Here is a 54,668-nt window from a genome sequence, read left to right as displayed (position 1 = left end):
TTCAAATATTTTTACCGCCGGTTTGTCGAGCCGACTTTTATAATATTAACACTTTTTTTATGTCTTGTCAATACTTTTTTTAAATTATTTTTCACTTCGTTTTACTCTGTCGTTTAGTGACGACTTATTCAATATATCAAATTTAAAAACAAATGTCAATAGTTTTTTTTTATTTTTTGTTGACTTTAAGTAAATATGATTTTGCATTAAATTAGCAACTTGATTAATATAACATACTATAGCAACCTTAGTCAATGGTATTTCATTCCACTATCTCTTCATGTTAAATGCATGCATTATAGGCTATATCAACATTGAGTGTGCTTTTTTAATATATATTTATTATTCCACAAAAAGATATGAATATGCAATAATGCCAATATAATAAGAGCTAAGGTCCGCCCCTAGCTCCAGTTATTTATCTACTTTACTAAATCTTTACCTATATTAAATGCTTTCAAATTAATATCTACAAACTTTTCCTTTACCTCTTCTTTAATAACACTTTCCCAGTCTACTTCGTCGATTCCCATTGCTTTGATTAGTGCTCCTAGCATAATTATATTTTGTGTTTTGATATTACCTAGTTGTCTTGCTTCTTCTGCTGCGTCTATAGTTATAGTATTAACTTTATCTTTTAGCTCATCAACTATTCCTTTTGGATATTTAACTTTTCCAGATAAAACTGGTGCTGGTGGTATTGCATAGTCATTCACTACCATCTTCCCCTGTGGCTTTAAGTGTTCAATCCATCTCATAGCTTCCATTTTTTCAAAGGACACTATTATATCAGCCTGCCCAATACCTATTATTGGTGAATAAACTTTTTTGCCATATCTTATTTGTGTGGTTACGCTACCACCACGTTGAGCCATTCCATGAACTTCAGACATCTTCACATCATATCCAGCATCAATAAGACCTTTAGATAAGATTTTACTAGCAAGTATTATTCCTTGTCCGCCAACCCCTACAAACAAAATATTTTTCACATCAGACATTTTATTCACCCGCCTTTACTATAGCATTAAATGGACATATTTGTAAACATACGTCACAGCCTACACACATAGATTCATCAATTATGGAGCCTAAGTTAACATCAAATGATATTGCTGGGCATCCGCATCTTAGACACATCTTACATTTCCTACATTTTTCTCTATCTACTACACATTTAACTCTTTCATCTAGTTTATATTCTTTTACTTCCTCTGTTGGTGATTTCTTTAATACACAAGGCATCTTTGTGATTATAACCATAGGCTCTTTAGTGTTAAGAGCTTTATTTATTGCCTCTTCAGTTTCTTTTAAATCTAGTGGATTTACTACTGCTATATTTTTTACACCAATAGCCTCACATATTTTTTCAATATCTATAAACTGAGTAGCTTCTCCTGCTAAAGTGTAACCTGTTCCTGGGTTGTCTTGGTGTCCTGTCATCCCAGTTATTCTATTATCAAGTATAATAGTAGCTAAATTCCCACTATTGTATATTACATTTATCAAGCCTGTAATACCAGAATGGAAAAATGTAGAATCACCTATAACTCCAAAAACTTTAGTGTCCCTTCCACCCTTTTCAAAAGCTTTAGTAAATCCGTGACCAGCACTTATACTAGCCCCCATACATATAGTTGTATCCATGCTTTCTAGTGGTGGCGCCGACCCTAATGTATAGCATCCTATGTCTCCTGTAATAGCTACATTTTTCTTTTTGCTAAGTACATAGAATAAACCTCTATGAGGACAACCTGCACACATAGTCGGTGGTCTTCCAACAACCTTATCAGCATTAGCTTCTACCTTTTCAGGTTTTATTCCTAATAATACTTCTGCTAATATATCTGGATTAAGCTCTCCTATAGCTGGAATAACGTCTTTACCAACTACATTTATGCCCATACTCCTGATTTCATCTTCTAGGTATGGCTCTAGTTCCTCTATTACATATAGTTTTTCTATTTGCTCAGCAAATTCTTTTATTTTTGCCTTTGGTATTGGAAATGTAAATCCTAGCTTTAAATATGAAGCTCTATCTCCAAAGACTTCTTTTGCATACTGATATGCTACACCTGAAGTAATAACTCCTATCTTTTTATCATTCCATTCTATTTTGTTTAACTCAGAATTATTGCTCAATTCTTCTAGTTTTGCTAATCTATCTTCTAATATAACTCTACGTTTTCTTGCATTTGCAGGTGTTGCAACATATTTAGCTATATCTTTTTTATAGTCTTTAATTTCAACTTCTTTTCTCTCTCCAATTTCTACTAATCCTTTTCCATGGCACACTCTTGTTGTAAGCCTTAGTAAAACTGGAGCATCATACTCTTCACTTATTTCAAATGCAATCTTAACAAAATCCTTTGCTTCTTGACTATCGCTTGGCTCTAACATAGGAATCTTTGCAAATTTTGCATAATATCTATTGTCCTGCTCATTTTGTGAACTATGCATACCTGGATCATCTGCAGATACAAGTATACAGCCACCATTTACTCCCGTATAAGCAAAAGTGAATAATGGATCTGCTGCCACGTTAACTCCTACGTGCTTCATTGCAGCTAAGGATCTTGCCCCAGCTATAGATGCTCCTATAGCTACCTCTAAAGCAACCTTTTCATTTGGTGCCCATTCAGAATATATCTCTTTATACATCGATATATTTTCCAATATCTCAGTACTTGGAGTTCCTGGGTACGCAGAAGCTACAGCTACCCCAGCTTCATAAGCTCCTTGAGCTACTGCTTCATTTCCAGTCATTAGTCTTTTCATACTTTTTTACCCCCTTTAATATAACTTTGATAAAACTCAATACTGCTTATGCCACTAATCTTAATGAACATTAGCTTCAGAGACAAGTTTAATTTAGCTCAGAAATCATACTGCCAAGGGCAATCGAATAAAGCTTAGCTTCATGTGAATCAGCTCTTGATACTAATACTATTGGAACCTTTGCCCCCATTATGATACCTGCTGATTGACTATTTGCAAAATAAGTTAAGCTCTTTCCGATTCCATTTCCTGTTTCGATATTAGGCACTAAAAGAATATCTGCATCTCCTGCTACTTCGCTATTATACCCCTTAATTTTAGCTGCTTCTTTTGATACTGCTAAGTCAAGAGCTAAGGGTCCATCAATGATAACTCCGTTTTCAAATAATCCGTCGTTGCACATTTTCTTAAGTTCGTCAGCATGGACAGTAGCAATCATCTTAGGATTTACTTTTTCCTTTGCAGCAATAGCAGCTACCTTTATCCTGTCATATCCAAGAGCCTTACAAACCTTTGTAGCATTCTTTACTATTTTAACCTTGTCATCTAGGTTCGGCTCTAGGTTCATTCCCCCATCTGTTAAAAATACAAATTTGTGATATGAAGGTACCTCGTATATCATTACATGACTAAGTAAGCTATCTGTCCTTAATCCATATTCCTTATTTAAGACTTCTTTTAATAATATGGAGGTATCTATTAATCCCTTCATTATAAAATCTGCCTTATCACTGCTTACATGTCTCACTGCTATTTCAGCGGCTTTATCTAGCTCTTTTACATCAATTTTCTCATATGCTTCTATAGATATTCCTAGTTCCCTTGCAATCATCTGGGTTTTATCCATATCTCCAATTAATATTGGTTCCACAATTCCACTTATAGCAGCTTCGTGAACAGCTCTTAATACTTCTTCATCTTGACAAGCAGCTACTGCTAGTCTCTTCTTTGTTTGCTCTTTTGCTATTTCGATCAAATCTGTTAAGTATTTAAGCACATTATCCCCCCCTTTAGAATATGTAGTTTTAAAAAGGAAATCGTTTCTCTAAACTATTCTATCATAATTTTATCTTTTAGTTCAATGTGTTTACAAAACCTTAATTTTGTTGAAAAGAAAAAAGTATGACCTAAGCCATACTCTTTATTTTTTCAAGCTCTTGTTTACATGCAATAGTTATTTCGTCTGTATCGCACTGTTCATAAGCTTCATTGATATCCTTTTCTGCATTTTCAATATCATTGATTTGTAAATAAGTCATACCTCTATTACATCTTATTTCATAATCCTTTGGCTTAAGCTCAATAGCCTTTGTGAAATTAGAAATTGCATCACTATAATTTCCTATGAATGCCTGACAAAGCCCAAGCTCATTTAATGCTTCTACCTGGTCTGGCACAAAGTCAAGCACTGTTTCGAACTCATCAATGGCTTCTTGATACATGCCTAACTGCCTATATCCTAAACCTATCATGAAAAACAAGTTCCACCAGTCAACATATTTATCCTTAAGTGGTAAGAGTTTTTTGAGACCTTCATTAGGATTACCTGATAATATTAGGTTGTATCCTTCCTCATATGTTATATCATCCTGCATTGACTCTAAGTTATCTCTTACCTCATCTAAAAGCTCGGTGTCTTTTCCTAGTTGTATATATTTTTTCCACATTAAACTGCTTTTTACGTACTGCTGACTATTTTTATAATGATAGCCAAGCTTATAATAAGCTAAATCAAAGTTCGGGTTTTCATTAATAACCTCTTCAAAAACATTAGTTGATCTATTTAGAAAAAGGTTGCCCATTTTATTATTGCTTATTGCAAATAACCTTCTAGCTTTTTCTTCTAGGGCTAGAGCATAATTATATTTTCCCATTAAATTTTTATCATTAATATAATATAATGCTCTTAGCCAAACAATTCCCTCTTCAAAAGCATTTTCGTTAATCTTCTTTAGCCCAATATACAATATATACTCTTCTATTTTTTCATCATAATGATAAAGGATATCTTTATACTGTTCACAATGTTTAAAATCTGGGTCTGCACCAATGGTATATATCATTCCATTAATAATAGCAGAAACCTTTACTTCATCCTTAGCAGTTCCTTCCTTTATCTCATTAATTAATTCGTCTATAATTAAAGGCAATGGTATATCAGATTCAATTTTATAGTCTTTAATAAATACCATTGAGTTTGGTTTTAACTCAATAAAAGAAATATTTTCTGTCTTATCAAGAAAGTATTCACGTAGCCCCTTCATAATCCTCACCTGTCTTTCTAACAAAACTTAATATATTACTTGTATAAATGCTGCATATATGCTCTCTTTCTTCGTGTGCTTGTACTTAAAGTATCAAACAAAATTCCTCTATATATCATGATAAATGTAAACAGAATTTGACCTATTATATAGAGTACTATCCCTCTTATTGATAAGCTAAAGAAGTAACCTGAGCTTATAGCTAGAACATCTCTTATAACATTGCCAGTAACTAAATAAAATATTCCAAGCATTATGATATTAGGTACAAACCATTCAATCCAATTTTCCTTTACAAAATTAAATGTATAGGTCACAGTCTCCCAAGCAGAATAATGCTTTTGATATATAGTCTCAGGTAAAGCATTCATCAGTATCAAAACTAAAAGACTTATAATGAAGCTTAAAGTTCCTGCTAATGAATAGTTGATAGAATAGATTACAGGCTCTATAATTCTACCATATAAAAAGCTTGCAGCCCAACCAATAAAAAGCACACCATACACTTTCCAGAGATAAACCGTAAACCCATCCTTAAAATCCTGAAAAGTAATTTTTCCATATCTCATAATTTGGTTAAGCAGATATAAGAAGTTTGATATCATTGCACTAGAAACTATAGCTGAGATTATCCCAGAAAAGAAACCCAAAATAGAATTACTAAAGAGTATACCAATTACAATGAACAAAGCAATATTCAATATTGTGTATGCAAATCCTGTAAAGACAATTGCCCAATTGCTAAGAAATAGTTTAGAAGTTTTTCTCAGAGTACTCCTATTAACTAATAATAAATCCTTTAAAATATCCAAAATCATCACTCCTCATGTAAAAATTCTTCGGTTATATTAAAATATTTACATCTTTCGAATACCTTTCTGTCATTATTATATACAAACAGAATATAGGTATCTAAAGTATTAACCATATCTAAATTATAACTTTTCTCTATAATTTCCAGTATATCATAATTAAACTTCTCAATATATACCTCATTGATTATTTTTTTTGTAGGTATATTTAAATATTCAGGTATATATTTTTCTAAGTTTGACTGTTTCTTAAAAAAATCATGCTTCTTAGCTTTTGATATATCCTCATTAGTGTTTTTCATAAAATGAGGAATAGTAGGTGATTTAGTATTATATACAAAGTCAAATCTAAGAATATCTCTAAATAATAGAATATGCTCACCAATATTTTTACTATAGAACTCTAGAAGTATCTTATATAAATCTGTTCTACTATGTGCCTTATTGCTAAGCTCGTTCTTATCCCAGTACTCAGCAAATGATTCGAAAAAGTCATAAGGCTTTTGATAGAAGTATCTAATAATATAATTGAGACTGTTTTCAAAATAGAGCTCATTAGCATACTTCTCAACTAGATCCTCTACTGCCTTTAGCTTAAGCATTTCTCTATAATTAATAAAATTACTCTCTAGTACCTCGTATGGTGGTTTGGCTATAAATTTGTAACCATATTTGTCCTTTTTGTTTCTAAGTTCAGAACCTTTTAAAAGTTTTAAAAATCCTAACTGCAGCTTTTCAGGTCTTAATGAATATATATCATTAAATGAATTCTTGAAGCTATTTAAATCTTCGTAGGGAAGTCCTGCTATTAAATCTAAATGCTGATGTATATTATTATAGCTCTTAATCCTTTTCACTACATCCATTAGCTTCTCTATATTAGTTACCCTATCTATAGCCTCTAGTGTTTGAGGATTAGTTGACTGTACTCCTATCTCGAACTGAAATAACCCTTCTGGTACATTCTTTAAGAAGCTTAAAACCTCATCATCTAGCAAATGAGCAGTCACCTCAAAGTGGAAGTTAATATTATTTGGGTTCTGTCCTATGATAAAATTCATTATTTCAAGGGCATACTCTTTTCTTGCATTAAATGTTCTATCTACAAACTTCACTTGTTTAACATTGGCATCTATCAGCTTTTTTAAATCCTTTTTTACTCTTTCAATAGAGAAAAATCTTACTCCCTTAATAGTTGAAGAAAGACAAAATCTACAGTTAAAAGGACAGCCCCTTGAGCTCTCAAAATAGACTATTTTATTTTTAAAATTCTTCAAATCATCATCAAAAGGTGAAGGAATTATATCTAGGTCTTGTATCAGAGGTCGAGGTTCATTTGTAAATACTTCCTCTCCCTTTCTAAAAATCAAACCTTTTACGTTTCTTAAATCATCTTTCTCATTTTTAAGTTCTAATAGAAGTTCCTTAAAAGTCTCTTCTCCTTCTCCATAAATTATATAATCAATGAATGTATTATTTTTAATCAAATCTTCTCCATCAAAGGATACCTCTGGCCCACCAAGTATAATTTTAAGATTAGGCCGTACTAGTTTTAACACCTCTGATATGTGAAGTATATGTTCAATATTCCATATATAACAAGAAAAGGCTACTACATCTATTTCCTTCTTATATATATCTCCTACTATATAATCTATACTTTGATTTATAGTATATTCTTCAAGCTCTATGTTTGGAAAATCATCCTTAGCAAAACTTTTCAAATATCTAATAGAAAGAGAAGTATGAATAAATTTCGAATTTAAAGTCGTAATTAATATTTTCATTTTAAAACCTACCTTCTAATTACTATGTAATAGTATCATTACTTATATTATCAAACAAAAGCTATATATTCCAATATTATTAACATATATTTTTTTATTAGTCTATTGGTGTTATGCAATTATAAAGCCATAGTTAAAATAGTATTGCATTATTCTACTATCCAAAAAATTCACAGAATTTTAGCGAAAAAATTTGTAAATTAGTGAAGGTATTTATCTTTTTTTATAGAATAGAATAGATTAGATTAATTAACAATTATATTAGTATGCACTAGAGGAGGGATTTAATAAAATGCAAGAATTCGAGAAAATATCAATTGCTGAAATCTCAAAAAAAGACATGTTGGTAATATTAGAAGCCCTTGAATATACAGGAAAGAACACTAACATTGATACTTTTCTTAAGCTAAAAGATAACATTATTAGAGAATTAAGCGAATTGGCAGATACAAGTGAGGATGAATTTATAAAATATTTAAATAAAGATTTATAGGAAAGAAAAGTGGTTATTATCCACTTTTCTTTCTTAATCCTAACCTTTATATCTCCTAAATCTATAAATACCTGTTTTTGTTCTTATGAAGCTTGTTATTCTTTTAGGCTCATTTATTATCTTAACAACCTGGCATTTCTTCAATAAAGTATGAAAAAACACATCTCCCTCCTTATATTGAAATACATCAGGTAACAAGTATTTATCTATTTTAAGACTTTCAACTGAAAACCTTCCCTTCCTTAACTTCACCAAAAAACCACACAAGCTTTTAATAAACTCTTCATCCTTTATAGGAGTATAGTTGCAAACTGACTTTAACCCTTTTAGACCTCCAAGAAAAAAAGTAGGTAGTCCACTTTCCCCTTGTTCTCTTAGTACATTTAAAGATTGCTTTAAAATACTATACTTCGAGCTTAAATTCACCCCATTTAATATATTAAGTATTTCGATACGCTTTCTTTCAAAATCAATAACAAAATTACCTTTGTATGTATCTAATGAGAATTTAAAGTCTTTAGAATGCATTCTAATAAAATCCTTTTGTGAAAAGCAAATCATTTCTTCTTTAATTTGATTAATTAGCTCATCATAATTAATACTTATATTATTAATAAGCAAAAAAAACAGCTTACTAAGAGCTAGTCCTTCAAAAATGGAGTATATATTTCCTGAAGAGTAAAGAATGTTCTTTAATACTTCCTTTTTAGCTACTATCCAATCTTCGTTTACGAAGACTATAGGAGTAATTCTTGAAAATATGCTATCATCTTCATAGTCCCAATAAGTTTTTTCATCATTATATAAACTTCCTAATAAGCTAATATTATCTCCATGTCTATAGTGATACCATAGTTTTAACTCTTCATTAAATCTTTTATAATCTATTACTGAACCATGGTGGACTTCATCAGGAATAAGAGACTTAATAGTAATAATCATAAGCTCCACTATATAGGTCCATTGATTTTTATCATGTTCTAGCTCATCGGGCTGATAAAAGCTTTCTTTATATCTACGAACTTCTTCACTGCAGGCACATATTATAAATTTTTCTATATTAGTTTCTAGCATAGTAACACCTCTCAGTTAAGCTATATATAGTATAGCAGAAACTATTAAAAAAATAAAAGAAAAAGCTAGGAATCCTAGCTTAATCATTAACATTATTCTTAGTTCTTTTTAGTAAAAAGAAACCTATAATTATCAGTACTACAGGAAATATTGACTCTCTTATAAGCCTTATAGTGACTTTAACAGACTCAGAGTAGATGTTCATCCTGTTAGCTATATAAACTAGTTGATCAAAAAGCTCATTTAGTAATACTAGTCCACCTAAAATTATAAATGCCATTCCTAGATGCTTTGCATTTAAGTTTTTAGTATCTATAGGAAAGATCAAATCTTCATCGACGTTTTCACCATGCTCAAGCCTCTTTCTCATATGAATGCAATCAAAAAAGCTATAGAACCACACAACTACAGCAAAGAATATTAGAAAGTCCGCTGAATAAATGAGACCAGATAAAGCAATAGTTCCAAAGAACAACAGCATAAATTGAAGTCCTCTTTTCATTAATCCTAAGTACATGTGTCCTCCACCTGGTAGAAAAGAAAAGATAATTGACCAAAAAGTACTATATTTTTTTGGAGCTCTTCCACCATAGTAGTTTACATTACTTGACTGATAATTAGTTCTATTATGATTGTCTGTATAATGATTATTTGAATTATAGCTGTTTGTATTATTTTCATAAGAAATATTCTTTATAATTGGCAACCCTTTTTTCTTTGCGCATTCTAAACATATTGTTTTTCCATTATCATCAACTGCACAATCTCTGCATATACTTACTCCACAATCCGCACAAATGTGGCTTGATTCTAGATTCTTATGGTATTCACATTTCATACGCCCTACCTCCTTTTATCTATTTCATATTATTGTTATTATAATTTGTTAGATGTTTTAAGCTTTCTGATAATTTAATAATAGGGTTAGTCACAACTTGATTTAATTCAAAAGCACTTCTATATAAACCTCTTGCTATAATTTTCAAATCATAATCTGAAAAGTTAAGTAATGAAAGCATTATTCCTGCTGCTACAAAGCTAGAGCCTAGATTCTTTAAAAGCTTTGCACTTTTCTTCTTAGAATTTTCAAAGCTACTTATTTTCATCATTATATCATCTACTAAATTATCTGGTGCATTAATAAAATGATTGTCTAGGATACTAAAAGTAAAACCTAAGTCTTCATATTCTTTTTTACACCTATTACATTTTTCTAGGTGTTTTTTTACATTATGCTTTTCAATGTCGCTAAGTCTATTTTCAAAGTATTTATCAACCAAAATTAAGACTTCTTTGCATTCCACTTGTATCCACCTCTCTCATTTAGCTTTGTCAACTCATCTTTTAATAGTCTTCTTGCTCTATAAAGTCTAGTTTCAACAGTCCTTTCAGGAATATTCAGTGCTATTGAAATGTCCTGATAAGACATATTGTTAAAATGATACATTATAATTACTGTCTTGTATTTGTCAGGAAGCCCATAAACTAGTTCATGTACTTCCCTTTGACTCTCAGACTGAATAAAGACCTCATCAGGCAAAGGTTTATCGTCCTTGATATCAAGCTCAACAGTTTCATCATCATCGTTAATTATACTTGTACTTAGTATTTTAATCTTACTGTTTTTTCTTTTCCAATCTAGACATGTGTTTATTGATATCCTATATATCCAAGTAGAAAGCTTACTTTCAAATCTAAAGCTACCTATTTCCTTATATATTTTAAGAAATATTTCCTGAGATAAGTCTTGAGCCTCTTCATAGCTATTTGTAAACTTATAGGCCATCCCAAATACCCTATTTTTAAATAAATCAACTATTTCTTTAAAAACAGTATAATTTCCCGCCTTTAGCTCACAAACTATACGTTCTTCATTCAATTGTTACCACCACCCCAATTCCTAAGAAGTTAGTTTGTGTTAAGGTTTATGTTTCCGTTTTTACTTCTTATATAGAATTTTATATTAGTATTATCTATGAAATCATTTATGTTCTGCTCTGTAATACCTTCAGTAACATTTAAGCCTAACGTATTTTCAATTTCTCCAAACTCTGCTACTACATTAAAGCTACCACTTTGCTTTGATGGAACTGTAATATCTATATTACCAAACTCATTTTCTATTTCTAGACCTTTTTCAACTAATTTCTCAGTCTTAAATGATATGTTTCCATTTTTAGAAATTACTTTTATGAATTTATTTGCATTATCTACATTTATATTTCCAAATCTACCATAAATATAGAGGTCTCCTTTGATGTCTTCTACATCAACATTTGCATGCTCATTTTCTAAATTTAAATTTCCTCCCACTTTTTCAACCTCTACATCTCCAAATTTACATTTAATTGTAATATCTTTCTCTACATTCTCAACATATATCTCATCATGCTGATTATCTATTTCTACATTACCTTTAATATTCGTAACATCAATACTTCCAAAGGAATTGTCTAATTTTACAAAGCCTAAAATATCTGATACTTCAATATTACCATGTCGACTATTAATTTCTACATCTTTTTCTAGGCCTTTTAAAATCGTATCTCCAAACTCGTTTTCTATATTTATTCTCATATGTGATGGTGTACGAATATAATAGCTGATGCTTATGTTTCCTGCTTTACTCTGATCATATTTAGTACCAGCGAAATCTGAGACTATACTTGTAAGACTTCCTTTATCATCAATCTTAACAATTTTTTTTGATAATTCATCTGCATAGGCTTTATCATTATAATTGATTTTAATCTCTGCTGATATTTCTATATTATCCACTGAGTCTCCAATTACCTCCACATCACCAAATCGATTAATAACTTCTAGCTCTTCCTTACCTATTGATTCAATTGTAAAGTCGTATTTATAAGTTGATACATCCTTATAATTTAACACACCATTAGAGAAATCTCCAAAATCAATAGATTTAACAATTGAGAAAAAACTAAAACCTCTGTCAAAACTAAAACTTGAATAGATTGATGTAATAACTATTATAATACTCAGTATGATTGCACTCAAGGGATCTATATACGTCTTTGTCTCTTCAGAGTTTCTTGATAGCACTAGCTTGGTGATAATAATTTCTATACCAAAAAGTATTATAATACTTGGCCAAGCAATGCCAATTGCTGTTTTTAAGTCAATTTCTATAAAATTTCTTATAAGTAACAAGATACCTAGAGAAATAAGCGTTATAGCAAATGTGAAAACCCCTATTTTCTTTTTTTGCATCAAATAATCCTCCTTCTAATTACTTATAACTATAGACGGACTATAAAAAATAATCCCTTCAAAAAAGAAATATCCATCCACAATTATTTCATGGAGAATATTTCTTTTATAGAATCTATCTATTTGTTAGCTACATTTTTTGTGGGGCATCTATTCCTAGTAAACCTAGACCTATCTTAATTACCGTAGCAACACTATAAACTATTAATAATCTTGCTTTTTGAAGTTCTTTATCATCTACGATAATTGGACATTCATGATAAAATTTATTAAATGCTTGTGCAATATCCATGACATGTCTAGCAATGAAAGATGGTTCGTTCTTTTCCATGGCTGAGATTACTATATCTTTGAAGGTATACAATAGTCTAACTACATTTACAGCTTCGTCATTTGTAATTAATGAATAATTCACATCTGATGTAATTTCATGACCTGCTTTGCTAAGGACACTATTAGCTCTAGCATGGGTATACTGAACGTATGGGCCAGTTTCTCCTTCAAAGCTAAGCATTCTATCCCAGTTAAATACAATATCTCTCATTTTTCCGTTACTTAAATCATTATAAATAACTGCACCTATACCTACCATCTTTGCTACTTCATCTTTGTTTTCTAAATTAGGATTTTTTTCTTCAATAATTACTTTTACTTTTTCTATAGCTTTGTTTAATAGATCATCAAGTAAAATTACATTTCCTTTTCTTGTTTGAAGTCTTCCTTCTTCTGTACTGACTCTTCCAAATGAAGCATGATAAAGATCTTTAGCCCACTCATATCCCATAAGCTCTATTACCTTCATCCATTGAGCAAAGTGAAGATTTTGGGAATAATCAGTTATATAGATAGATTTTGCAAAATTATAGGTCTCTTTTCTATAAATTGCAGCAGTAATATCTCTAGTCGCATAAATAGTAGTACCATCACTCTTAAGTATTATACAAGGCGGCATATTATACTTTTCTAAATCAACTACATATGCACCTTCACTTTCTACTAAAAGGTCCTTTTCCTTTAGCATATCTACAATTCTTGCCATTTTATCTTCATAGAAACTTTCACCTGTATAATAATCAAATTTTACTTTTAACAAGTCATAAATTCTATTGAATTCTTCTAAACTTAAATCAACAAATCTCTTCCAAATCTGTCTAGCTTCTTCATCACCATCTTCCAGCTTCTTAAACCATAACCTTCCTTCATCTTCAAGCTCAGGGCTTTTTTCCGCTTCTTCATGAAATTTTACATAAAGAGCTTGAAGGGTTTTTATAGGTTCTTTTTTTAGCGCCTCGTCATCGCCCCATCTTTTATACGCAGATATCATTTTTCCAAACTGGGTTCCCCAATCTCCTAAGTGATTGATTCCTATTGAATTATATCCTAGAAAGTTATAAATCTTATATAGTGAATTACCTATAACTGTTGAGCGAAGATGCCCTACATGGAAAGGCTTTGCTATATTTGGTGATGAAAAATCAAATGTAACATTTTGTCCTTTCCCGATATTAGTAGAACCAAACATCTCTTTCTTTTCAAAAACCTCTTTTAGCACTGTTTCACTAAGGACTTTTTTATTTATAAAAAAGTTGACATATGGTCCAGCATTCTCAATTTTCTCAAACAATTCGCTTCCCTTTATATTTTCTGCTATTTCCTGAGCAATAATATTTGGTGATTTTCTAAGCTCCTTTGCTAGTCTAAAACACGGCATTGCATAATCGCCTAGATCATAAGAAGGTGGCACTTCTAGTAATTCTAATATTGTTTCTTCATTTAAATTTTCAAAATTAGCACTTACAAGCTTTCCAATTTCTTTTCTAAAATCAATCATTTTTGCCTCCTTAATTTTATATCTAATATTTTTTATATATTATAATTTTGCTAATACTAGTCTTAATTAATACGAGTTCCTTCACTTCGTTCAGGATGATAGGTTGGGTTAGGTCATTTTCCGCAGTCTCGCAACACAAATTCATTTGCTCGCTGTCGCTCACATGAATTTGATGCTCATTGCGTTTGACCTACCAACGATTCTTTCGGAAAAGCGTCCGAAACAATCGGGTTAGGTCATAAAAAAATCCCGTCTCTAATGAAAGAGACGAGATATGATCCCGTGTTACCACTCTAATTGGTATAGATAAGTATACCCACTCAAGCCCTTTAACGCAGGGGAGCGGCATATCCTACTTAAGTTCAGATAGCTCCTCCGAGGCTCTCTTCAGATATACCTATGTGTCAGCTCCCACCAACCTGACTCGCTATAACAATCAGTATAACCTACTTTCCTCATCCTAGAATTTCATTTATTTATTAATAAATATTAGCATATGCTGCCACTAAAAACAAGGGGATTTTAGTAAATAATTTTTATTTCTCAGGTATAAACTCAGTACTAAAAATAAATTCCTTGTCTAAACTAACTCCATTAATTTCTTTAATAGTTTCCCCTTCTATCTTAAACACAACCTTTTCATTTTCTGGGAAAAAAGTTAGAGTATTAACTATTGCCTCTATAGCCATCCTTGTTAATGCTTTATCCTTGGGCATATTATTCACAAATTCCTTTGATAAGTCTAAATATACTATAGCATCCTTTTTTTCAATCCCCAATATCTTTGTGTTCTTAGGAACTGGAGATATAAAGCTTTCCAGATCATAATTAAATAGTTTATCTAGTGCTATTTCTTCAAGGGTCTTTTCCTTAAGTATTGGATCATCTGACTTTATTTCAAATCTTTCTCCAAATATATATGGTAAGTCCTTATGCTTCAAATATACTGCAAAATCTATATATTTTGCTTTTTCTATATCTGTGGTATTATCCTCTTGTTCTACAGGATCCTCTGTCTGGACATCATTGCCATCAGCTAAAGTAACATCATTATTATCTTTCCCCTTATTCTTTGAACATCCTATTAAACTAAATACTGAAATAATTAATACTAAGAAAAATATTAATCCTCTCTTCATCCTAACACCCCCATATTTTTTTAGAAATCAATATCATCTTCTTCGGTATATACTTTAATACCGTTTTTCTCAAGGAGGTCAGTCGTTATCCCATTTCCATCAACTAGTACATGTCTAAATTGTCCATCATATACTTTTCCTTTTCCACATGATGGGCTCTTTGCTTTGAGTATTGCTACTTTTGCTCCCATTAGTTTGGCGATTTTCAATGTCTCCTCTGCACCTTTAAAGAACTCTTTCGTTACATCTTGTCCTTCTATGTTTACTACCTTTTTGTTGCCATCTTCATCATATACAATTTCAGAAGGAAGTCTAGGAGTTGTCAGCCCGCCTAACTGCTCAGGACAGACTAATATTACCTTTTTCTCTTCTAAAAGTTTGACGATTTTAGGATTAAGATTGTTCCCTCCACTATATTTACAGTCAATACCTACTAAGCAAGCACTTATTAAATACATAACATCATCCCTCTTCATGTATAATAGTTGTTAAATTTACTTGATTTCCACAACTGTTACTCCTGTACCGCCCTCTCCATAGTTTCCTAATCTATGGTTTTTTACATGTTTATGTCCTTTTAACAGCTGAGTTATACCTTCTCTTAAAATACCTGTACCCTTTCCATGTATAATATAAACTGTCTTTAGGCCAGCTATATATACATCATCTAAATATTTATCTACATCTAGCATTGCTTCCTCTAAATTCTTGCCTCTTAAATCTAGCTCATTTTTTACAAAAGCTGACTTAGATTTAACTATTGATTTAACTGCAGTTTTATCCTTGGCTTTTCCATCTTTATCAGCTCTAGCTAGTGTAGAAATATGAACATTTATCTTCATAATGCCTACTTGTACCATAACATTACCTGATTCATCTGGCTCATTTAGCACCACGCCTTCTTGATTTAAACCTAATAATGTAACATTTTCACCTGGCTTCAAATTTCTTGGAGGCTTGCTTGTTTTTTTAACTATTATATTTTCGGTAATATCTCCTTCAACCTTTTGTAGTTCTCTTTTTATTTTATCTCTAGCTTCTTGTAGTTTTTTGTTATGTTCTTTTTCAATCTCTGTAGAAATCTCTCTTATCTCACTTATTAAACTCTCTGATTCTTCCTTTGCTTCTCTGATTATCCTTCTAGCTTCTTTTTTTGCTTCTCTTATTATTTCATCTCTCATACTATCTGCTTTTTCTTTTTTCTGAAGAAGCTCACTTTTTAACTTTTCTATTTCTTCCTTCAATCTTTTAGTTTCTTCTCTATTTTGTTCAGTTTCTTTTCTGTCTTTCTCTATACTAGCTAATACATCTTCAAATTCTATGTTCTCCTTTGATACCAAATTTCTTGCACTATCTATTATAAAATCATTTAGGCCAAGTCTCTTAGATATTTCAAATGCATTAGATTTCCCTGGCACCCCTATTAAAAGCTTATAAGTTGGACTTAGTGTTTCCACATCAAATTCCATAGAAGCATTTTTTACACCTGGAGTAGTTAGGGCATAAATCTTTAATTCGCTATAATGTGTAGTCGCTACAGTGATGACATTCTTACCATATAGATGGTCCAATATTGCCATGGCAAGTGCTGCTCCTTCAGTAGGGTCTGTACCTGCTCCTAGCTCATCAAAAAGCACTAGGCTATTATCTTCTACATGGTCTAGAATATCTACAATGTTAGTCATATGAGATGAGAATGTACTTAAGCTTTGCTCTATGCTTTGCTCATCTCCAATATCAGCAAATACATTCTTAAATACGGCCATCTTTGTACCATAATCTACAGGAATTTGTAAGCCAGACTGTGTCATTAAAGTAAAGAGTCCTAAGGTTTTTAATGTTACTGTCTTTCCACCTGTGTTAGGTCCTGTGATAACTAAGGAATTAAAGTCATCTCCTATATAAATATCTATAGGTACTACTTTGTCTACATCAAGAAGAGGATGACGACCATTTTTAATTTTAATGTATCCCTTGTCATTTAAATCTGGCTTCATTCCCCTCATAGATAAGGATAACTTTGCCTTTGCAAAAATAAAATCAATTCTTGCTAATATCTTTTGATTTGCTCTAATTCCTTCTGCTACAGAAGCAACGTGCTCTGTAAGCTCTGCTAGTATTCTTTCTATTTCGGCTTTTTCCTTAAGCTTCAACTCTTTTAGCTCATTATTCAGTTGAACTACTGCCATAGGCTCAATAAATAAAGTAGCACCGCTAGAAGACTGGTCGTGTATCAAGCCTTGAAAGCTAGATCTGTACTCTTGCTTTACAGGCACTACAAATCTACCTTCTCTTATAGTTATGATTCCATCCTGTAGCATCTTTTTATTAGCCTGTGAGCTAATTATGGAATTAAGCTTGGTCCTTATGGCATCATTCTTTGATGAAATTTGTTTTCTAATATTTCTTAAAAGAGGGCTTGCATTATCAGCAACCTCTTCTTCACTAATGATAGCATTAAATATAGCATCTTCTATATCCTTATATGTGTTTAAGTCATTAATTAGCTCTTGTAAAATAGGATAGTTTGAGTCTTTATCTCCCTTGTCTTGTCCCAAAAATCCTTTTATTCTCCTAGTAGCTCTTAATGTATCTGCAATCTTAAGCAGTCCTCCTGGAGAAAGGACTGAACCAATTTCAGCCCTCTTAACTTCAATCAAAATATCATGTATTCCTCCAAGTGGCGCGCTACCTCTTTTGATTAAAAGGCTTACTCCCTCATCTGTTTCATTTTGAGAATACTGTACTTCCTTTAAATCTGTACTTGGAACTAGCTTCTCTGCTATTTCTCTTCCTAAGCTAGACTCTGTTTTATCTATAAGCATTTGAATAATTTTTCCATATTCAAGTACTCTTAAAGTCTTTTCGTTCATAAAAACCTCCTTGTTAAGCATATAATGCTTTAATCACAAAACTCCCCTAAAAAAGTGTCCTGTTGTGTTACCAGTTTTACTTTTTAATTCATCAACAATCTGTTGCATCTCATAGTTATCAATTTTTTCATTTATATAATTATAATATAACTCTTGAATTAGTTTAACATTATCCTTTTCTATAGTAAAATCTAATCTCATCATATCCATGCCAGCCGAAAAAATTTTGTGAATGCTTTCTACAACAATTAAAGGCTGACTGTTATAAATAATAGTAGATTTTCCTTTTCTCTTCATTTCAAATGTCATGCCTTTTCTATCATATAAACCATAACCACTAGCAAGCTCACAGCTACTACAATCCTCATCATTCTTGCAGCCTTTCACAAGGGACATTGGGCAATGCTTTGTTATCATTAATGGCAAATATCCGTATCCTATAACCTCATACTCCATTACATTATTTTTGCATATCTCTGAGATTTGGGTTAATTTTAACTCTGGTGAAAGCGTCAGACTACTAACTCCGTACTCTGACAATATCTTAACTGTTGAGCTATTAAAAATATTGAGTCCTATATCACAATGAACATTTGTTTTATATCTATTCCTAATAAACTCTAATGTTCCTATGTTTGATGTACTTATTCCATCTATATCGTCAATTATTTTATTAAATGCCTTTTCCATCTTATCAAACTTTTCATTTGAGATAATCTTCTCTGTAGAGATATAGATTTCTTTATTATATTTTCTTACTTCTTTAATTTGATCTTCAATCTCTAGATTATAGTCTAAATAAATTCTATCTAGTTTATTTAGGTCAAGCTGCTTAAATTGTGAATTTGACTTAATCTTTACACTAGTTTTTCTTTGTCTGTTAGTTTCATTTTTAGAGTAGTTAAAGACTTGAGCTATACCCTCTCTAAGTTTTTCTGATATTACTTCTACTCTATTATTAAAATTACTTCTTTTTTTATTTAGCTCTTCTATACCTTTTCTCCTTAACCCATTGAGAGCACTAATAGGTAGCATTGCACCTTCTTCTAAATCAACATCTATGTTTTCTGCAACATATGGAGTATCTCCTAGCTTGTTCATCTGCTTAATTATCTTATCTCTGTCTAAAGAAATCTTAATACCTTTTTCTACTATTTCATCACTAAAAACATCAATATAGTTTTGTTCTTGCATAATTACTAGCCTTACTGGTTGACCTATTTTTACTTCTACTGCCATGTTTATAGGAATCTTTTTGAAGTTCTCCTTATTTGTATATGTTTCAGCAGCGGCGGTATTAAGTGACAAATCAAAGGTCTTATATACTTTAGCTCCTACTTCTACACCACTAATACGCTTTATTTTTATAACTTTTCCCTCGATGCCTTTTTGGACAGTGTCATTACCATCAATTATTTTATCTATTATCTGGCCATGACCTTCTCCACTTTTACCTATTATCTCTATTCCGTCTCCTTTGCTTAGGTCATCATCTAATCTTATATGGATAAAATTCTTGTCCACTTTAATAACTTCTCCGATTAATATTCCCCTATTATTTGGTTTATCAAAAGAAATAAAGTCTTTTCCATAGTCTCCTAATAGATATCCTTTTGTAAAGCCTCGATTGAACATTTGAGCCATATCCCTATAATCTTTTTCTGCAAGCTTTTGACTATGCTTTCCTAAAACTCTATCTAGTTCCTTTCTATATCTGTCTACTATTACTGCCACATATTCAGGCTTTTTCATTCTACCTTCTATCTTTAATGAAACTATTCCAGAATTTATTATTTCTTCTAAATGCTCTATTGTATTTAAATCCCTTGGACTTAGAATATATTTCTCCTCGAACTTTGGACTTATTATTTTATTTGTTTCAACATTTACTATAGAATATGCCATTCTACATGGTTGAGCACATCTACCTCTATTGCCACTCCTACCACCTATCATGCTGCTCATTAAACATTGTCCAGAATAACAGATACATAGTGCCCCATGTATAAATGCCTCTAATTCTGCACTAGTCTTTTCTCTTATATAACTTATCTCTTCAGTTGACAATTCACGAGCAAGAACTACTCTCTTGAAGCCTAGTCCCTCTAAAAACTGTACTCCTAGATAATTATTTATAGACATTTGTGTACTTGCATGTATCTCAAAATCAGGTAAAAGCTTTCTTACTATTCTAACCAAACCTAAATCCTGAACTATTAACGCATCAACATCAATGTTATATAAGAAAACTAAATAGTCAATTACTTCCTTTAATTCATTATCATCCAATAAAATGTTTAATGTAACATACACCTTAACATCTCTCAGGTGTGCATATTCTACTGCGCTCTTTAGTTCTTCATCACTAAAATTAGAGGCATACTGTCTTGCATTGAACATCCTACCTCCCAAATATACAGCATCTGCACCATTTTCCACTGCTGCATAAAGAGCATCCATACTCCCAACTGGTGCTAATATTTCTACTTTATCTATCATAAACTCATCTCCTAGTTAACAAACATAAGGCCTAAAGTGATTTAAAAATACCTGCTTCATCACATTCTTGTAAAAAATAAAGAGTAGTGTTCTACTCTCATAATTAAGCTAACTATATTATAATGTTATTAGTTTTTTTGTACAATAATATTTTATCTAATCAGATTACTATTATACATTAATCCATACCTAACATTTTTAATGCCTCTCTTAGCTCTTTTCTAAGCTGAACCATTTCAACTTGATCCTCAAAAAGTTTGTTTTGAAGATCGTCTACAGATTTATTTACTTTATTTATCTCGTCCTCTTTAGCTTTTAACTCCTGTTCATACTGTTTAATAGTTTTGTTAAGATTTTCTATTTCTCTTTTGGATTGTAATAATTCATCTTTATAGTTATTGCATTCGTCTCTAAGCCCCTGTAATTTGCTATTGCTATCATCTAAGTCTTTTTTCATCTTCTCAAATTCTTTTAAGGGCTCTACCACCTCTTGGTTTATCTTATTTAATTCATTAAATGTTTTGGTATATTTATCAGCCATATTAAATGCAGCTAATATAGCGGCCATAGTCTGACTTAGTTTTTTATTCTTTTTCATTATCTCTTTTATGTTATCATCTACAATCTTTGCAATACCCATTATATATTCTTCAGATTCACTACCTAATACAGAAAACTCTTGACCATTTATATTAACTATAACTCTTTCCTTATTTGCCATAGCAAACCTCTCCTTTTAAAGCATCTTACTATATTATTCTTTTTATTTATGTAAATTCCTTCTATTTAAATAAAAAGTAATTAAATTATTTAAAAATAGTTTAAATAGTATGATACATTAAAATACATATAACTCTGTAGTTGTTTTAGCCAATGATTTGTAAAATTTAAATGGGTTGCTGAAATATTTCAGCAACCCATAATTTTTAAAATTATATCTTTATATCATGAAATAGTGATTTTAAATAATATTTTTTATACTGGATTTTGAGTTCTATTTAAGTCTGATTTTTTTGATGTAAGTATCTTAATTACATAAAGTGTACCAAGCATCATTGCAATAGATATAGGAAGCACAATCCAAGCTGATTGTATTAGACCTGCTATGATATAGCCTACAAAGGACACTACTGCAACTGTTAATGCATAAGGAAGCTGAGTTGAGACGTGATTAATATGGTTGCACATAGCTCCAGTAGAAGACATAATAGTTGTATCTGAAATAGGTGAGCAATGGTCACCACAAACAGCACCAGCAAGACAAGCAGAGACTGATATTACCAAAAGCTCAGGCTCTAACCCTACTGCAACCACTATTGGTAGCAGGATACCAAAGGTTCCCCATGATGTTCCAGTTGAGAAGGACATTCCAATAGCTATAAGGAACACTATGGCTGGCAGGAATATCTTAAGCCCTGCTGCACTACCTGCAAAAATCCCACTAACATATTCTTTTGAACCAAGTAAACTGGTCATTCCACTCAATGTCCATGCAAAAGTAAGGATAAGGATAGCAGGAACCATAGCCTTAAATCCTGCTGGGAAGCATTCCATGCATTCACTGAAGCTAAGCACTTTACGAGCCATAAAATATATCATAATAAGAATAAGTGCAAAGGAAGAGCCTAGTGACAATCCTACAGAAGCATCAGAGTTAGCAAAAGCATCGACAATATTTGCACCTTCTAGAATGCCACCAGTATAGACCATGCCAAATATGCAGAAAAATATTAGTATAAGTACAGGAAGAACAAGATCTATAACCTTTCCTTTTCCAGCATGCATTTCTACATCTTGACCTTCAAATGGACGATCTGGTGTTGTATAGAGGTCACCTTTTAAAATAGCATTTTCTTCATGCTTTTTCATTGGACCATATTCAATTCCCAATAAAGTAATTATGATTATCATTGCTAGAGTCAAAAGTGAATAAAGATTATAAGGAATTGCACGAATAAAAAGTTCTAATCCATCATAACCTTCAACAATACCAGTAACTGCAGCAGCCCAAGAAGATATAGGAGCTATCATACATATAGGCGCAGCCGTAGAGTCTACAATATAGGCTAATTTTGCACGAGAAATTTTATGCTTATCTGTAATAGGCCTCATAATGTTTCCAACAGTCAGACAGTTAAAATAGTCATCCACAAATATGAGTATACCAAGTCCGAAAGTGGAAAGGATGGCTCCCTTTCTTGTGCGGATTTTTTGACTTGCCCATTTCCCATAGGCTGCAGATCCGCCTGCCTTATTAATAAGGCTTACTATAGCTCCCAAAGTAACTAAGAAAATCAATATACCAACATTCCAACCATCTGCTAGAGAAGGTATAAATCCTTCAGTAAACATTGCATCAAAGGCTTTAAGTGGATTGAAATTTGCATACAATAAAGCTCCACTGACTATACCTATGAAGAGTGAACTGTATACTTCCTTTGTAATAAGAGCTAGCACAATTGCTATAATTGGTGGAACCAGAGACCAGAACGTGGCATATAAGCTACTTTGGTAAACTTCCCCAGTGGCATCCTCTGCAAAAACAGGTAATACTAACACCATTGATAATACTACCAAAACTAACAATAGCTTAAACAGCTTTTTCCTATTCATAAAAGCCCCCCTTAAATATAATTTTTTATTCTTAAATATTAATTCTCTATAGATATCTTTTTTCCTCTATTTTTTTATTATTTTGAAAATTCAATTATTTGCATAGAGCAGTCTCACAACACAAATTTATTTACTTGGCTTCCCTCAATAGATTTGGTGCTCACTCTGATTGACCTACCATCGATTTCCCAAAAAAACATTCGGGAAATCGGGTTAGGTCATAAAAAGAGCAGTTGCCTGCTCTTTTTATTAGCTTCTTAATGTTGCATTTAAATTTTCTTGTAGTTTCTCTACTATTTTATCATGAACTTTAGCTACGTCTTCGTCTGTTAGTGTCTTTTCATGGGATCTATAGGTAATTGAATAAGCAACACTCTTCTTACCTTTTTCTATCTGTCCGCCTTTGTATACGTCAAATAGCTTAATAGCTTCTACTAGCTTTTTGCTGTTTTCCATTATTATTTTTTCTATTTCTTTTACCATAATCCCTTCATCAACTACTAATGCTATATCTCTAGTAACTGATGGATACTTTGGAAGTGGAATGTATTTCCTATCTAGATTAGAATGTAGTACTATTAGTTCAAAGTTAAGCTCTGCTACGTATACTCTTTCTTTCATTCCAAAGTTGTCTAATACATCAGGATGAACTTCACCTAATATTCCAAGTACATGGTTCCCTAATGTTATAGTAGCTGTTCTGCCTGGGTGGAATGACGGATCGTTTTTCTCCCTAATGTATTCATAGTCTTTAATTCCTAGCTTTTCAAATAAGATTTCTACTACTCCCTTTAGTGTATAGAAGTCGCTACTGCCATACATTCCAATAGAAAGGGTTCTGTTCTCATATGGTAGCTCCTTAACTGGAAGCTCCTTAGGTGTGAATGTACTTCCTATTTCATATGCCCATGCCTTGTCTACTCCATATTTATAGTTCCTTGTCATAACCTCTAGCATATTTCCAATAAGAGTAGTCCTCATTACGCTGAAATCTTCTCCTAATGGATTTCTTATTCCAACATATTTTCTTTTCATACTGTCTTCAGCTATGTTTAATTTGTCATATTGCTTAGGACTTATAAAAGAGTATGTGGTAATTTCATTTAGTCCAACACCTGTTAATATAGTTTTAGCTCTGTCTTCTATCTGTCTAAATAATGTTTTCTCAGCTTTAGTTAGAGTCCCTACTAAAGGCTGTGGTATAATCTTATCTATTCCATAGATTCTGCCTACTTCTTCTATTAAGTCTGCCTCTATAGTTAAGTCCCTTCTGAAAGATGGTACAGAAACTACTATTTTATCATTTTCAAGCTTGGAATTTAGTTCAAGGGAATTTAACATTTTTATCATTTCACTGGCTTCAATGTCTGTTCCCAGTAATCTATTTGCCTTTTCTGGCGAAAGTTCTAGAGTTCTCTCTTCAGCTTTTCCTTCATAGATATCAATATGTCCAGCTACTACAGTACCTGCACCTATTTCTTCTATAAGCTGACATACACGGTTACAAGCTATATCTGATAGATTAGGATCTAAGTCTTTCTCATATTTTGCAGATGCTTCTGTTCTCAAACTAACCTTACGTGAAGTAAGTCTTACACTTCTTCCATCGAAGTTTGCAGATTCTATAAGTATAGTCTTAGTGTCATCTGTAACCTCGCTATCTTCTCCTCCCATTACTCCAGCAATAGCCATAGGTCTACTATCATCTGCAATTACTAGCATTGAAGTATCTAGGCTTCTCTCTACTCCATCAAGAGTCTTAATCTTTTCTCCTTCTAATGCTCTTCTTACAATTATCTTTTTACCTGATAATTTATCTAGATCAAAAGCATGTAATGGCTGACCAATTTCTAGCATTACATAGTTTGTAATGTCTACTATGTTGTTTATAGGTCTTACCCCTGCTTCCATAAGCCTTCTTTGCATCCACATTGGTGACTGACCTATTTTTATGTCTTTAACTACCTTTGCATAGTATCTATTGCATAAGTCCTTAGCTTCCACTATTATTCCATTAAAATAGTCCTTAATATCGTCTACTTGATTATTGATTTTGATGTCTAAATGCTTCATTGGTTTTCCTAGTGTAGCAGCTGTTTCTCTAGCCATTCCTATAATACTCAAGCAGTCAGGACGATTTGGAGTTATTTCGAAGTCAATAACCTCTCCATAAAGTCCTAGGGTTTCCTTTATATCTTGGCCTAGAGTATATTCTTTATCTAATATAAAAATCCCGTCTTTATTTTCCTTTGGTACTACATTTTCACTTATGCCAAGCTCTTGAGCTGAACATAGCATTCCGTTTGACTCTACACCTCTAAGTTTCCCTTTCTTAATCTTTACTCCACCAGGTAGCTTTGCCCCTATTAGTGCTACTGGGATATAGTCACCTACTTTAATATTATTTGCTCCAGTCACTATTTGAATCACTTCAGTTCCTACATCTATTTGAGTAATTACTAGCTTATCTGCATCTGGATGCTGAGCTATTTCTAAAATCTTTCCTACTACTACATTTTCGATTCCTTTATCTACAGCCTCAATAGAATCAACATGAGACCCTGACATAGTCAGTTTGTCAGCTAATTCTTTTGAATCTACATCTATATCAACATATTCTTTAAGCCATTTAACAGGTACTAGCATATCTTAGTCCTCCTTCTCCTTAAAATTGATTTAAAAATCTCATATCATTCTCAAAAAGTAGTCTTATATTGTTTATTCCATACTTAACCATTGCAATTCTATCTACACCAAGTCCAAATGCAAAACCACTATATACCTCAGGGTCTATGCCACAATTTCTTAGAACATTTGGATGTACCATTCCACAGCCTAAAAGCTCCATACTCCAACCTGTTCCATTACATGAAGCACAGCCTTTACCCATACATTTTAAGCATGATACGTCAACTTCTGCACTTGGTTCTGTAAATGGGAAGTAATGTGGTCTAAATCTAGTTTTCATCTCACTTCCAAATAGTTCTTTTATGAACATGTCTATTGTATGCTTTAAATTTCCCATTGTAATATTTTTATCTACTACTAATCCCTCTAACTGATGGAACATAGGAGAATGTGTATCATCTACATCATCAAATCTAAATGTTCTACCAGCAGATACAATTCTTAGTGGTGGCTTAGTTTGTTTCATAGCTCTTATCTGCACTGGTGAAGTATGAGTCCTTAGCAATATATCATCGGTAATATAGAATGTATCTGATGGATCCCTTGAAGGATGGTTTTCAGGGGAATTTAATGCATCGAAATTATTGTATACTGTTTCCACCTCTGGACCTTGGACAATACTGAACCCCATGCTCATGAAGATATTTTCTAACTCTTCCATTACTCCTATTAGAGGATGTCTATGACCTTTTTCTATGCTCTTTCCTGGCATTGAAATATCAATTGTCTCAGTTTGAAGTCTTCTGTTTTTTTCTTCTGCTTTAAATTTTTCTCTAGCCCTTTCAATTTCTCCTTCAATTAGTCCCCTTACTTTATTTGCTAATTGACCTATGATAGGTCTCTCTTCTGATGATAGCCCACCCATTGCTCTAAGTACTCCAGTCAATTCTCCTTTTTTACCTAGATACTTGACTCTTATTTGCTCTAAATCATCTAATTTGCCAATTTTACTTAGTTCATTTAGTGCATTTTCTTTTATATTGCTTAGCATTTCCTTCATTTTCATCGCTCCTTCCAAACTATTTAAAGAAACTTAATATTAATATAATAATTATATAAACAAAGCTAATTACTAAAGAATTCTTAAGAATTCTATGAAATTCGCTGTTGTCTTTCTGAATTATGCTATTGCTTCTTGAATTACTAGAATTTCTAGTGCTTTTATTTCTAGTCTTCCCTTTTTGCTTGATGCTATCTGATTCTTTTATATTGAATTTCCCTTTTATAACACTAAATGTATAGGTTATACCAAAATAGATAATAAAAAAGGCAAAGAAACTAACTATATATTCCACTTAAACTCCCTCCTTCTAATGCAATCAAATCCTCACAAAATGCGAGATTCTTCGCTAACGCTCAGATGACAGAACACTCGGAAAATCGGGTTAGGTCATAAATCGGATTAGGTCATAAAAATAAAGCCTCCGTCACAAAGGGACGAAGGCTTTCCGTGGTACCACCCTAATAATTTGATTGTTCATCAAATCACTCATTATGTTAACGGTAAAAAAACCGGCATAAGTCTACTACTATTTCAACCTAGCAGTTCAAGAGTGAACTTCTGTATTTTCAAACATAGAAGTGCTTTCAGCCTACGACACTTCCTCTCTCAAAGTTTTTAAATACATACTTTCTCTATCATCACTTTTAGATATTAATTTATTAGTTCATCATAAGCGCTTTGTAAACTAGATAGGCGTTAATAGAACCAGTTAGCTCAAATAGTTTCCAGAAAAACTCTGCATTTAACATAGTATAAAACACCTCTCTAAGCTATTTACTAAGATTATAGCACGAGGTATAGCAAAAAACAAGGAATATGTAAACTAAATTTTTTGATTTTTTAAACTTTTAATCTCTGCTCTGTCTCTGTCTCAAAGCCTCGTACATTATTACGGAAGAGGCAATGGCAGCATTTAAAGATTCAGCATTGCCTGGCATAGGTATCTTAATTAGCAAATCTGAATCAGCTATAACTTCTTCTGATACCCCAGAGGCTTCATTTCCTATTATTAGCGCAAAATCCCTTATAAAGTCTACATCGAAGCAGAATTCTTTAGCATCAAGTGATGTAGTAACTACTCTTATACCCTTGTCCTTTAAGTCCCTTATAGCCTCATTAGAACTTTTATAATATAAAATAGGAATATGAAATATAGAGCCCATAGTAGAACGAATAGTCTTAGGATTAAATACATCAACACAGCCTTCAGTTACTATAACACCATTTGAACCAAAGGCATCAGCTGTTCTAATAATAGTGCCCATGTTTCCAGGGTCTTGTAATCTATCTAAAAGAATTATAAAGTTATCTTTTTCTTTTAGAATATTATCTATTGTCTTTAAATCATATTCTACTACAGCTAAAATACCCTGTGGTTTTTCTGTATCTGATATTTCTTTAAATAATTTATCTGATATATAGTTTAGCTTATAATTGCTACTTTGAATTTTTTTTAATAGCTCTTCTCCACCCTTTATGTGAAAAAGCATATCAGAATATACTATATAAGAAATTTTAGCATTTGATAAAATACTTTCCTCAACTGCTCTTATTCCTTCTATAAAAAAACTTTTTTTCGTCCATCTATCTTTTTTTCTATAAAGCGACTTTATTTCTTTTATCATGATATTTGATGAACTCGTTATCATTTCATTCATATTCATAACCTCAATCCACTTTTTTTTTCTAGATTTGCAAGGTTTGTGTTGCTACCTATTACTATTAGTACATCACCTGGCATAATAGCTTCGTCTGCATTAGGCGAAATATTTAATCCTACCTTTTTCTTTATTGCTATTACATTTATACCATACTTTGAAGGAAGCTTAAGCTCGTTAAGTGTTTTGTATTCCCATTCCTTTGTGGCAGTTATTTCAACTATACTATAATCCGGGTCAAATTCGATATAATCGATTACGCTAGAAGAAACAAGGTTATGAGCTAGTCTTACGCCCATATCCCTTTCTGGAAATACTACTTTATCTGCACCTATTTTATATAAAACCTTTGCATGAACATCATTCTGTGCCTTTGCCACTACAGTCTTTACACCCAATTCTTTGACTATAAGAGTTGCCATAATAGATGCTTGAATATCAGATCCTATGCTAACGACTGCTACATCAAAGTTTCTAATACCTAAGGCCTTTAATGCATATTCATCTTCTACGTCTGCTTGTGCAGCATATGTAACAGAATCAGAAATTTCCTGTACAATTTCTTCATCCTTATCAATAGCTAGTACATCATGACCTTGATTATATAAGGTTTTAGCTACACTAGTCCCAAATCTTCCGCAACCGATGACTACGAATTGCTTCATTTATCCACCATCCTATCCAATCATTATCTTTCCTTCTGGATATCTAAAATTAGCCTTAGTCTTACTTTGTCTTCTAGCTAATGCAAATCCTAATGTCAATGGTCCCACTCTTCCTGCAAACATTGTCAGTATAAAAACTATTTTCTCAAAAAAAGATAAACTAGGTATAGCCCCTCTATGTAGACCTACTGTAGCAAAAGTAGAAGTAGCTTTAAATAAAATGTCTAGAAAAGAGCTTTCTGCATCTGTTAAGGTTAGAATCATTGTGACTAATATCACAACAAAAAAAGCTAATCCAATCACTGCTAATGCTCTATATATAAGTTCATGTGGTATTCTTTTCTTGAATATCTCTACATCTGTTTTTCCTTTAAGCACAGATACTATTGTTATTATTAAAACTCCAAAGGTTGTAGTTTTAATACCACCTGCAGTTGAGCCAGGAGAACCTCCAATAAACATCATCATGATTATAAGAAAAGTAGTAGGTAAAGTAAGTCCACTAATATCTATACTATAAAATCCAGCACTCCTTGGACTTACTGCTTGAAAAATGGATGCAATTATCTTTTCAACAAGTGGTAGATTACCTAATGTCTTAGGATTATTGTATTCCATCACAAATATAAAAGCAAAACCAATAACAAATAAAATTGTGTTAAACAATAACACAAACCTTGTATGTAAACTGAATTTTTTAATATTTTTCTTATTGGTTATTAAATCTATATATACCGAATAGCCAAGTCCTCCAGCAATAATAAGAATAACTAATACTAAATTTATTATTACGTCATCAGCAAAAGGAACAATACTATTTCCTGTAATATCAATTCCAGCATTACAAAAAGCTGAAATAGAGTGAAATATTGAAAAACATATACCCTTTTTAATACCATATATAGGTATAAATCTTGTTGCTAATAAAACAGCTCCTATTGCTTCAATTGATAGTGTAGATATGATTATATATCTTGTAAGCTTTACTACTCCCTCTAAGGAAAATTGATTTAAACCTTCTTGTAATAGAATCCTTTCCTTTAAGGTAATTTTTTTTCCAAGAAGCAAAGCTATTAGCGTGGCCATTGTCATAATTCCTAAGCCGCCTATCTGCACCAAAATAATTATAACGATTTTTCCAAATAATGTCCAGTGCGTGGCTGTTTCAACTACTACAAATCCTGTAACACTGACAGCTGAAGCTGAAGTAAATAAAGCATCAATAAAACCTATGCTATTTCCATCTACAGAAGCTAGCGGCAAACTAAGAAGTCCTGCACCAACAATAATAAGTCCTGCAAATCCAAATGAAAGCACTTGGGCTGGGTTAAAATTTATATGTTTATTTCCTATCATAACCACTTACTCCTAACACTGGATTTTTGATTTTACTTATTATTATACCAATTAAATACTTCAATAAACTTATACTTGTTAACAAAACTAAAAAGAGAAAAATAAAAAGCTCCGTAATCGGAACTTTTATTTTCTAAGCATTTTTAGCAACTTCAACTAATTTTGCAAAACCTTGTGCATCGTGAATTGCCATTTCTGAAAGCATTTTTCTATTTATTTCAATGTTAGCTTTCTTTAATCCATTTATGAAAGTACTGTAAGACATACCATTCATTCTTGCTGCAGCATTTATTCTTGTTATCCAAAGCTTTCTAAAATCTCTCTTTCTTAATTTACGTCCTACATATGCATATTGAAGAGATTTCATTACAGCTTGATTAGCTGGTCTGTAAAGTTTGCTCTTTGCACCATAATAGCCTTTTGCAGACTTTAATATTTTTTTATGTTTTTTCTTTGCATTTACTGCTTTTTTTACTCTAGCCATCTATTCTCTCCTCCTCTTTCATCCAATTAGTATGGTAATAATGGTCTTATTCTTTTTTCGTCTCCTGAGCTAACTAATGTTGCTTTTCTTAAATTTCTAACCCTTTTTGGAGATTTCTTTCCTGTTAAGTGGCTTTTATATGCTTTATGTCTCTTTAGCTTTCCAGACCCTGTTTTCTTAAATCTTTTTGCTGCTCCTCTGTGTGTTTTCATTTTTGGCATAGTGTTTCCTCCTTCCAAGTAATCAGTTTTTTGGGTTCAAATACATTACCATGTTTCTACCTTCGAGTTTAGGTTGTTTATCTATGACTCCATACTCCGAAGTAATTTCAGCAAACTTTCTAAGTACCTCTTCTCCTTTTTCAGTATGGCCCATTTCCCTTCCTCTAAATCTTACTGTAACTTTAACTTTGTCATCATCCTTCAAGAAATCAATGGCTCTCTTAGCTTTGACATTCAAATCATTGGCTTCAATAGATGGTGTAAGTCTAATTTCTTTAACAGTAATAACCTTCTGATTCTTTCTTGCTTCCTTTTCTCTTTTGGCAAGTTCATACTTGTATTTACCATAATCCATTATCCTACACACCGGCGGTTTTGCATTTGGAGCAATCATAACCAAATCTAGCTTTTTTTCATCTGCCAGCTCTAAAGCTTTTTTTGATGACATAATGCCAAGCTGTTCTCCATCAACATCAATCAGCCTAACTTCTTTCTCTCTGATTTCCTCATTTACCTGAAGTTCTTTAATATTAAGACACCTCCTGAAATTTTTAAATAAAATTAATGCGGATAGTAGAAACTATCCGCATTAAAAACGACAAAAAAGTACAACAATACTTATAAATCGTCAATATTAACCTTATGAGCTCTATGCTATAAGGTGAGAAGCGGATACTTCTACTTTGTTTTATCCCTAATACAATTCTTAGTATATTATATGCAATCATTGAACAGTTGTCAAATCTTTTTTACTTATTAAAAAAATATTTTTCATTATTTTTCTTTTACATGAACCTTATTTATCTAATATTAACATAAACATTGGTTAAAATAATAGTACCAATTTAAAATTTAACAGCAAAGAGGGTGATTGATATCTTGAAAAAGAAATTGACATTTATAATTGTAATAATCTGCCTATCGATTTCTACTTTTCTAGTTTATGAAAAGTATTTTTCTAGTATAAATTTATCTAATATTACAAATGGTGATAGATTTTTTATTTGGATAGTCACTTTAATAGTATTAGTATATTATTTAAGACTTGATTCTAAACCATCCTTAGTCCCAGCTTCTTTCAGTAGTGAGAAAAAGAAAGGAGAGGATTCTACTAATGAAAACAATAAGCCTGAGATATCTTTTAAAGATGTTGCAGGATTAGATGAGATAAAAGAAGAACTTCAAGAAATTACTGATTTTATTAACAACTCTGAAAAATACACTAAAATGGGAGCTAAAATTCCTAGAGGTGTTTTATTTTATGGTCCTCCAGGCACTGGTAAAACCCTACTAGCAAAAGCTTTAGCAGGAGAGACAAAATCAACCTTTTTATATGCTAGTGGTTCTGAGTTCGTTGAAAAGTATGTAGGAGTAGGAGCTAAAAGAGTTCGCACTTTATTTGAAAAGGCTAAAAAAGAAGCTCCTAGTATAGTGTTCATAGACGAAATAGACGCCATAGGTTCAAGAAGAAATTCTGATAGTAATAATGAAAAAGATCAAACCTTAAATCAGCTTCTTGTTGAAATGGATGGTTTTTACAGATCACAAACTGTTATAGTCATAGGAGCCACAAATAGACTCGATCTGTTAGATGAGGCTCTTTTGAGGCCTGGAAGATTTGATAGACATATTTATGTAGGAAATCCTAATGTTAAAGCTAGAAAAGAAATATTTGGTGTTCACACTAAGGATAAACCTTTAGATGCAAGCATAAATATAGAGGACTTAGCTAAGAAAACCCATGGATTTTCTGGTGCTCAACTAGCTAATATTGCAAACGAGGCAGCTATAATTGCTGTTAGAAATAAAAAGAAAGTAATAGATATAAATGATTTTAATTCAGCTATCGAAAGAGTTGTAGCGGGATTAGAAGTAAAAAATCCAACTGTCCTAGATAAAGAAAAAAACATTGTATCCTATCATGAAGCAGGTCATGCTCTTGTTGGAAAGCTATTAAATGTGGATATGATACAAAAGATATCAATAGTTCCTAGAGGTCAAGCACTAGGTTATGTTTTGAGAATGCCAGATGAAGAAAGATACCTACTTACTGAAAAAGAACTTCTTGATAAAATTAAAGTACTTCTTGCAGGTAGGGCCGCTGAATTTGCTATTTTCGGAGAAATCACAACAGGAGCTAAGGATGATCTTATTAAAGCTACAGAAATTGCACAGGAAATGGTATGTAGCTATGGAATGAGCTCACTTGGAAATATAGCAATAAAAGAACAGTATATTAAATATTCATTTAATAAGGTGGATAGAGAGATAAAGAAGATTATAAATAGTTGCTATGAAGATGCACTACAACTAATCAATCTAAACAAAAATATACTTCGCATAATTTCAGAATATCTCCTAGAAAATGAGACTATGACTGGAGAAGAGCTTGACTATATATTCGACCAGTATAATAATTCACACGTAGTAGCTACTTAGCAAATCTAAAAACAAAATAACAAAATTCAGGAAGCAATATACTGTATGACCTGTAAAGTAGTTTTGCTTCCTGAATTTTTTGATCCTAAAAAGCCTTATACAAAGACTGCCAATATACCTTGAACTACACCTATAATAAATCCTAAAACTCCCCCTAGTATTTCAATATGTTTTAATTCTGTTTTAGCTATTGAAATAATTATTTCTTCAATTTTCTCAATTTCAAAGGCCTTAATTTTGTCTTCAATAATTTCTGATATACTTATATCTTTTGAAGCTTTATCTATACTCTTTCTTATTAAATCGTTAATAATAGCATCCCCATCTTTTTCAATAAAATCATCTATATATGAATAGATCATATTCTTTAAAAAGCTAGGTATAATTGACGGAAGCTTGTCTCTAATTACCTCATTAATTTTATTCTTAATAGTTGTTTTAATCTGTGATATATTTTTATCTTCCATCACTTTATCTACAAGTTCATCAAATGATAAAAGCTGCTGTTCAATAACATTGCCTATACTACTAGCTATTTCATCCCTACGTTTTGGTATTAAACCTTGGATACTGAAATTGAGTACAGGAACCCTTATTGGATAAAATGGTCTAAATAACAGCTTTATCGCTATAAGATTTGTAATCCATCCTATTAATGCTCCAATAAGTGCAAATACTAAAACTTTTACCACTAACATAATCTCACCTTCTATCAACATTATGCGACTTATTATACCATATTTAGTTTGAGCATTAAAGATAGTTATAATGTAATCTATACTTCGCAGTCCCGAAACGCAAATTTGCTTACTCCCTCCGGTCGTTCAAATTTGGTGTTTGGTGCATTTGACCTACCAGCGATTTCCCGAAAAATACATTCGGGAAATCGGGTTAGGTCATTTGCCGCAGTCTCGCATCACAAATTTATTTGCTCGCTATCGCTCACATAAATTTGGAGCTCGTTGCGTTTGACCTACCAGCGATTTCCCGAAAAATACATTCGGGAAATCGGGTTAGGTCATAAAAAAAGCCATCCTTTCAAAGTTAATATCCTTTGAAAGGATGAGATGAAACATCGCTACAACATAGATCACAGCCTTCACATATAGTTACTTTGCTTAAAAAAATATTTTTGATTATGTTTATTATGTCAAAATTATTTGTTCCACTATCTAAGTGAATAATAATTTTCCTAGGTGCTATAGTTATAAGGGAACTTATAAGTAAATCATCATAATTAATATCTATCTCTGATAGTTCTTCGCTTATTTCTTCTAAAAATTCATTGTTTATTGCTAACCTTTTTTCATCAATTAATTTATATTTGTTATTTGTAAAAATGATATTTACTACTTCCCTCTTAGGCTCTTGGACTTCTACAAAATATTGAAGTATTTTTATGAACTCTCTGTACTCTTTCTCAGCAAAATAGTCTTCAATATTTTTATCAATAGCATCTTCTATAGTATCCAAATAGTACTTTAATCTAAAGTTTATAAATCCCTCTATATTAATAGAATCATTATCTTCTAAAAAGTCTATTATAGATTTTAGTATTCTAGATTTCTTGCTAATTTTATATATTATCCCCTCTGTATTAATGTATTCATTTTTCTTTAGATAATCTAAAGTACTTGCTTTAATTTTTTCTTTTTCTTCCTTATCAAAATAACATAGATTATAATGTAATAATCTCTCAACTATATTTTCTTGGTAAATGTCTATAATTACATCAGCAATACCATTTGCCATATAATGTTTGAATACGTTCTTAATATTTTTATGTTTTTTGCTACTTTTATTACTTAAGTTATAGTCAATTAGAAAGAAGTCCCCACATTTTCCTACACTTCTTTCTATAATTAAATCTTCTTTTTTAAATATATCAATATAGTTTTCTAATATATTATCTGTTTCAACTTTAGATGCAATTGTAAGTAATTTCAATTGTCTCACTCCTTTCTGCTGTAATAGTAGTATATGTTTAATATAAAGCTATATTCTCATAACTGGAATGTAATAAATGTATTAAAAAGTAATTATTGAACCAATGTCAATTATTTTTTTATTACTTAAATAATGTATTTTTATTTTATGTTTTCTCAAAAATTCATTTATTCTGTTTAAGCTAGGATGCTCTATAAGTGTTCCAGATACGAGTAATTCTTTTTTTGATAATATACCCGTAGCTCCTCCAATAAAACCATAATTAAGTCCTGGTAATTCAATGAATCCTGCTTCTATCATAAGCACGTCCACACTATGCTTTATTAGCTCTTTATAAATTGAAGGATCAGAAGTAATACATGCTTTTTCACTTATTATTGCTAGTGAACATTTTGAGTATCCTTGTTTAACATGTATAAATTCCACACCTTCTTTTTCTAAATAGAATTTAAGCTTTTCATCAGTGAAATTAGTGTTATGTATTGCGTATCTTGAAATCCTTGCTACATTATATGCAATGTTATCTGGATAGTTTCTACCGAGTTTCTTTTCTCCTTTTATTACCTTTACCCCATAAAAAGGTAGAATCTCATTGTAATAATCATATACATTAGGAGCAACTATTACCTTATTATAATCAATAGGATGTATTACTATATCAGGATGGTAAGAAATTGACTCATATAATTCATCGCATTTACATGTATATATTGCATTCACTCCTAACAGTTTTAAACCCTTTTTAACTTTATGGCTAGCTCTACCATCAATAATTGCAATTCTTGCTCTTCCTTTAGGGATAAATGGGTTTGTGCACACGATTACCCGCTCCTCATTATAATTTGACTATAATAATATATATCATATCTAAAACAATAAATACAAAAAACAAAAAAGTCTTCTTTAAAAGAAGACTGTATGCTTTAGTATATGGAGGCGACACCCAGATTTGAACTGGGGAATAAAGGTTTTGCAGACCTCTGCCTTACCACTTGGCTATGTCGCCGATTAAGTTCAATCAGTTTCACAACACCAATTTATTTACCCATTACACTCGCATAAACTTGGTACTCATTGTGTGTGAATGACCTACCTATAACTTGCTATAGTTCGTTGGATAGACAACTTGAAATCCTTACAGGATAACTAACTGCTTCCAACAATAAAATTAATGGAGCGGAAGACGAGATTCGAACTCGCGACCCTCGCCTTGGCAAGGCGATGCTCTACCACTGAGCCACTTCCGCAAAATAAAACACATTCCTCTAAGCCAATTATGCATATAGATTACTTTGCACCAAGCTATTTATGAAGCTGGTGCCCAGAGGCGGAATCGAACCACCGACACGGGGATTTTCAGTCCCCTGCTCTACCTACTGAGCTATCTGGGCGTAATTCCTCCCTAGCGACAGATTTTAGTATATAATATTTTGACAGTATTGTCAATAGGTTTTCTTCAAAAAAAATATTCCAGCTTCTCTCTATTGTGCACGTGCTTCTTTTAACAAGCAATTTAACTCATCTTTATCAAAATGATATTTTTTATTACAAAAATGGCAAACTAACTCTGCCTCCCCATCCTCTTCAATTAGTTTCTCTAATTCATCTTTTCCTATAGCAATTAAAGCTTTTTGTATCCTTTCAGTGGAACAATCACAAGATAATTCGACTGGGGATTTATCCTTTATATCCATTTCAAAGCCACTACATACATGCAACAAAATTTCCTCAGGTGTAAGTCCCTTATCGATTAGGGATGATACTGGCTCAGCATTTGCTATATTGCTCTCAAGTTTATCTAGTGCTTCTTCAGTTGCATCTGGCAATACCTGAATTATATAACCGCCTGCTGCTTTAATTGATGTATCTCTGTTCACCAGTACACCTAAAGCCACTGCTGATGGCTGTTGTTCAGAGTAAGCAAAGTAGTTAACTAAGTCTTCGGCTATTTCACCTGACACTATATCAGACTGACCTATATAAGGTTCCTTCAATCCAAAGTCTCTAATTACAGTAATCTTTCCACTTTGTCCAACTGCACCACCTACGTCTAACTTTCCATTATCTTTTAATGGTAATTCAACAGTGGGATCTCCAACATAGCCCTTTACTTCTCCTTTACTATTAGCTACAGCTAATATTGTGCCTATTGGCCCTCCCCCTTTTAACTGAATAGATACTGTTTCTTTTTGGTTCTTTAACATAGTTCCTAGAATGGCTGCTGCTGTCAACGTACGACCTATAGCTGCTGAAGCAGTAGGGGTAGTATTATGTATGTTTCTAGCATCATTGACTAAGGTAGTCGTATTAGCAACAAAAACTCTTATATTGCCTTCTCTGTCCATAGCCCTTATAATATAATCCTGCATAAAAATCCTCCTGTAGTATATTAGAAGTTGTAGTATTATAACTTATGTGTTTTATCTACCTATATATTTTACCTAAAATATTAAAAATAATCAAAAAATATAAAAGCCCCGTAAAGGGGCTGTGCTACCGTCAAAAAACTATATATAAAAAGTTTAGAATAATAGTCGATTATAGTTTTGTAACATTTGTAGCTTGAGGTCCTTTTTCACCTTGAACTATTTCAAATTCAACGTTTTGTCCCTCATCTAGAGTCTTGAATCCATCTCCTGTTATAGCTGAGTAGTGAACGAATACATCTTCTCCAGCTTCAGTTGATATGAATCCATATCCTTTTGTTGCATTGAACCATTTTACTGTACCTTTAACCATTTAAAACATTCCTCCATATACTGAAAAATTTGCAGATGAACCTCTTTTATGTACATCCACTTACAATTGCTAGTTTATCATATGGTTAGCTCTTTGTCAATTAATATTCCCAGATAAATCCCTATTTATTCAACACTTAAGCATAAGAGGAACATACTATTTTATAGCAAAATAAGTTAATCTTTCAGTATCGTCCTTAACCAGTTCTCTAGAATATCCATTATATACATTTATAACACTAAAACCGGATTTTCTAAGAGCATTCTCAATGTCTGATGAAGCATATGCTTTTTCAACATGTACTTCATCAAACCTTTTATATAAACCCTGTTCTTTAACAAAAAAAGTTATATAAAACTCACAGATATCATGTACATCGTCATACTCATTTTCCCAAACATAAAACACATCCTCTTTGTCTTCAACAAATGTATTGTTTCCTATTACTTTTTTTAATTTATAATGTGAATTTACGTCAAAGATGAACACTCCACCTGCTCTTAAATGCAAATACACATTATCAAAGGTTTTCACAAGCTCTGAATAATTCGTTATGTAATTTATACTATCACAAACAGATATTACCATGTCAAATTCTTTGTTAATATTAAATCTTACCATGTCCTGCTTTATCAGTCGAATATTCCTGTATGTGTCTAGCTTATCATATGCATGGATAACATATCCTTCAGATAAATCAAATGCAGTTATATTGTAGTCCTCTTCACATAAAAGCCTAGTAAAGTTTCCTGTGCCGCATGCCATTTCTAATACATCTCGTGGTTTTTTATTATATTCGTCCAAAGTGTATTTTACAAACTTCATCCAGCTACAATAATCTATATCTTCCATCAATTCATCATAAATACGCGCAAACTCTATATATGCATTCATAATTTTGTCCCCTTTTATAATTCTAACATGTTATTTAATGTCTATTTAATTTTAGTATAATTTAATAAAGCATTCAACTGCTCAATTTTTATAATTATTTTTCTTTACCTTTAGCTTTATTTCTAGTTCTTACAGTCATGATACCCCCAATTCGCCCTGTTTCTTTTGCAGTAAGTCCTCCCCACCCCACTTCTTTAATCTTATCCATTAGCCCTAGTTCTTGTGCTATTTCATACTTCAATTTATCTTGTGGTGTTTCAATTTTTAACTTTTTATTTTTCATAACAACATTCCTCCTTTTAGCTATTATTTGAAAAAAAGAGAAATTTTATTCTTATCAATCTGTAATACAAATGTTACGCAATTTAAATAACTATTAAGTTTGCTTAAAAGTTAACATTTCCACTTGATTAATTTGATAGTTATATGTTAAACTATGGCTTGTGAAAGATACTACTTTCCCACTCCCCCTTTAATATATATTTTGTATATATTAATTTACATTAATAAGGACCTACTTTCCCCAGGTAGGTCCTTTAATCTTTCCCTATCTAATTTATATTTTAAAAAACATATATGTTCCATAAATAAACATTAATATTACAATAAATACTGGGGCATAAGATAGTATACCTTCTTTTGTACTAACTTCTAATTCTTCATGAATAACGGTTCCTGTATCTAATTGAGTAATAGGCTCTATATTCTCAGCAGTATTATTTTTGGTTTTTGGCAATAGCTTTAGTAGAAAGAGTACTATCACTCCGCAAATCGCTGCTATAATTCCTACACCAATAGCTCCCAGCAGCATAGCCGCTGTATCTGATATTACTCCAGAAGAAGCTATCTCTGAAGCTAACTCTGGATTTACTTCAATTTTAGATACCCACATTCCTAATATTAGAGCAAAAGCATTATTAGCTGCATGGGCAATCATAGAAGCAAAAATACTATCTGTTTTATACACAATATATCCAAATACTATGCCTAAATAAATCGGTCCTAATAAATTTTGAATATTAAAGTGAAATAATCCGAATAATATTGCTGAATATATTATACTTAATTTCATACCTAGCTTTTCATATGCTTTCATCATGAATCCTCTAAACATTATTTCCTCACATATTCCAGCAGATAAAGCTACTACTATAAGCCCTATTATCATTTCTTGACCATTTTCCGGTATTGGAACAGGATTTGGTCTTACCTTCCCAAAATAGTTTAGAACTATTAGCATTAAGTAGTTAAAAAACACTCCAATTGGATAAGAAAAAATGACTATCAGTGGAATCAGCAGCACTTGCTTAAGTGAAATCTTATTTAGTCTAAGTACATGTTTGAGACTAAATCCTCTCATTTTCATGTAGAATATAGTCGGTGCAAGTATAATTACATACTCAGTAATTACTAGACCAGAATATGTTCCTTTACTTTGTACATATGCACCAAGAGTTAATAGAATAATACCAATAAACAAATAAAAAGAATTAGCCTCAATTATTGAAGGCCTTGAATTATTTCTTACCATTAATTGACCCCCTGAATATGAATTTTGCTTACACTCTATTCTATCATTGAATATTGGATAAATTCAATTACTATTGTATATTCTGTACCCTTTTTAAATATAAGATAATATACTATATTTAAGAGGTAGAAAAATAAACTTCTTGTTAGTAATCTATAGTTATCATAGGAAAGGAGGAACCAGTAATTTTGTTTAAAGGTTCGGGAGTTGCAATCATTACACCTTTTAGAAATAATCAAGTGGATTTTGATAAACTAGGAGAGCTGCTAGAGTGGCATATTAAAGAGCATACTGATGCAATAATCATTTGTGGTACAACAGGTGAAGCTGCTACTATGACAGATAATGAAAAAATTGAAACTATCAGATATACGGTAAACATAGTAAATAAAAGAATTCCTGTTATTGCAGGAACTGGAAGCAACAATACTCAACATACAGTTGAAATGAGTAAAAAAGCAGAAAGTCTTGGAGTAGATGGATTACTCATAGTAAACCCATATTATAACAAATCTACTCAAAAGGGTCTTATAGTTCACTACAATGCTATTGCAGATAGTGTAAATATCCCTATAATAGTCTATAATGTTCCTGGAAGAACTGGCTTTAACATACTGCCAAGTACATTAGCTGAACTTTCCAAGCATCCTAACATAAGAGGAGTTAAAGAAGCTAGTGGCAATATAAGTCAGGTAGCTGAAATAGCTCGCTTGTGTCCAGAAGACTTTGCTATTTATTCTGGCAATGATGATATGGTAGTCCCTCTACTATCTTTAGGAGGAGTAGGTGTCATATCTGTAATAGCTAATATACTTCCAAAAGATACCCATGATATGGTAGCAAGCTATTTGAAAAAGGATATTGAAAGGGCAAAACATCTTCAGCTTAAAATGAAACCATTAATAGATGCTCTATTCATAGAGACAAATCCAATTCCAATAAAAAAAGCTATGAATCTACTAGGCATGAATGTAGGTGATTTGAGACTCCCATTAGTTGAGATGTCAGAAGAAGCAACTAAAGTTCTTATTAAAGAACTTAAAAATTATAATATGCTATAGGAGGTCCTCATGCTTAAGGTAATAATAAATGGATGTAATGGAAAGATGGGGCAAGTATTAGCCAATCAAATTGCTCAAGATAAAGAGCTTGAGATAGCAGCTGGAATAGATAGAAATCTGCAAGGAATTACGGCAAATTTCCCAATATTTAAGAATATTTTTGACTTTAAGGAAAAAGCAGATGTTATAATAGATTTTTCTAGACCTGAAGCCTTGGATAGTTTATTAGATTATGCTATTAAAACTAATACTCCATTAGTTATTGCGACAACAGGACTTTCCACCCAAGATATGAACAATATAAGAAATGCATCTATAAATGTTCCTATTTTTCAATCTGCCAATATGTCAATAGGAATAAATGTACTATCTAAACTGGTTCAAGAAGCAGCAAAGATAGTGGGCAATTCATATGATATTGAAATAGTAGAAAAGCATCATAATCTAAAAGTAGATGCTCCAAGTGGTACTGCTTTTTTAATTGCAGATAAAATAAATGATAGCTTAAAAACGCCTAAGAAGTATATTTTTGGAAGACATACTAAAACCGATAAAAGAAATGAAAATGAAATTGGGATCCACTCTATACGAGGCGGGACTATAGTTGGTGAACATACAGTAATATTTGCTGGTAATGACGAGGCAATTGAAATATCACATATTGCTTCATCTAAGAACATATTTGCCCTAGGAGCTATTAGAGCCGCTAAATTTATATCTAAAAAAGAACCTGGATATTATAACATGGACGATTTAATTAAGAATTAAGAAAACTTTTAAAGAGCTGATTTTGAAAATCAGCTCTTTAAAGATTAGTCTATAAATGAAAAAATATAAGGAACATTTCTATAATAATCTCCATAATTCAAACCATAGCCAACTATGAAATAGTCTGGAATTGTAAATCCTACATAGTCAGGTGTGATTTCAGTTCTTCTTCTTTCAGGCTTATCAAGCATAACACAAGATTTAATACTGCTTGGATTTTTCTTCTTCAAGTGCTCAATTATTTTTTCCATAGTTAAGCCAGAATCCATGATATCATCAACAACTAATACATCTCTACCCGCTATATCATCCTTAATATCATTAATTATATTAACTTGTCCAGATGATTCTTCACCATATCCATAGCTTGCAGTAGTCATAAACTCCATTTGTACAGGTACTTCTATCTCTCTCACTAAATCTGCTGCAAATATAAAGCTACCCCTTAAAAGAGATACTACTACTAATTTTTTTCCTTCGTAATCTTTGTTTATTTGTTGGCCTAGCTCCCTAACTCTTTCTTTAATTTCATCAGTAGAAAATAAAATTTTTCGTTGCTTATTAGTAATCATAAGATTTCAACCCCTTTAGGAATAAATTAAAAATATTATAAAGACAATCCACTCTATTTAAACCTCATTCTAAACCAAACACCTTGCTTTGTCAATAATTTGATTAAGAGTACATTAAAAAAAACAAAATCAATTTTAATTTTTTGAATATATATTAAATATAATATTGTAAGAAGGATTTTCAAAAAACATATAGAATATATATTGATATATATTAAGCGTAAATGTTTTTACTTTACTTTACTTCTATTTTTCTATATACATGATTTATACGAATTATTTTGAACACATTTTTAATATACTAAAATAAAAAATTAAGTCGAGGTTGACTAAAATGACAGATACTAAAAATACTAAAAATATTAAAGATATTGAAGGAAAATTATGTGAACTTTGTTCAACTTTTATAAATTTATTTGACAAACTCCAAGCAAAAGGCATCATTAGCCAAGAAGAGTACAACATTCATACTATGGTAAAAATAGACTTTCTAAATAAATTTTGTAAAAACTCTACTGACTAATCAACTTCTTTATTTATTGTTTCAATTTCTTTAAAATTTAATCCAAATATCTTATATATCATTTTATCTAAAAGATGATATAAACTCTCCCTTTCTTTTTCATGTCTAGATTGGGCTGTGCTATCTTTGGTATCACTATTATTTATTTTCTTATTTAGTATGATTATTTTATCTACTATGTTTCTTATTTTTTGCTGAGTGTTTTTATCAGGAATTACAATGGGACTATATTGAATATGAAATACTTTAAGCTGTGGAAACAACTTACCTTTTTCTCTAATTAAAGTACTATATAAAAAATTATAGAGCTTTGAATTTAAAAGCGCCAGCAAATATTTTATATCTAGGGTGTTTTTATAACTCTCTCTGATTACCAATGAATAAAGAGTATTTAGAATATAGTACTTCTCATTATCATATGAGCAAATAAACTTATCTGCTGTTTGCCTAATAATAAGCTTTTCTTTGTTAATCATATCTTCTCTCATGAATGTGGCATATTGCCCCTTGTTTCTATCAATAATAGATTTATCATTAATAAAGTATAGGCCTGCCCATTCATGATAGAATCTTTTAACATTCTTACCTTCTAATACCCGTTTTGTATTCTCCTTATTTCCGTCTTTTGTCAATAAATTCGCTCTAATGTTTCCAGTTGCAATTCCAGAAACTACTTCAGCTACATCATTGATTCTCAGATTACACCTCTGGTAGATTTTTTCCCTGAGTTCAAATGTTTCATATGAAGATTCTATATCAAAAACATTCAAAAGTGTATTTTCATAAAATCTCTGAGGAACTTCCTTATACTTATTTTTTTCAATATCTCTCTTTTTATCTTCACTATTAGAAATATTCTTACATTTAATTAAGTTATCGGATTTAATAATACTATTATATAGAGAGATGATAATCATATTCATTCCAACATCTTGAAAAATACCCTCACCTAAATTAGTTATACTTATAATTGATGAGTTATCTAATATAAATCTTCTTATGGGAGCAAAATTATTATTATATAGCAAATTTCCTGGCACAACAAAGTTAAGGCTTCCATCTTTATTAAGTAGTGATATTGACTTTTCAATAAATAGACTATAAATGTCAAACCTACCTATCGCTGTAGCAAAATTTCTTTTAAGAAACTCTTTGTCAAAGTACTTATTAAGTCCTCTGTTCTCTAAATATGGAGGGTTTCCTATTATTAAATCGTAGCCTTCACCATTGATTGAAGAACTTACTAAAAAATCATCATCAAATAAATTAAATTCCAATTTCATAGCTTTGCCTGTTTTTATAAGCACTTTTATTAGCAGTAAGTATTTGCATATTTCTATTGCATTGGGATCTATATCAACTCCATATAAGTTGTCTCGGATAATATTTTTGCATATATCTATACTGCAATATTTCGTCCTCTTTAAATATAGCTCATATAGTGCATCAAATAGATACAACAAAAATACACCACAACCACAAGCAGGCTCTAGTATCCTTATATCTTTAAGCCTATTTCGTTTTTTCAGCACTTCATTAACTGACTTATCTACCATATGTTTTACTATCCATTCTGGTGTATAGTAAATCCCATACTTTTCTCTTCTATCTATCTTTCTTGAAACTATGTATTCATAGACCTTAGCTAAAATCATATAATTCCGCCAAAACTGCTTTAAATCACTACATTCCAGCTGAGAATAAGCTCTATAGTTTTTCACCTTTAATAGCTTATCTAACCCTAACTCTGTAATCTGCTCTTCTTGAATACCATGATACTTTAGAATGAGGAAAGTAACAGAGTGTATTATTTCCTCATCTATTTCTCTATAACCTTCTGTAGAATATGATTCATATATATTTTCAATTTTAGCTATTAAAGGTTTCATATTTTCACCTGCTTTAATTATTGATTCTTTTCTGTAGTAATATTTTTTTTATGTCTTTTAATTCTACAAGTATCCTATTTAATGAATATTGCATACTAACTAGAATAATTAACAATATAAAAAGCACTACAACCTTATAATCCATCTAACCACCTCAATAAGATTATATCAAAAAACAAGACCTTTTAAAGGTCTTGTTTTTTTCCATCTCTATTATTATCTTCTTTTACAAATTCAAGCTTTGATATTGATACCTCAAATGCCACTTTGTTCAAGACTTCTCCTTCACTTGTTCTCTTTTGATATTCACGACTTTGAATTCTTCCCCATAGTCTTATGTGATCACCGATTTGAAGCTTTTCGCAGAATCTAGCATTTCTTCCCCAGGCGATACAAGGTATGTAGTCAGATTTGTTATAAGGCCTGTTCACTGCTATTAATAAGTCTGTTATCTCTCTTCCAAATGGAGTTGTCCTGTAAACAGGTGTTTTACATATGTAGCCATCAAGATAGATTTCATTTGGTCTTTTTAGTAATTCATTAAGCTCTTCCTCAGTTTCAGGAACACTTGCATCTCTTGCAAATACTGTTAGAACTAATTTGTTGCTCCCATCTACATATCTGTTATATGACCTTAGCTGCCCCTCTACTACTAGATTTTCCCCTGGCTTAATTTCCATATTAACTAAAAGCCTTTCAGAGATTGTAATTGGTAACACATCAGAATAGTCACTTAATCTAGGAACTTCTAAATCAAAAGTATAAAAACCCTCTCCATACATTTCGTGACTAAACTCCTTTTCATTGAGTATCTTGCCTACTACGGTTATTGAATTAGTATCAATCACCTTGTCTGCCATAAAACCCCACTCCCCTTCCTATTCTTATGTTTTTTTAATCTAAAATATGTTTATTCTGTTTTTCTCAATAATATGATTTTTTTTATCTCATTAGTAAAATAAAAAAACGTTATCCCTTAGTCTTAATTAGACACAAAAAGAAAAAATCCTTCTAAATAACACATTTTTTTATTCCACTTCGCCACACAAATTTATCTACTCATTTCCCTCACATAAAAAACTTATTCTTAAAAGAATAAGTTTTTTAGATACCCAGTATATTTTTTATTATCTCTTTACCTTGATCCATACCTTGAGCTCCAAGCAATAATATTAAGTCGTTTTTCTCTGCTATTTTTAATGCTTCTATAAGTGCATCTTTTAAATTATCATTTATTGTATATTCCACCCCTATATTATCTAATATACTCCTATAAGCTAAAACCTCTGATTTTTTTACCTTATCCGCTACACCTGTTGTGTCTTTACTAAGCGTCAAGATTAGTCTCATATTATTCATAGTGTTACACCATGACCCTAAAACCTTAGCATTCTTTCTATTTATTTGTACTCCACGATTACCTCTTATAGAATTGACTATAATTAACCTATTAAAATTCAGTGATTGGATAGTTTCGAAAATGACCTCATATCCTTGGGGATTATGACAGAAATCATCAATTATTAAATAGTCTTTATTGTATATTAAACTAAGCCTTCTATCTACTCCAGTAAAATTGCTTAATAATTTTGCTATCACATGAGGCTCTATACCGATACATAGTGCTCCACAAATAGCTGCTAAGGAATTATATACATTGTGCCTACCAAGTAATTTCATAGATATTGGAATTTCCATAGGCTCTACTTCTAAACTGTTTAGAGAAGTCAATCCTCTCTGAATACATAGATTAAAGCTTATGGTGTCTTGGAACATTAAGCTTGATGCTGTAATACTAGATTTAGGATTTAAACCATATGAAACTACTAAGGTGTTTGTATTACCTTCTATAAGCTTTAAACCATCTTTATCATCTATATTAATTATGGAAATTCCATTTTTCTTTAAGGAATCAAAAAGTATTTTTTTTGATTTTATATAGTCTGTCTTGGTTTTATGAAAGTTCACATGATCATATCCAATATTAGTATGTATAGCCATATCAAAATCTAATCCATATACTCTTTCTAGTTTAAGCCCATGTGACGACACTTCTATAATGGCTACTTGAACATCTTCTTTTACCATTTCTTTTAGTTGGTAAAATAAAACCTCTGGCTCTGGGGTTGTTAAGTTTGTAGGTATATGCCTTTCTCCAATTTTTATACCTAGAGTGCCTATAACTCCTGTTTTAATGCCTGTACTTTTGAGTATATGATCCAAAATATAAGATGTAGTAGTTTTGCCATTTGTGCCAGTTATACCAACCAATATTAGCTTTTTGGATGGATAATCATAGTACATATCTAAAAGCTCAGCTAATTTCTTTCTTGAATTTTGTACTTTAATTACAGGTATAAGATCACTTTTGATATCATCTTCAGTATAAATAATACTTGCTCCTCTTTTTATAACATCATTTATATATTGATTACCATCCTTTCTTATTCCCTTTATTGCAACAAATGCAAAACCCTTTTTTACTTTACTAGAATCACATGTAACACCTGTAATATCTACTCCATCTATTTTCATCATTTAAGCTCTCCTTCTAAAATCTAATGGAAGAAGTACGGGTGAAAAAATCCTATGGATATAGGTTTACCTTTACCGAATTTTTTATGTACTTCAAAAAATTCAGCACCATAATTCTATAAAATTCCAATAATATTTTTCTCAATAAATTCAAAGAATAATTAAGAGGTGATACAATGAAAAATAAAAATATTTCTCCTAATGCAAGGCAAGCTTTTCAAAGCTTTAAAGAAGAAATGGCAAAAGATATGGAGATTGATTTAAAAGACAGAGAAGATCATATTACAAAAATGATGGAAAACGAAAATACAGATAAGTATACTCATTTAGGGAGATCATAGTTTTCGCAGTCTCACAACACAAATTTACTTGTTCTCTATAGCTCATATAAATTTGAAAAAAGTAAAGTAAGGCTAAAAAGTCTTACTTTACTTTTTGATTTGCTTCCCAGTATTATCCATATAAAAGTTATCCTTATATATCAGTTCTGATATAGGGACTATTTCATAGCCCTCAGCCTGTAATTTTTCTAAAATAATTGGTAAAAATTCAGATACATATTTAGCATTATTATGAAAGAGAACTATTGAACCATTTTTTACATTCCTAGTGACCCTATCAACTACTGGCTGCACACCATATTCTTTCCAATCTAGTGAGTCTACGTCCCATTGTATTACATAATATCCATTATCTCTACAAACTCTTATTAACCTATCATTGTAGTCACCAAATGGTGGCCTGAACAATGTAGTTCTTTTACCAGTAATCTCTTTTATACTATCTTCTGTTGTTTTCAGTTCTTTAATTATTTGAATTTCATCTAGCTTTGACATATATGGATGATTAGTTGAATGATTCCCAATTTCATGGCCTCTTCTATCAATTTCCTTTACTACGTCAGGATGTTTTTTGACCCAAAAATCTACTAAAAAAAAGGTGGTCTTTACATTATACTTATCTAGAGTATCTAATATATCATATGTAAAATCCGTTCCCCATGCAGCATCAAAACTAATAGCAATCTTTTTATCAGGAGTATCAACACAGTATATTGGTAGTTCTTTAGTAGGTGCAAAAACACTCCTTATCCCGTCTTCTTTTATGACTTCAGTAAACATTATTGAAACTACTACAAGTAATAGTACAGCTGTTAATCTTATAGCAACCTTTTTATTGAATATATAGACTTTCATCGATTTCCTCCTCAAAAATATTTTTAATATAATTTATTCTAATGTTTTAGTATTATTACCATATATAAGAAAAAAAGCTGCAGTATCCTACAGCTTAATGAATAGATAATTCTCTATCCTGTATTTCAATAACATGATCATTTTTATAAACTTGTTTAGTTCTGTCACCATTTAATGCATCCAAATACACTATCTCATCTGGCACTATTTTAATTATATTTATCCAATCCTTTTCTATTGCTAGCATCTTCTCATAAGGTGCATATTTTTTTGCCTCATCTATAAGATAAGTATGCTTCAAACTTGTGTAAGCCTTACCAAATACCTGTACTCCTTTTATTTTCTTATAATCTACATATTCTGTATTTACTAACAAGCATACATTAGGATTTTCTTGAATATTATTAAATTTTTCTCCTCCAGATGAAATTACATATAGTTCCATATCCTTACCTGTAAAATATTGTACTGGACTGCATCTTGGAATATTGTTACCACATGTAGCCAGTGAACCTAAGCTATTTTCGTTTAAAAAACTTTTTATTTCTTGCTTTAATTCTGAAACACTAAGTCTCTTATCCAATTCTTCACCTCTTTTATGTTTTTTAGTCACAATTATTATTTGCATTTAAAGAAAAATTAATCAGCACATATAAATTCATAATAGTTTATTGAATAGCTTGCTTCTTTTTGTGTTAACAAAAAAAAATAAGCATATATATTAAATATATGCTTATGATTATGATTTTGTAGGGGGAAGAAATCTTGCTAGAAAATATTTATTTTGTTTCATTATTAGGCATTATTGGTGGACTCACTTTATTTTTATCCGGCATAAGACAAATGTCAAAATCCTTTGAAGGAATAATATCTCACAAGATAAGAAATGGAATCGATAGGTTTACCTCCAGTAAATTAAGAGGAGTCTCAATAGGCATTATAGCAACTGTACTTCTTCATAGTAGTAGTGCTGCTACTATTATTATAATAAGCCTAGTACATGGAAATTTATTAAGCATTTATAATGCTATTCCAATAATCATGGGGACAAATATCGGAACTACATTTACTGCTCAATTATTAGCCTTTGAGATTAAAAACCTTTCAATATATCTTTTTTTAATAGGAATATTTTTAATGATAATTTTGAGAAGTAAAAAGCATCATATTATATGGAAAACCATACTAGGTCTTGCTTTAATCTTTGCTGGTATGGATGTAATCACTTATTCTATATCTAGAATCAAGTCAACTAAATTTTTTTTCAACTTAATAAAATATCTTAGCAAAAGTAAAGGCATGTCAATATTTGCTGGCTTTATACTGACTGCCATTATTCAAAGCAGTACCACAGGCATAACAATACTTCAAGTCATGACTTCTAGTAACATTATAAACATTAACACGGCTATTCCAATTATTTTAGGTCAAAATATCGGTACTTGTGTAGATACTCTTATTGGAAGCCTTGCGATAAATAGGTTCGGTAAACAAGCAGCTTTAATACATGTGCTATTTAATGTTTTTGGAGTTATTATTTTTTACTTTATAATTGATTATTTTTGCGCTTTTGTAGTATATTTATCTCCTGATAATCCAGCCAGACAAATAGCTAATGCTCATACTATTTTTAATGTAGTGACTACTATTATTTTGCTACCTTTTTCTTCAGTGTTATTATATATTTCGCAGAAAATAATTAAAGAAAAATAAAATGGAAATACAAGCTAATAGTATCCTGCAAAGGTTCGCTTAGTATTTCCACCTTATTTATTATATAAGGTTATTCCTCGTAAATATAAAGCTCTTTATCTCCTAGTTTCTCCTTGTCCACTTTTTCTTCAAACTTCTTTGGAACTGTTACTATGTCTGGGTTTCCATCACTTATGAATCTTCTTTCTGGATTTTTATCAAAGACTGTTAGCCAGTCATACATTCCTACTCCATCTACCTTTGTCTCGCTAGCCCTTATTCTATGTATTGCATAAGGATCAAAGGCTTTGTCTATAGGCGATACTGAAGGATCCCAACCAACATTTAGAATTGCAATATTCTCATAAGACTTTCCTTCAAATTCGCCTTTTTGAAGATATGGATATAGTGACTTGTCCTTTGGCCTTGCACCGTAACTAAGTGCGTAGGTATTTACCTTGTAGCCAGGAATTAGACTTTCTAAAAATGCTGCCTGTTTACCTATATACTCTTGAATTTTATTAGGATCAGAAATTTTCGACATATCATTATGCCCAACTGTATGATTACCAATATCGAAACCCTTTTCTATTAGGTAATTTAGCTTATATTCTAATAATTCTGGCTGCCTAAATGGATTCTCACCAAATACGAAAAAAGTAGCTTTTAGTGGGAAATCTGGATATTCTTTGTTGAACTCCTCTAAGATTCCTACTGCTGAATTAGGATCAACTATTTTTTGTCCATCTTTTTCGATTATATTAAAGTTGTTTTGATTTCCATCATCAAAGGTAAGCACTACTGGAGTGAGTCCAGCTTCAACATCAATGTTATTGTTGACAAAGTCTTCTAGACTGATTGGTCTGTACCCTTTTTCATATAGTGTCTTTAAGTCTTTTTTGAAATTTTCTGGTGTTCTAACCCATTCTGCCTCTTCTTCACCTATATTATGATACATAAGAACCATAATCTGACCTGCTTCATTTGGTTTAAGTGATAAATCTATCTTTTCCTTTGGGTCTACATTAATTTCTTCTTCCTTACTTTCCTCTTGTTGACTTTCTTTATTCTCCTCTCCTTCTACATTGTTTTGCTGAGTTTGGTCTTCTGTTGTTTGAATATCTTCTGCATTTGCATCTTTAATATTTTTTGAACATCCTGATACAAATAATAAAAGAATTAACGCAATTGAAATAAGTCTAATTATTTTTTTCATTTTTTTCCTCCTTTGTACTTTGATTATGTTTAAAAAATTAGATAGAACAACTATAATATAATTATATTTCAATTAAGTTGGTTAAGCTATACTATATTGATGACAATTCGATTACAATTCTGAAACCAAATGTGAAATCTTGTAAATGTTTTCTATATACTGTACTTTGTTAGTATTAATTGCTAGCATATAGAGTATCTATGCTGGTTATATTATTATTACAACATCAAAATGATGTTGTATTATAAAAAATCTATTTGGAGGGAAAAACATGGCTAGATCATCAAATAGAATAGTTGTTCCTGAAGCAAGAATGGCTTTAAACCAAATGAAAACTGAAATCGCTAGCGAACTAGGTTTATCCAACTATGAGCAAATAGATAAAGGTAACCTAAGCTCAAGACAAAATGGATACGTTGGCGGTTATATGACTAAAAGATTAGTAGAGCAAGCTCAAAGAAACTTAGCAGGTAAATAATAATTAAGTAAATATACAAAAAAGAGAAGTGGAGTAATACCGCTTCTCTTTTTTTTGTGATATAATTACTTTGTTATGATTTTTGTATTATCAAATGTATGAATACTCAAATATTATATATGCTTTTTAGAATTAGAGGGTGATTATGTGTTTATAGATAATAGCAAAGAATTAGCTCAAAATAAACTTCTCATTTTATATATATTAGATAATGCAGATATTCCTATGAATAATTCAGAAATTACTCAATTTTTATTAGAAAATAACTATATGAATTATTTCTTAGCTCAGCAATTTATTAGTGAACTTGTAAGCTCTAAATTTATTGAGTTCTCTATAAAGGATGGTCAAGAATACTATCATTTATCAAATGCAGGAAAGGATACTCTTAGCTTTTTTAATGATAGGATACCACAAACTCTAAAAGAAGAAGTCATTAAAAGATTTCAAAAGAAAAAAGAAGAAATGGTAAAGGAAAGCCAAATAATTGGGAACTACTATAAAAAAAGTGAGTCTGAATATATAGTGAATCTTAAGGTTATCGAAAAAGATATAAATCTATTTAGCATGTCCTTAAATGTTGTATCTAATAAACAAGCAAAAATGATTTGCAATAATTGGAAGAAAAATCCTCACGAAATTTATAAACAAATCTTTGACCTATTGATAGATGAATAGCCTACTATTGCAGGCTATTTTTTATCTTACTTAAAATTAAATTATAATTAGTCCATTAGGTTCAATACCTACATTTATGCTACAAACAACTCGACATTGAATATAATTAAATATGACAACTCTATTGTAAAGTGCATCAGAGATATATAACTCGTCATTTTTTCTTATTATATTGTTGGGCATTCCACCTATGTTATAAATTGACCTGATTTTATATTCTATTAGATCAATCTCATATAAGTTTCCATCTTCTACATTCGTTACAAACGCTGTTTCTTTGTTTTCTAAGATTACCATGTCAACTATCACTCCAGATACATAGATTTCTTCTATTGTTCTGTCCTTCTCTAAGGAGTATACTACTAACCTGCTATCTATCAAACCATTAGATGGAGGTGATAGTACAAACATTATATTATCTTCAACTAGAACATGAACTGGATTGTATTTTAAATTAATTTTTTTTTCAATATTTAGAGATAGATCAATCATATCCACACTATATCCATTGTTGTTTGATATATAGAGTCTGTTATTTTCTTTATCAACCTTTATGTCGTGTGGTCTTTCGCCTGCTGGTATATTTTCAATTAAATTAAAGCCCTTTTCTTCTATAACAGATATTGAGTTAGAATCACTGTTTGTAACGAAAATAAATCCATTATGAAAAACTAAATGACTAGGAAAGCTGCCCACAAATACAATATCCTCTACTTCCTTTGAATCAATATTAATTTTATATACACTATTATTATAGGAGTTTGCAGAGTAAATTATATTGTCTTCCTTGAAGCATATATGATGTGGCCCAACATATGGTCCAGTGGAGGTTGTTTTTTCTTTTATTTTCACTGACTCACTGAAATATATAGTATCTGATAAGCTATAGTTTTCAATATCAATAATAGATATTGAATCACTACCTGTATTTGCAACAATTAACTTGTTTCCCAGCAGCTCCAAATTTATCACCTCTCCAATTTCACTTATATATCAGTCTATGCCTTATCTCAATTTTTGTGATGGAGAAGGAATAAA

The 54,668-nt window shown here is 31.3% G+C and carries 54 protein-coding genes, 3 tRNA genes and 3 other annotated features; of the genes, 9 read left to right on the top strand and 48 right to left on the bottom strand.

Translation table 11 applies throughout. The annotated features are described in order from the left end of the window. Positions 1 to 422: 422 nt before the first annotated feature. The 6 genes from DW1_RS05295 to DW1_RS05270 form a co-directional block, all read right to left on the bottom strand. Positions 423 to 1,001, bottom strand: coding sequence for an indolepyruvate oxidoreductase subunit beta (locus tag DW1_RS05295; protein ID WP_074349595.1), 579 nt, complete (start codon positions 999 to 1,001; stop codon positions 423 to 425). A gap of 1 nt (position 1,002) precedes the next feature. Further along, on the bottom strand, positions 1,003 to 2,778 hold the full coding sequence (gene iorA, locus DW1_RS05290; protein WP_074349594.1) for an indolepyruvate ferredoxin oxidoreductase subunit alpha: 1,776 nt from the start codon (positions 2,776 to 2,778) through the stop codon (positions 1,003 to 1,005). A gap of 88 nt (positions 2,779 to 2,866) precedes the next feature. After that, positions 2,867 to 3,775: a bifunctional enoyl-CoA hydratase/phosphate acetyltransferase gene (locus DW1_RS05285; protein WP_074349593.1), complete on the bottom strand. Its 909-nt coding sequence runs from the start codon at positions 3,773 to 3,775 to the stop codon at positions 2,867 to 2,869. 130 nt (positions 3,776 to 3,905) lie between these two features. Next, complete coding sequence (locus DW1_RS05280) at positions 3,906 to 5,042, bottom strand: tetratricopeptide repeat protein (RefSeq protein WP_074349592.1); 1,137 nt, start codon at positions 5,040 to 5,042, stop codon at positions 3,906 to 3,908. Between the two features lie 35 nt (positions 5,043 to 5,077). Further along, the gene (locus DW1_RS05275; RefSeq protein WP_074349591.1) at positions 5,078 to 5,854 is read right to left on the bottom strand and encodes a hypothetical protein; all 777 of its coding nucleotides are present in this window, start codon (positions 5,852 to 5,854) and stop codon (positions 5,078 to 5,080) included. A gap of 5 nt (positions 5,855 to 5,859) precedes the next feature. Beyond that, the gene (locus DW1_RS05270) at positions 5,860 to 7,641 is read right to left on the bottom strand and encodes a B12-binding domain-containing radical SAM protein (protein ID WP_074349590.1); all 1,782 of its coding nucleotides are present in this window, start codon (positions 7,639 to 7,641) and stop codon (positions 5,860 to 5,862) included. Positions 7,642 to 7,933: 292 nt separating this feature from the next. Here DW1_RS05270 and DW1_RS05265 point away from each other — a divergent pair, with 292 nt between their 5' ends. Then, a complete protein-coding gene (locus DW1_RS05265; RefSeq protein ID WP_074349589.1) occupies positions 7,934 to 8,134 on the top strand; it encodes a hypothetical protein in 201 nt (66 codons plus the stop codon). Between the two features lie 39 nt (positions 8,135 to 8,173). Here the strand turns inward: DW1_RS05265 and DW1_RS05260 are convergent, their stop codons facing one another. The 22 genes from DW1_RS05260 to infC form a co-directional block, all read right to left on the bottom strand. Continuing rightward, positions 8,174 to 9,208 carry a hypothetical protein gene (locus tag DW1_RS05260; protein WP_074349588.1) on the bottom strand — a complete coding sequence of 345 codons (1,035 nt, stop codon included), beginning with the start codon at positions 9,206 to 9,208 and terminating at the stop codon, positions 8,174 to 8,176. Positions 9,209 to 9,287: 79 nt separating this feature from the next. Beyond that, positions 9,288 to 10,046: a hypothetical protein gene (locus DW1_RS05255; RefSeq protein ID WP_074349587.1), complete on the bottom strand. Its 759-nt coding sequence runs from the start codon at positions 10,044 to 10,046 to the stop codon at positions 9,288 to 9,290. A gap of 19 nt (positions 10,047 to 10,065) precedes the next feature. Continuing rightward, positions 10,066 to 10,512, bottom strand: a complete 447-nt coding sequence (locus tag DW1_RS05250; RefSeq protein WP_074349586.1) for an anti-sigma factor family protein — start codon at positions 10,510 to 10,512, stop codon at positions 10,066 to 10,068. Continuing rightward, positions 10,491 to 11,087: an RNA polymerase sigma factor gene (locus tag DW1_RS05245; protein ID WP_074349585.1), complete on the bottom strand. Its 597-nt coding sequence runs from the start codon at positions 11,085 to 11,087 to the stop codon at positions 10,491 to 10,493. Before DW1_RS05245 ends, DW1_RS05250 begins: the two co-directional genes overlap by 22 nt. Before the next feature lie 29 nt (positions 11,088 to 11,116). Further along, complete coding sequence (locus DW1_RS05240; RefSeq protein WP_074349584.1) at positions 11,117 to 12,442, bottom strand: DUF4097 family beta strand repeat-containing protein; 1,326 nt, start codon at positions 12,440 to 12,442, stop codon at positions 11,117 to 11,119. 130 nt (positions 12,443 to 12,572) lie between these two features. Further along, complete coding sequence (gene argS / locus DW1_RS05235; protein WP_200800474.1) at positions 12,573 to 14,270, bottom strand: arginine--tRNA ligase; 1,698 nt, start codon at positions 14,268 to 14,270, stop codon at positions 12,573 to 12,575. A 263-nt stretch (positions 14,271 to 14,533) separates the two neighbouring features. Continuing rightward, positions 14,534 to 14,744, bottom strand: a binding site (T-box leader). Between the two features lie 65 nt (positions 14,745 to 14,809). Beyond that, entirely contained in the window at positions 14,810 to 15,412 is a 603-nt protein-coding gene (locus DW1_RS05230; protein ID WP_074349582.1) for a GerMN domain-containing protein, read from the bottom strand. Positions 15,413 to 15,432: 20 nt separating this feature from the next. Then, the gene (locus tag DW1_RS05225; RefSeq protein ID WP_074349581.1) at positions 15,433 to 15,870 is read right to left on the bottom strand and encodes a 2-thiouracil desulfurase family protein; all 438 of its coding nucleotides are present in this window, start codon (positions 15,868 to 15,870) and stop codon (positions 15,433 to 15,435) included. A gap of 36 nt (positions 15,871 to 15,906) precedes the next feature. Further along, positions 15,907 to 18,285, bottom strand: a complete 2,379-nt coding sequence (locus DW1_RS05220; protein ID WP_074349580.1) for an endonuclease MutS2 — start codon at positions 18,283 to 18,285, stop codon at positions 15,907 to 15,909. 33 nt (positions 18,286 to 18,318) lie between these two features. Continuing rightward, the gene (locus DW1_RS05215; protein ID WP_074349579.1) at positions 18,319 to 20,784 is read right to left on the bottom strand and encodes a U32 family peptidase; all 2,466 of its coding nucleotides are present in this window, start codon (positions 20,782 to 20,784) and stop codon (positions 18,319 to 18,321) included. A gap of 178 nt (positions 20,785 to 20,962) precedes the next feature. After that, positions 20,963 to 21,505 carry a cell division protein ZapA gene (gene zapA / locus DW1_RS05210; RefSeq protein ID WP_074349578.1) on the bottom strand — a complete coding sequence of 181 codons (543 nt, stop codon included), beginning with the start codon at positions 21,503 to 21,505 and terminating at the stop codon, positions 20,963 to 20,965. Positions 21,506 to 21,759: 254 nt separating this feature from the next. Continuing rightward, positions 21,760 to 23,397: a Na+/H+ antiporter NhaC family protein gene (locus tag DW1_RS05205; RefSeq protein WP_074349577.1), complete on the bottom strand. Its 1,638-nt coding sequence runs from the start codon at positions 23,395 to 23,397 to the stop codon at positions 21,760 to 21,762. Between the two features lie 249 nt (positions 23,398 to 23,646). Further along, positions 23,647 to 26,043 (bottom strand): phenylalanine--tRNA ligase subunit beta, encoded by a 2,397-nt coding sequence (gene pheT, locus DW1_RS05200; protein ID WP_074349576.1) that lies wholly within the window; start codon positions 26,041 to 26,043, stop codon positions 23,647 to 23,649. A gap of 19 nt (positions 26,044 to 26,062) precedes the next feature. Beyond that, positions 26,063 to 27,085, bottom strand: a complete 1,023-nt coding sequence (pheS, locus tag DW1_RS05195; RefSeq protein WP_074349575.1) for a phenylalanine--tRNA ligase subunit alpha — start codon at positions 27,083 to 27,085, stop codon at positions 26,063 to 26,065. Positions 27,086 to 27,104: 19 nt separating this feature from the next. Continuing rightward, a complete protein-coding gene (locus DW1_RS05190) occupies positions 27,105 to 27,380 on the bottom strand; it encodes a hypothetical protein (RefSeq protein ID WP_074349574.1) in 276 nt (91 codons plus the stop codon). A gap of 135 nt (positions 27,381 to 27,515) precedes the next feature. Continuing rightward, positions 27,516 to 27,736, bottom strand: a binding site (T-box leader). Positions 27,737 to 27,747: 11 nt separating this feature from the next. Beyond that, positions 27,748 to 27,837 (bottom strand): YqzL family protein, encoded by a 90-nt coding sequence (locus DW1_RS05185; RefSeq protein WP_074349573.1) that lies wholly within the window; start codon positions 27,835 to 27,837, stop codon positions 27,748 to 27,750. A gap of 99 nt (positions 27,838 to 27,936) precedes the next feature. Beyond that, a complete protein-coding gene (locus DW1_RS05180) occupies positions 27,937 to 28,746 on the bottom strand; it encodes a TrmH family RNA methyltransferase (protein WP_074349597.1) in 810 nt (269 codons plus the stop codon). 2 nt (positions 28,747 to 28,748) lie between these two features. Beyond that, positions 28,749 to 29,411 carry a potassium channel family protein gene (locus tag DW1_RS05175; protein ID WP_074349572.1) on the bottom strand — a complete coding sequence of 221 codons (663 nt, stop codon included), beginning with the start codon at positions 29,409 to 29,411 and terminating at the stop codon, positions 28,749 to 28,751. A 12-nt stretch (positions 29,412 to 29,423) separates the two neighbouring features. Further along, positions 29,424 to 30,767, bottom strand: coding sequence for a TrkH family potassium uptake protein (locus DW1_RS05170; RefSeq protein ID WP_074349571.1), 1,344 nt, complete (start codon positions 30,765 to 30,767; stop codon positions 29,424 to 29,426). A 133-nt stretch (positions 30,768 to 30,900) separates the two neighbouring features. Then, complete coding sequence (rplT, locus tag DW1_RS05165) at positions 30,901 to 31,251, bottom strand: 50S ribosomal protein L20 (protein ID WP_074349570.1); 351 nt, start codon at positions 31,249 to 31,251, stop codon at positions 30,901 to 30,903. Positions 31,252 to 31,277: 26 nt separating this feature from the next. Further along, the gene (gene rpmI / locus DW1_RS05160) at positions 31,278 to 31,472 is read right to left on the bottom strand and encodes a 50S ribosomal protein L35 (RefSeq protein WP_074349569.1); all 195 of its coding nucleotides are present in this window, start codon (positions 31,470 to 31,472) and stop codon (positions 31,278 to 31,280) included. Positions 31,473 to 31,494: 22 nt separating this feature from the next. Continuing rightward, positions 31,495 to 32,034 (bottom strand): translation initiation factor IF-3, encoded by a 540-nt coding sequence (infC, locus tag DW1_RS05155; RefSeq protein ID WP_074349568.1) that lies wholly within the window; start codon positions 32,032 to 32,034, stop codon positions 31,495 to 31,497. Next, positions 32,025 to 32,162 (bottom strand) — a sequence feature (ribosomal protein L20 leader region). Its footprint overlaps the gene before it by 10 nt. Before the next feature lie 189 nt (positions 32,163 to 32,351). Here infC and ftsH point away from each other — a divergent pair. Further along, on the top strand, positions 32,352 to 33,911 hold the full coding sequence (gene ftsH / locus DW1_RS05150) for an ATP-dependent zinc metalloprotease FtsH (RefSeq protein ID WP_074349567.1): 1,560 nt from the start codon (positions 32,352 to 32,354) through the stop codon (positions 33,909 to 33,911). A gap of 95 nt (positions 33,912 to 34,006) precedes the next feature. Here the strand turns inward: ftsH and DW1_RS05145 are convergent, their stop codons facing one another. From DW1_RS05145 to DW1_RS05095, 11 genes are all read right to left on the bottom strand, one after another. Then, the gene (locus tag DW1_RS05145; protein ID WP_074349566.1) at positions 34,007 to 34,609 is read right to left on the bottom strand and encodes a DUF445 domain-containing protein; all 603 of its coding nucleotides are present in this window, start codon (positions 34,607 to 34,609) and stop codon (positions 34,007 to 34,009) included. Positions 34,610 to 34,955: 346 nt separating this feature from the next. Next, positions 34,956 to 35,858 carry a putative sporulation protein YtxC gene (gene ytxC / locus DW1_RS05140; RefSeq protein ID WP_074349565.1) on the bottom strand — a complete coding sequence of 301 codons (903 nt, stop codon included), beginning with the start codon at positions 35,856 to 35,858 and terminating at the stop codon, positions 34,956 to 34,958. Between the two features lie 81 nt (positions 35,859 to 35,939). Continuing rightward, complete coding sequence (locus DW1_RS05135; protein WP_074349564.1) at positions 35,940 to 36,677, bottom strand: DUF6873 family GME fold protein; 738 nt, start codon at positions 36,675 to 36,677, stop codon at positions 35,940 to 35,942. A 112-nt stretch (positions 36,678 to 36,789) separates the two neighbouring features. Then, positions 36,790 to 36,864 (bottom strand) — tRNA-Cys (locus tag DW1_RS05130). 166 nt (positions 36,865 to 37,030) lie between these two features. After that, positions 37,031 to 37,105 (bottom strand) — tRNA-Gly (locus DW1_RS05125). 68 nt (positions 37,106 to 37,173) lie between these two features. Beyond that, positions 37,174 to 37,249: transfer RNA gene (locus DW1_RS05120), tRNA-Phe, on the bottom strand. Positions 37,250 to 37,339: 90 nt separating this feature from the next. Next, complete coding sequence (hslO, locus tag DW1_RS05115; RefSeq protein ID WP_074349563.1) at positions 37,340 to 38,227, bottom strand: Hsp33 family molecular chaperone HslO; 888 nt, start codon at positions 38,225 to 38,227, stop codon at positions 37,340 to 37,342. 169 nt (positions 38,228 to 38,396) lie between these two features. Further along, a complete protein-coding gene (locus DW1_RS05110; protein WP_074349562.1) occupies positions 38,397 to 38,597 on the bottom strand; it encodes a cold-shock protein in 201 nt (66 codons plus the stop codon). Between the two features lie 156 nt (positions 38,598 to 38,753). Further along, a complete protein-coding gene (locus DW1_RS05105) occupies positions 38,754 to 39,491 on the bottom strand; it encodes a class I SAM-dependent DNA methyltransferase (RefSeq protein WP_074349561.1) in 738 nt (245 codons plus the stop codon). A gap of 94 nt (positions 39,492 to 39,585) precedes the next feature. After that, positions 39,586 to 39,774 (bottom strand): small, acid-soluble spore protein, alpha/beta type, encoded by a 189-nt coding sequence (locus DW1_RS05100; protein WP_074349560.1) that lies wholly within the window; start codon positions 39,772 to 39,774, stop codon positions 39,586 to 39,588. Positions 39,775 to 40,047: 273 nt separating this feature from the next. After that, the gene (locus tag DW1_RS05095) at positions 40,048 to 41,022 is read right to left on the bottom strand and encodes a type II CAAX endopeptidase family protein (protein ID WP_074349559.1); all 975 of its coding nucleotides are present in this window, start codon (positions 41,020 to 41,022) and stop codon (positions 40,048 to 40,050) included. Positions 41,023 to 41,210: 188 nt separating this feature from the next. On the opposite strand from DW1_RS05095, the gene dapA reads away from it, so the two are divergent. Together dapA and dapB are read left to right on the top strand one after the other, a co-directional pair. Further along, positions 41,211 to 42,083: a 4-hydroxy-tetrahydrodipicolinate synthase gene (gene dapA / locus DW1_RS05090; protein WP_347499704.1), complete on the top strand. Its 873-nt coding sequence runs from the start codon at positions 41,211 to 41,213 to the stop codon at positions 42,081 to 42,083. 9 nt (positions 42,084 to 42,092) lie between these two features. After that, positions 42,093 to 42,851 (top strand): 4-hydroxy-tetrahydrodipicolinate reductase, encoded by a 759-nt coding sequence (gene dapB / locus DW1_RS05085; RefSeq protein ID WP_074349557.1) that lies wholly within the window; start codon positions 42,093 to 42,095, stop codon positions 42,849 to 42,851. Between the two features lie 44 nt (positions 42,852 to 42,895). Here the strand turns inward: dapB and hpt are convergent, their stop codons facing one another. Beyond that, positions 42,896 to 43,420 carry a hypoxanthine phosphoribosyltransferase gene (gene hpt / locus DW1_RS05080; protein ID WP_200800471.1) on the bottom strand — a complete coding sequence of 175 codons (525 nt, stop codon included), beginning with the start codon at positions 43,418 to 43,420 and terminating at the stop codon, positions 42,896 to 42,898. Positions 43,421 to 43,757: 337 nt separating this feature from the next. On the opposite strand from hpt, the gene DW1_RS05075 reads away from it, so the two are divergent. Then, entirely contained in the window at positions 43,758 to 43,946 is a 189-nt protein-coding gene (locus DW1_RS05075; protein WP_074349555.1) for a hypothetical protein, read from the top strand. On the opposite strand, the gene DW1_RS05070 is transcribed toward DW1_RS05075, so the two are convergent. The 4 genes from DW1_RS05070 to DW1_RS05060 all read right to left on the bottom strand — a co-directional run bounded on the left by DW1_RS05070 (position 43,943) and on the right by DW1_RS05060 (position 48,373). Next, the gene (locus DW1_RS05070; protein WP_074349554.1) at positions 43,943 to 45,835 is read right to left on the bottom strand and encodes an Eco57I restriction-modification methylase domain-containing protein; all 1,893 of its coding nucleotides are present in this window, start codon (positions 45,833 to 45,835) and stop codon (positions 43,943 to 43,945) included. The genes DW1_RS05075 and DW1_RS05070 overlap by 4 nt on opposite strands. 13 nt (positions 45,836 to 45,848) lie before the next feature. Further along, entirely contained in the window at positions 45,849 to 45,980 is a 132-nt protein-coding gene (locus DW1_RS15895; protein WP_278335723.1) for a hypothetical protein, read from the bottom strand. 40 nt (positions 45,981 to 46,020) lie between these two features. Continuing rightward, on the bottom strand, positions 46,021 to 46,695 hold the full coding sequence (locus DW1_RS05065) for a single-stranded DNA-binding protein (RefSeq protein WP_074349553.1): 675 nt from the start codon (positions 46,693 to 46,695) through the stop codon (positions 46,021 to 46,023). Positions 46,696 to 46,939: 244 nt separating this feature from the next. After that, a complete protein-coding gene (locus DW1_RS05060; protein WP_242942439.1) occupies positions 46,940 to 48,373 on the bottom strand; it encodes a Mur ligase family protein in 1,434 nt (477 codons plus the stop codon). Positions 48,374 to 48,546: 173 nt separating this feature from the next. Here DW1_RS05060 and DW1_RS15265 point away from each other — a divergent pair, with 173 nt between their 5' ends. After that, entirely contained in the window at positions 48,547 to 48,711 is a 165-nt protein-coding gene (locus DW1_RS15265; RefSeq protein WP_143474360.1) for a small, acid-soluble spore protein, alpha/beta type, read from the top strand. Positions 48,712 to 48,798: 87 nt separating this feature from the next. Here DW1_RS15265 and DW1_RS05055 read toward each other — a convergent pair whose 3' ends face one another. Further along, positions 48,799 to 49,566 carry a polysaccharide deacetylase family protein gene (locus tag DW1_RS05055; protein WP_074349552.1) on the bottom strand — a complete coding sequence of 256 codons (768 nt, stop codon included), beginning with the start codon at positions 49,564 to 49,566 and terminating at the stop codon, positions 48,799 to 48,801. Positions 49,567 to 49,660: 94 nt separating this feature from the next. Continuing rightward, complete coding sequence (locus tag DW1_RS05050; protein ID WP_074349551.1) at positions 49,661 to 50,149, bottom strand: pyridoxamine 5'-phosphate oxidase family protein; 489 nt, start codon at positions 50,147 to 50,149, stop codon at positions 49,661 to 49,663. Positions 50,150 to 50,331: 182 nt separating this feature from the next. Between DW1_RS05050 and DW1_RS05045 the strand changes: the two genes are divergently transcribed. Beyond that, the gene (locus DW1_RS05045) at positions 50,332 to 51,279 is read left to right on the top strand and encodes a Na/Pi cotransporter family protein (protein WP_074349550.1); all 948 of its coding nucleotides are present in this window, start codon (positions 50,332 to 50,334) and stop codon (positions 51,277 to 51,279) included. 70 nt (positions 51,280 to 51,349) lie between these two features. Here DW1_RS05045 and DW1_RS05040 read toward each other — a convergent pair whose 3' ends face one another. Continuing rightward, complete coding sequence (locus DW1_RS05040; RefSeq protein WP_074349549.1) at positions 51,350 to 52,474, bottom strand: polysaccharide deacetylase family protein; 1,125 nt, start codon at positions 52,472 to 52,474, stop codon at positions 51,350 to 51,352. Between the two features lie 271 nt (positions 52,475 to 52,745). Here DW1_RS05040 and DW1_RS05035 point away from each other — a divergent pair, with 271 nt between their 5' ends. Continuing rightward, positions 52,746 to 52,952: an alpha/beta-type small acid-soluble spore protein gene (locus DW1_RS05035; RefSeq protein ID WP_074349548.1), complete on the top strand. Its 207-nt coding sequence runs from the start codon at positions 52,746 to 52,748 to the stop codon at positions 52,950 to 52,952. A gap of 147 nt (positions 52,953 to 53,099) precedes the next feature. Further along, entirely contained in the window at positions 53,100 to 53,630 is a 531-nt protein-coding gene (locus DW1_RS05030; RefSeq protein WP_074349547.1) for a DUF4364 family protein, read from the top strand. A gap of 36 nt (positions 53,631 to 53,666) precedes the next feature. Here the strand turns inward: DW1_RS05030 and DW1_RS05025 are convergent, their stop codons facing one another. Next, positions 53,667 to 54,593 carry a YncE family protein gene (locus tag DW1_RS05025; RefSeq protein ID WP_074349546.1) on the bottom strand — a complete coding sequence of 309 codons (927 nt, stop codon included), beginning with the start codon at positions 54,591 to 54,593 and terminating at the stop codon, positions 53,667 to 53,669. Positions 54,594 to 54,668: the final 75 nt, after the last annotated feature.

Source organism: Proteiniborus sp. DW1 (genome assembly GCF_900095305.1).
GTDB lineage: Bacteria > Bacillota > Clostridia > Tissierellales > Proteiniboraceae > Proteiniborus.
The sequence above is the reverse complement of the archived record's forward strand: the minus strand, read 5'-3'. Positions and strand labels throughout refer to the sequence as shown.

What these genes read in the sequence shown, in the direction of transcription:
- DW1_RS05230 (WP_074349582.1), bottom strand. Translation starts at nt 15,412, where the DNA reads ATGAAGAGAGGATTAATATTTTTCTTAGTATTAATTATTTCAGTATTT.
- DW1_RS05065 (WP_074349553.1), bottom strand. Translation starts at nt 46,695, where the DNA reads ATGGCAGACAAGGTGATTGATACTAATTCAATAACCGTAGTAGGCAAG.
- rplT (WP_074349570.1), bottom strand. Translation starts at nt 31,251, where the DNA reads ATGGCTAGAGTAAAAAAAGCAGTAAATGCAAAGAAAAAACATAAAAAA.
- DW1_RS05265 (WP_074349589.1), top strand. Translation starts at nt 7,934, where the DNA reads ATGCAAGAATTCGAGAAAATATCAATTGCTGAAATCTCAAAAAAAGAC.
- DW1_RS05060 (WP_242942439.1), bottom strand. Translation starts at nt 48,373, where the DNA reads ATGATGAAAATAGATGGAGTAGATATTACAGGTGTTACATGTGATTCT.
- DW1_RS05170 (WP_074349571.1), bottom strand. Translation starts at nt 30,767, where the DNA reads ATGATAGGAAATAAACATATAAATTTTAACCCAGCCCAAGTGCTTTCA.
- rpmI (WP_074349569.1), bottom strand. Translation starts at nt 31,472, where the DNA reads ATGCCAAAAATGAAAACACACAGAGGAGCAGCAAAAAGATTTAAGAAA.
- DW1_RS05145 (WP_074349566.1), bottom strand. Translation starts at nt 34,609, where the DNA reads ATGTTAGTGGTAAAAGTTTTAGTATTTGCACTTATTGGAGCATTAATA.
- DW1_RS05215 (WP_074349579.1), bottom strand. Translation starts at nt 20,784, where the DNA reads ATGATAGATAAAGTAGAAATATTAGCACCAGTTGGGAGTATGGATGCT.
- DW1_RS05035 (WP_074349548.1), top strand. Translation starts at nt 52,746, where the DNA reads ATGGCTAGATCATCAAATAGAATAGTTGTTCCTGAAGCAAGAATGGCT.
- DW1_RS15895 (WP_278335723.1), bottom strand. Translation starts at nt 45,980, where the DNA reads ATGGATTATAAGGTTGTAGTGCTTTTTATATTGTTAATTATTCTAGTT.
- DW1_RS05105 (WP_074349561.1), bottom strand. Translation starts at nt 39,491, where the DNA reads ATGAATGCATATATAGAGTTTGCGCGTATTTATGATGAATTGATGGAA.
- DW1_RS05280 (WP_074349592.1), bottom strand. Translation starts at nt 5,042, where the DNA reads ATGAAGGGGCTACGTGAATACTTTCTTGATAAGACAGAAAATATTTCT.
- DW1_RS05055 (WP_074349552.1), bottom strand. Translation starts at nt 49,566, where the DNA reads ATGAAAGTCTATATATTCAATAAAAAGGTTGCTATAAGATTAACAGCT.
- iorA (WP_074349594.1), bottom strand. Translation starts at nt 2,778, where the DNA reads ATGAAAAGACTAATGACTGGAAATGAAGCAGTAGCTCAAGGAGCTTAT.
- DW1_RS05240 (WP_074349584.1), bottom strand. Translation starts at nt 12,442, where the DNA reads ATGCAAAAAAAGAAAATAGGGGTTTTCACATTTGCTATAACGCTTATT.
- DW1_RS05175 (WP_074349572.1), bottom strand. Translation starts at nt 29,411, where the DNA reads ATGAAGCAATTCGTAGTCATCGGTTGCGGAAGATTTGGGACTAGTGTA.
- pheS (WP_074349575.1), bottom strand. Translation starts at nt 27,085, where the DNA reads ATGAAGGAAATGCTAAGCAATATAAAAGAAAATGCACTAAATGAACTA.
- DW1_RS05185 (WP_074349573.1), bottom strand. Translation starts at nt 27,837, where the DNA reads ATGTTAAATGCAGAGTTTTTCTGGAAACTATTTGAGCTAACTGGTTCT.
- DW1_RS05095 (WP_074349559.1), bottom strand. Translation starts at nt 41,022, where the DNA reads ATGGTAAGAAATAATTCAAGGCCTTCAATAATTGAGGCTAATTCTTTT.
- DW1_RS05220 (WP_074349580.1), bottom strand. Translation starts at nt 18,285, where the DNA reads ATGAACGAAAAGACTTTAAGAGTACTTGAATATGGAAAAATTATTCAA.
- DW1_RS05075 (WP_074349555.1), top strand. Translation starts at nt 43,758, where the DNA reads ATGACAGATACTAAAAATACTAAAAATATTAAAGATATTGAAGGAAAA.
- DW1_RS05110 (WP_074349562.1), bottom strand. Translation starts at nt 38,597, where the DNA reads ATGGTTAAAGGTACAGTAAAATGGTTCAATGCAACAAAAGGATATGGA.
- DW1_RS05100 (WP_074349560.1), bottom strand. Translation starts at nt 39,774, where the DNA reads ATGAAAAATAAAAAGTTAAAAATTGAAACACCACAAGATAAATTGAAG.
- hslO (WP_074349563.1), bottom strand. Translation starts at nt 38,227, where the DNA reads ATGCAGGATTATATTATAAGGGCTATGGACAGAGAAGGCAATATAAGA.
- DW1_RS05260 (WP_074349588.1), bottom strand. Translation starts at nt 9,208, where the DNA reads ATGCTAGAAACTAATATAGAAAAATTTATAATATGTGCCTGCAGTGAA.
- DW1_RS05295 (WP_074349595.1), bottom strand. Translation starts at nt 1,001, where the DNA reads ATGTCTGATGTGAAAAATATTTTGTTTGTAGGGGTTGGCGGACAAGGA.
- DW1_RS05270 (WP_074349590.1), bottom strand. Translation starts at nt 7,641, where the DNA reads ATGAAAATATTAATTACGACTTTAAATTCGAAATTTATTCATACTTCT.
- pheT (WP_074349576.1), bottom strand. Translation starts at nt 26,043, where the DNA reads ATGCTAGTACCTGTTAAATGGCTTAAAGAATATGTTGATATAGATGTA.
- DW1_RS05255 (WP_074349587.1), bottom strand. Translation starts at nt 10,046, where the DNA reads ATGAAATGTGAATACCATAAGAATCTAGAATCAAGCCACATTTGTGCG.
- DW1_RS15265 (WP_143474360.1), top strand. Translation starts at nt 48,547, where the DNA reads ATGAAAAATAAAAATATTTCTCCTAATGCAAGGCAAGCTTTTCAAAGC.
- DW1_RS05205 (WP_074349577.1), bottom strand. Translation starts at nt 23,397, where the DNA reads ATGAATAGGAAAAAGCTGTTTAAGCTATTGTTAGTTTTGGTAGTATTA.
- DW1_RS05180 (WP_074349597.1), bottom strand. Translation starts at nt 28,746, where the DNA reads ATGAATGAAATGATAACGAGTTCATCAAATATCATGATAAAAGAAATA.
- DW1_RS05070 (WP_074349554.1), bottom strand. Translation starts at nt 45,835, where the DNA reads ATGAAACCTTTAATAGCTAAAATTGAAAATATATATGAATCATATTCT.
- dapB (WP_074349557.1), top strand. Translation starts at nt 42,093, where the DNA reads ATGCTTAAGGTAATAATAAATGGATGTAATGGAAAGATGGGGCAAGTA.
- zapA (WP_074349578.1), bottom strand. Translation starts at nt 21,505, where the DNA reads ATGGCAAATAAGGAAAGAGTTATAGTTAATATAAATGGTCAAGAGTTT.
- DW1_RS05040 (WP_074349549.1), bottom strand. Translation starts at nt 52,474, where the DNA reads ATGAAAAAAATAATTAGACTTATTTCAATTGCGTTAATTCTTTTATTA.
- DW1_RS05225 (WP_074349581.1), bottom strand. Translation starts at nt 15,870, where the DNA reads ATGTATTTAATAAGTGCTTGCTTAGTAGGTATTGACTGTAAATATAGT.